Here is a 57,079-nt window from a genome sequence, read left to right on the forward strand (position 1 = left end):
GTTCGGCTGCCGACTGCCCGACGTACGGCGTCGGGTGCCCGGGCGCGGCGTCCTGGTCCGGCGCGGGCGGGCCGTCGAGGTCCAGGTGTCGCTACCGCCACGGAACGGCAACCTGCCCCGGATGCGTCTGTCGGAACAGGCATACTGACCCGTGCACCGGCGCCACCAGTGCGCCTTCGGAGGGAGATCATGTCGGTTCGTCGCACCACCGCCACGCTCGGTGCCGTCCTGCTCGCGACATCGCTCGCGATCAGCGGCTGCAGCAAGGACTCCGGCGACGGAGGGGGTCAGCAGAAGGCCGTTCCCTCCACCTGGAGTGCCGCGGAGGCCACCAACACCTCCGACAAGCCCGCCGACCCGCAGCAGAGCAACCGCAAGGCCCTCCCCACGACGACGTCGTGGAACCTCAAGCTCGCCAAGGACTCCGCGATGGTCGACTACGCGGACTGGCCCGATGTCCAAGAGCTCTACACCCGCGAGCAGCTCCTCGCGCTCTTCCCCGACGCCAAGGGCATGCAGAACGGCTACGGCTCCTTCGGCCAGTACGGCAACGGCCAGCTGACCCCGAAGAACACCACGGCCTCGTACACGTTCAAGGCGACGACCGAGAAGGGCAGCGACGACGGCGACTCCCCGCTGCGGGTCAAGCTGCGCGGCATCGGCGCCGACAGCGAGGTCACCAAGTCGTGGGACGCGACGCGCGAGCAGTTCCGCGCGGCCAAGCAGGACGGTGACGTCTTCTACCAGGACGGCGCCTTCGGTGCCCGCCGCGCCCTCTTCCGCCCCGGCCAGGGGCTGGGCTCGTTCGTCATCTCCGACGGGCAGATCGCCGCCTGGGTCGATCTGCAGTTCCAGGGCTTCGCCTTCGTCTCCCCCCAGAACACCTCCCAGACCGCCGACATCCTGCGCACCCAGGTCTTCCCCCTCGCGATCGAGGACGTCGCCGGCAAGCTCCCGAGGAAGTACGCATGAGCCGCCGTCTGGTCGTCGCAGCGACCGTCACCGCCCTGTCCCTGACCGTCGTCCCCGCGTACGCCGCCTCCCAGGGGGCGACGCCGGCGCACGGGACCCCGGCGGCGACGCCGACCCGGTTCACGGCGACGCCGTCGGCCACGAAGCAGGGCACCAAGCCCAGCGCGCCCACCGGCAGTGCCCCGTCCGCCCCGAAGCCGACGACTCCCCCTCCTCCACCGGCGCCCTACACGCCGCCCAAGGACTCCGGCGATGCCGTCGCGGCGACCGCCGCGCGGATCACGACGTCCAGCCACTTCGCGGTGAAGGCCGACCCGGCGGGCAAGCAGGCGATGGACGCCACCTGGCCGGACGCCGGCACGCTGTTCACCGCCGCGGAGCTGTCACAGATCCTCCCCGGCGTCACCGCGGTACAGGCGCGCGACTGCGCGGGCAGCCCGGTCACCGGCGGTCGCGCGTCCGCGCACAGCACCCGCTGCACGTTGGTGCTGTCGATGAAGGGCGAGCCGCACGACAACCAGAGCCGGCTGATGGTGAGCATCCGCGGGTTCGGCGTGCCGGCCACCGTCGGTCAGGCGTGGGCCAAGAGCGCGGTCCAGCAGCGCGAGCGCTCGGCCGATCGTCCCGGCCTCTACACCTTCTACCGCAACGGCAGCCTCGGAGCGACGGCGGCGTACACCGACGGCACGACGACCCGGGTGCTGCTGCAGGGCAGCGGCGTGGCCGGCGAGATCTGGTTCAGCGGCATCGGGTTCGCCCACGTCCGGCCGAGCTACCTCGCGTCCCGGCACGACTACCGCCAGCGCATCGTCCCCGCACTGGTCCAGCTGCTCGGCGCGAAGATGCAGCCGGCCGCCTGAGCCAGGTCGTCCGCCGTCAGTCCTCCGGCTCGGCCCGAGGGATCAGCAGGGCGGCGATGATGGTCGCCGCCGCGACGAGCAGCACGGCCAGCCCGACGGCGGGGGCGCCACCACCCATCAGGGAGAACCCGACGGGGACGAGCAGGGCGTTCCACACCAGCGTCGGCGTGCGCGCCGGCGCCTTCCCGCGGTACAGCGCGAGGGCCAGCACCGCCGCGCCGGCCGCGAAGACCAGCACCAGCGCCGCCTCGGTGAGGGCCTGGGCGACGTCGTCGGTCCCGCCGCTGACGACCTGGACCAGTGACACCACCACGAGGGCGAGAAGGACGAGCGCCTGGGCCGCCATGAGCAGCGCCGCGGCCCGTCCTGCCTGGCTGAGGTCTTCGGTCGGGGAGGTCCCCTGGCTGGTTATCACAAGCGGGCAGATTAGTAGGCACCCGCCCTGTGATGTATCCCTCACCTTCGGTACCGAAAAATTCTCCCAAAGCCCTTGTGAGGGCCTGTGGGGATCTGTGACAGTTGGAGAACAGTCTGTGACCTGCGGGCAATGCCCGGGTGTCGGAGTTGAGGCGGTTCTCCCCCGAACTGCCCCGCATGCGGGTAGTACGACCCCGACCGACGAGGCCGCGACGACCCGATCATCCACTGTCCACGCACATCGTGGTGCGCCTGCGCCCACGAGATGACCACAAGGAGCAACGCCTCATGGATTGGCGCAACCGCGCTGCATGTCTGGACGAGGACCCGGAGCTGTTCTTCCCGATCGGGAACACTGGTCCCGCCCTGCAGCAGATCGAAGACGCCAAGGCGGTGTGCCGTCGGTGCGAGGTCATCGACACCTGCCTGAAGTGGGCTCTGGAGACCGGTCAGGACGCCGGTGTCTGGGGTGGTCTCTCCGAGGACGAACGCCGCGCTCTCAAGCGTCGCAACGCTCGGGCCCGCCGCGCCGGCTGACCGCCTCCCCGTCCCGCACCACTGGTCACCCCTGGCCCATGGCCGGGGGTTCTTCCATGTTGTCGCTGTCCTGATCGGCGACCGGTCGGAGCCGGGCGTCGAAGGTGACGCGTGACCCGCGCGGCTGCGCGGCCCCCCACTCGATCCGCCCGCGCAGGTCCTGGACGAGCGACAGCACGATCTGGGTGCCGAGCCCGCCACGGCCGGGCTCGAAGCCCTCGGGCAGACCCGTCCCGTCGTCGGACACGCTGACCCGCAGGCCCGGCTCGCCGTCCTCCCCGGTGGTGCGCTCGACCTCGACGGTGACGGTGCCGTCGCGGTCGGCGAGCCCGTGCTCGACGGCGTTCTGCACGAGCTCGGCCAGCACCATCGCGACCACGGTGGCGTCCTCGGACGCCAGCACCCCGAACGTGCCGTGGATGACACCGCGGACCCGGACGGCGCTGCGGTTGGCGATCTCGATGGCCGCCTGGAGACCCCGCGAGGCGATCACGTCGAAGTCGGCCGCGTCGTCGAGGTGAGCGGAGAGCGTCTCGTGCACGAGGGCGATGGTCGCCACCCGGCGTACGGCGTCGTCCAGCGCCGCCTTCGCACCGGGGTCGTCCAGCCTGCGCGACTGCAGCCGCAGGACCGCCGCGACCGTCTGCAGGTTGTTCTTGACCCGGTGATGGATCTCCCGGATCGTCGCGTCCTTGGTGAGCAGCTCACGCTCCCGGCGCCGCAGCTCGCTGACGTCACGCACCAGCAGCACCGCTCCCACCCGCTGCCCGGCCTCCGACAGCGGGATCGCCCGCACGGTGACGTGGGCGCTGCGTGAGGTCAGCTCGGTCGACCACGGGAGTGCACCCGAGAGGACCGGCATGAGCTCCTCGTCCATCGGGCCCGTGCGCGGCAGCAGCCCGGCGAGCGCCTGCGACAGCCGCGCGCCGACCAGCTCACCGCCGTAGCCGAGCCGGTGGATCGCGGAGACGGCGTTCGGGCTGGCGTACGTCACCTTGCCCTCGCGGTCCAGCCGCAGGACGCCGTCGCCGACGCGTGGTGCGCCCCGGCGCCGGCCGGTGCTGCCGCCACGCGTCGGGAACTCCCCCATCGCGATCATCCGGGCGAGCGCGTCCGCCGTCGCCAGGTAGGTCACCTCGAGGCGGCTCGGCGTCCGCATCGAGGCGAGGTTGGTGTGCCTCGTCACGACGGCGACCGGCCGCGACCCGCCGCGCACCACCACCGGGATCGACTCCTCGCGCACGGGGGTGTCGTCACGCCACATCGTCTGCGGGGCCCGGACCAGGCGGTTCTCGGCGAACGCCTGGTCGACCGGGCCCACCCGGGTGCGGTCGATCCGCTGCCCGACGAGGTCCTCCAGGAACACCCCGACGCCGGTGGTCGGCCGCACGTGCGCCGCAGCCGTCCAGCCACCGTCCTGCGCCGGCAGCCAGAGCACCAGGTCGGCGAAGGACAGGTCCGACAGCAGCTGCCAGTCGCCGACGAGCAGGTGCAGCCACTCGGCCGCCGCCGGGTCGGTCCGGGTGTGCTCGGCGAGGACGTCGTTCAGGGTCGGCACGTCTCGACCCTAGTCAGCCACCTCAGGTGGCCGACCCCGACCGGATGACGGTACGGAGGGTCCGCAGCGCCACCGAGAGCGACGCCAGCCCCGGTTCCTCCATCTCCTCGATCCCCGCGAGCGCCTGCTGGCCGCGGGTGATCGCGGCCTCGTGCTCGGTCGACCACTGCTCGGCACGCTGCGCCGACGACAGGCTGCTCGGCGTCCCCGCGAGGACGGTGCCGGTGAGCGCGTCGAGCACGGCGTACAGGTCGTCGCGCACCGCGCCACGGGCCAGGGCGTCCCAGCGGTCGTCGCGCGGCAGCCGGGAGACCGACAGCAGCATCCGGTCGATTCCCAGCCGCTCGGAGAGCATGAAGTACAGCTCTGCCACGGCGGCGGGGTCCTCGTCGGTGGCCCGGGCCTGCTCGCTGATGTCCAGCAGCGAGAAGGTGTCCAGCAGGGCCGCCCCGCGCTCGGCGAGCGCGACCGGGACGCCGTCGCCGCCGAACCGCTCCGCCGCGTGGCGGCGCCAGCGGTCCTGCTCGTCCCCGCGCAGCAGCGAGGGGATGCGCGGGGACAGCTCGGCGATCACGGGACGGAACCGCTCGATCTCGGCGGCGACGTCCAGGTGCGAGGGTCGGCTGTGCAGCAGCCAGCGCACCGCGCGGTCGATCAGCCGGCGGAACTCCAGGTAGAGCCGGGTCTGGGCGGAGGTCGGGACGAGGTTGTCCAGCGCCTCGACCTGGGCGACGAAGTCGGTCATCCCGAAGACCTCGCGGGCGATGACGTACGCCCGCGCGATCTGCTCCGGGGAGCCACCGGTCTCCTCCTGCGCCCGGAAGGCGAAGGTGATGCCGCCGCGGTTGATCATGCTGTTCGCGATCGAGTTGATGACGATCTCGCGACGCAGCGGGTGCTCACGCAGCTGGTCGCCGTAGCGCTCGCGCACCGCCTTCGGGAAGTAGTCGCGCAGCGTCTGCTCGAACCACGGGTCGTCGGTGAGCCCGCTCTCGGCCAGGTCGGCCTTGAGCGCGAGCTTGGCGTACGCCACCAGCACCGAGAACTCCGGCGACGTCAGACCCAGCCCGGCGTCGGCGCGCTTCCTCAGCTCGGACTTGCCGGGCAGGAACTCCAGCTCGCGGTCCAGCTCGCCGCGCTTCTCCAGCCAGCGGATGAGGCGAACGTGGACCGGGAGCATCGCGTGCTCCTGGGCCCGGGCGTTGCCGAGGAGGGTGTTCTGCTCGTAGTTGTGCCGCAGCACGCGGTCGGCCACGTCGTCGGTCATCGACTGCAGCAGCTCGTTGCGCTGCTGCAGGGTCAGGTCGCCGTCGCGCATCCGGTCGGTGAGCAGGATCTTGATGTTGACCTCGTGGTCGGAGGTGTCCACGCCGGCGGAGTTGTCGATGGCGTCGGTGTTGACGTGGACGCCGCGACGGGCCGCCTCGATGCGGCCCAGCTGGCTGGCGCCGAGGTTGCCGCCCTCGCCGATCACCTTGCAGCGCAGCTGCTTGCCGTCCACCCGGATCGCGTCGTTCGCGCGGTCGCCGATGTCGGCGTTCGACTCGACCGCCGACTTGATGTACGTGCCGATGCCGCCGTTCCAGAACAGGTCGACCTCGGCGAGCAGGATGGCCTTCATCAGGTCGGCCGGGGTCATCGCCTGGGCGCCGCCGCGGATGCCGAGCGCGGCCGCCGCCTCCTCACTGACCGGGACGGACTTGGCCGAGCGCGACCAGACACCGCCGCCGGTGGAGATGAGCGAGGTGTCGTAGTCGGCCCAGGACGAGCGCGGCAGCTCGAACAGTCGCTGCCGCTCGCCGTAGGAGGTCGTCGCCTCCGGGGTCGGGTCGATGAAGATGTGCCGGTGGTCGAACGCGGCCACCAGCCGGGTGTGCTTGGACAGCAGCATGCCGTTGCCGAACACGTCACCGCTCATGTCGCCGATGCCGACCGCCGTGAAGTCCTCGCTCTGGCAGTCCACGCCGAGGTCGCGGAAGTGCCGCTTCACCGACTCCCAGGCGCCACGCGCGGTGATGCCCATCGCCTTGTGGTCGTACCCCGCGGAGCCACCGGAGGCGAACGCGTCGTCCAGCCAGAAGCCGTACGACTGCGCGACACCGTTGGCGATGTCGGAGAAGGTCGCCGTGCCCTTGTCCGCGGCGACCACGAGGTAGGTGTCGTCCGGGTCGTGCCGCACGACGCCCTTCGGCGGGACGACCTCGCCCGCTACGAGGTTGTCGGTGACGTCGAGCAGTCCGGAGATGAACGCCTTGTACGAGGCGACGCCCTCGGCCAGGAAGGCGTCCCGGTCGCCCGGGTCGGGCAGCTGCTTGGCGACGAAGCCGCCCTTGGAGCCGGTCGGCACGATGACGGCGTTCTTCACCATCTGCGCCTTGACCAGGCCCAGGATCTCGGTGCGGAAGTCCTCGCGCCGGTCGCTCCAGCGCAGACCGCCACGGGCGACCTTGCCGAACCGCAGGTGCACGCCCTCGACGCGCGGGCTGTAGACCCAGATCTCGAACATCGGCCGCGGGCTGGGCAGCCCCGGCACCTGGTGGCAGTCGAGCTTGAGGCTGATGACCGGCCGGCGCGCGCCGTCCTCGTCACGCTGGAAGGCGTTGGTGCGCAAGGTCGCCCGGATGACGCCCATGAACGCACGGATGATCCGGTCGTGGTCCAGGCTCGCGACGTCCTCCAGCGCGGCCTCGATGCCCGCGACGACCGACTCCTCCTCGGAGTCGCCCGCACTGTCGTACGAGGGGTCGAACCGCACCTCGAACAGCCGCACCAGCGACCGGGCGAGGTCGACGTTGCCGACCAGGGCCGAGATCAGGTAGTCCTGGCTGAAGGTGAAGCCGATCTGGCGCAAGTACTTGGCCACGCAGCGCAGCACGGCGACCTGTCGCCAGGTCAGGCCGGCGGAGAGCACCAGGGCGTTGAACCCGTCGCTCTCGGCGGAGCCGTCCCACACCGCGGCGAACGCGTCCTGGAAGACCTCGCGGACCGCAGCGAGCTCGTCGTCGGTCCCCCACACGGCGGGATCGCGCGCCAGCAGGCCGAAGTCGTAGACGTACACCTCCTCGCCGTCCGCGCGGTGCATGTGGTAGGGCCGCTCGTCGGTGACCTTCAGGCCGAGGTCGGTGAAGATCGGCAGCACGTCGGTGAGCACCAGCGTCGAGCGGCGGAACAGCTTGAACCGGCGCTCATCCTCGGTGCCCTCCGGGTCGCGGTAGAGGGTGAGCAGGGTGTGGTCCGCCTCCTCCAGCGCCTCCAGGCGGCGCAGGTCCGCGACGCCCTGGCGTGGGGAGAAGTCCTCCTTGTACGCCTCCGGGAAGGCCCGCGAGTACAGGCTGATGACCCGGGCGGCGGCGTCGTCACCGTCCTCGTGCCGGGCCACGTCACCCAGCCGCTCACCCCAGGTGCGCGTCGCGTCGATGATCCGCTGCTGCAGGCTCGCCTGGTTGACGTCCGGGATCGACGCGCCGGGCTTGAGCCGGACGACGAAGTGGATGCGGGCCAGCACCGAGTCGCCGACGCTGGTGGTGTAGTCGACCGTCTCGGCGTCGAACTCCTCGCGCAGGATGCGCTCCATGGTGAGCCGGACCGCGGTGTTGTAGCGGTCCCGCGGCAGGTAGACCAGGGCCGAGACGAACCGGCCGTAGTCGTCCTTGCGCAGGAACAGGTGGGACTGACGCCGCTCGGCGAGCCGCAGCACCTTGGTCGCGACGGTGAACAGCTGCTCGGAGCTGGTCTGGAACAGCTCGTCGCGCGGGTAGGTCTCCAGCACCTGCAGGAGGTCCTTGCCGGAGTGGCTGTCCGGCGGGAAGCCCGCGCGGCGCAGCACCTTCGTGACGCGCTCGCGCACGATCGGCACCCGGCGGACCGACTCGTTGTACGCGCTGGAGGTGAACAGGCCCAGGAACCGCTTCTCCCCGACCACGTTGCCGTCGGCGTCGAAGGTCTTGATGCCGATGTAGTCCAGGTACGCCGACCGGTGCACGGTCGAGCGGGAGTTGGCCTTGGTGATGATGAGCAGCTGCGGATCACGGGCGGTCGCGCGGGCCTCGGGCGTGAGGCGGCTGAAGCTGTCGGACTTGCTGCCGGGCCGGTCCCAGCGCAGCAGCCCCAGACCGGTCCCGGGCTGCGAGCGCAGCACGTCCTCGCCGTCGATCGTGTCGAGGGCGTACTCCTTGTAGCCGAGGAAGGTGAAGTGGTCGTCGGCCAGCCAGCGCAGGAAGCCCTGGGTCCGCTGGACGATCTCGGTCGGCACGCTGCTCGGCGGCGTGCTCTCCAGGTCCGTCACCAGGGACTCGCACTCGGCGTGCATCTTCTCCCAGTCCTCGACGGCGTCCCGCGCGTCGCGGAGCACCCGCTCGAGGGTGGCGACCAGCTCGCGGTCGGCGTCCTCGTCGGCACCGAGGTCGATCTCCAGGTGCATCCAGGACTCGTCGACCGCACCCGCCTCGCCGTTCTCCGGCCCCGGAGCGGCGTCGACGTCGCAGATCTTCTCGATGTCGCCGACGGCGTTGCGACGCACGACGAGCTGGGGGTGGATCAGGAGGTGGACGTCGCGGTCGGCGCGCGCGAGCGCCGCGGTGATCGAGTCGACGAGGAAGGGCATGTCGTCGGTCACGATCTGCAGCACGGCGTACGAGCAGCTCCAGCCGTCGCTCTCCACGGTCGGGCGGAAGATGCGCAGCCGGGAGGTGCCGTCCGGGCGGTGCGCCGCCAGCTCACGGTGGCTGCGGATGATGCCCGCGAGCGTCGGCGAGCCGCACTCGGTGAGGTCGTCCTCGGCCACGTGCCGGAAGTACCGGCGGATCAGCCAGTCAGGGATGTCACCCCCGCCGTTCTCCAGCTCCGCGGTCTTGCGGAGGATCTCGTCCCGGGACTGCACAGCTGCAGACATGGAGCTCTCTACCTCGTCGAAATGCCGGCCACGACGCACGACGGTGTGCGCCAAGAGCGAGAGTAACGCTGGTCACGTTCCGGCCCGAACCGGGGACGGGGCAGCTGTGGGTCGCGTACCGGATGTCGCCCGCGGCAGATCTACAGTGCCGGTGTGCCCGAGTCATCCGCACTGCTCGCGACGCGCGTCGCCGCGGCCGTCCCGCGCCTGCTGGCCGTGCAGGTCGAGCCGGCCGAGGAGGAGACCGCCGACGTCGTGGACGAGGCCGTCGAGCGGCTGGCCGACGGTCTCCTGCACTGGCACGACGAGCTCGTGGCCGGTCGGGGCGAGCACCGGTTGCCGGCCCCGCGCAGCGACGCCGACGTGGCCGGCTCGCCGCACGCCACGCGGGGGCTCGCGGGCGCGGTCCGCGCCGGGAGGATGCCCGGCAACCCGTTCGCCAACCAGACCGCCGCAGGTCGACTGCGGGAGGTGCGTGCCGTGGTGGACGAGGTGACCGAGCAGGTCGTGGGCCCGGGGCTGCGCGAGACGGGAGCGTGCCTGTCCGGAGCCCTCGACGACCTCGCCGCCGGGCTGCTGCAGCAGGCCGGCACGCTGCAGGAGGAGAGCGGGCGGCTGGCCACGCTGCGCCGTACACCGGGCGCCACCGGCGTGAGCTCCGGACCAACGCCCGTGGACCAGCTGCTCGGTCGCGTCGTCCGGGCCGAGCACCGGCTTCAGCGGGTCGCCGCGACTACCCTGCGCTCATGAAGATCGCAGTCGACTGGACGTACGACGCCCCACCGGACGAGGTCTGGGCCATGACCGCCTCGACCGAGTTCCAGGACCGCAAGTGCGCCGAGGGCGGCGCGCTGTCGTACGAGACCAGCGTCACCGAGCAGGGCGACCGCACGCTCATCGTCGCGACCCGGGAGATGCCGACCGACGGCATCCCCGACCAGCTGCGCGGACTCATCGGGAAGTCGGTCACCGTCACCGAGACCCAGGACTGGGGTCCCGCGACGGCCGACGGGTCGCGCGAGGCACGGGTCGAGGTGGCGATGAAGGGTCAGCCCGTCGCGATGAAGGGCCGGGCCTGGACGACCGTCTCGCCGACGTCGACCCGGATCGACGTCGAGGGCGACGTGAAGGCCAAGATCCCGCTGATCGGCGGCCGCATCGAGAAGGCCGTCGGTCCGGTGATCCGGGCCGCGATCGAGTCCGAGGCCCAGGTCGGCAAGGAGTGGCTGGCCACCCACGCCGGCTGAACGCCGAGCCGCCCACCCGCTGGTCGAGCCGGCGAGGCGCCAGCCGAGCCGTGTCGAAACCAGGTGAGGGCGAGGGCTGAGTCTCCCCTCTCCGCACCTGGTTTCGACTCGACCTCCGCTAGCGCTCCGGTCGGCTCAACCGGCGGGTGCTCCGGTCGGCTCAACCGGCGGGTGCTCCGGTCGGCTCGACCGGCGGGTGCTCCGGTCGGCTCGACTGGCGGGTGCTCCGGTCGGCTCGACTGGCGGGTGGTCCGGTCGGCTCGACCGGCGGGTGGTCCGGTCGGCTCGACTGGCGGGGGCGCTCAGCCCTGGTGGGGGTAGGTGTAGTCCGTCGGCGGGACGAAGGTCTCCTTGATCGAGCGGGTGCTGGTCCAGCGCAGCAGGTTCTGGGCCGCACCGGCCTTGTCGTTGGTGCCGGACCCGCGGGCCCCGCCGAACGGCTGCTGGCCGACGACCGCGCCCGTGGGCTTGTCGTTGATGTAGAAGTTGCCGGCGGCGTACCGCAGGCGCTTCATCGCGTCGGCGACGACCGCGCGGTCCTGGGCGATGATCGAGCCGGTGAGCGCGTACGGCGCGAAGGACTCCATCTGGTCCAGCACCTTGTCGTACTGCCGGTCCGGGAAGACGTGGACGGCCAGGATCGGCCCGAAGTACTCGGTCGAGAAGACCTCGTGCTCGGGGTTGCTCACCTCCAGCACCGTCGGGCGCACGAAGTAGCCGACCGAGTCGTCGTACGTACCGCCGGCGAGGACCTCGATGTCGGCGTGCGCGTGCGCCATGTCGATGGCGTCCACGTGCTTGGCGAACGCGCGCGCGTCGATGACCGCACCCATGAAGTTGGACAGGTCGGTGACGTCGCCCTGCGTGATGCCCTCGGTCAGCGAGACGAGGTCCTTCTTGATCTTGCGCCACAGCGACTGCGGCACGTACGCCCGCGAGGCCGCCGAGCACTTCTGGCCCTGGAACTCGAACGCGCCGCGGATCATCGCGGTGCGCAGCACATCGGGGTCGGCCGAGGGGTGGGCGAGGATGAAGTCCTTGCCGCCGGTCTCGCCCACGATCCGTGGGTAGCCGCGGTAGGACCGCAGGTTCGAGCCCACCTCCTGCCACAGGTGCTGGAACGTCGCGGTCGATCCGGTGAAGTGGATGCCCGCGAGGTCCGGGTCGTTCAGGGCCACCTTCGAGACGTTGATGCCGTCGCCGGTGACCAGGTTGATGACGCCCGGCGGCATCCCGGCCGCCTCGAGCAGCTCCATCGTGACCTGGGCCGCGCGCTGCTGCGTCGGCGAGGGCTTCCACACGACGGTGTTGCCCATCAGCGCGGGCGCGGTCGGCAGGTTGCCGGCGATCGCGGTGAAGTTGAACGGCGTGATCGCGTAGACGAAGCCCTCGAGCGGCCGGTGGTCGGTGCGGTTCCAGACGCCGCGGGAGTTCGCGACCGGCTGCTCGGCCAGGACCTGGCGACCGAAGTGGACGTTGAACCGCCAGAAGTCGATCAGCTCGCACGCGCTGTCGATCTCGGCCTGGTACGCGGTCTTGGACTGACCGAGCATCGTCGCCGCGTTGAGGCGGGCACGCCAGGGGCCGGCCAGCAGGTCGGCGGCCTTGAGCAGGATTGCCGCGCGGTCGTCGAAGGACAGCTCGCGCCAGCCCGGCGCGGCGGCCTTCGCCGCGTCGACGGCGGCCTGCGCGTCGGCGACGGTGGCGTTCTTGAGCGTGCCCAGGACCTTCTTGTGAGCATGGGGCTGGCGTACGGCGACCGCTCGGCCGCCGCCCATGACCCGCCGGCCCGCGATGGTGTGCGGCAGCTCGACCTGCTCGGCCGCCAGCTCGGCGAGGGCGACCTCGAGCCGCGCGCGCTCGGGGCTGCCGGGCGCGTAGTCGAGGACCGGCTCGTTCAGCGGGGCGGGGACCTGGGTGACAGCGTCCATGGGTGATGGGCTCCTTCGGGCAACGACGTCGGTGTCCATGTCTCGGACGGTCCATCGTGGCACGTCCGGTGAGCGAGCCGGAGCGGCCGTCCTAGGGTGGCCGCCATGGCAACGGCGCCCGACGACCTCACCGTGTCCGTCATCGACGGTCCCGGCCCCACGCTCGTGCTGCTGCACGGCTTCCTGGACGCCGGGTCGGTGTGGGCCGACGCCGTACGGCGGTGGTCGGCCTACCGCCTGCTCGTCCCGGACGCCCGGGGCCACGGCACCTCGGCACGGCTCACGCCCGAGCAGGCCAAGCCGACCGCGGCGCCGGTGATGATCGAGGACGTCGTCCGGCTGCTGGAAACCGATGTGGCACAGCACGGCTCGAAGGTGGCCCTCGTGGGCCACTCGATGGGGGCCGGCGTGGCAGCGGGAGTCGGAGCGGCGCGACCCCACCTGGTCGACGCACTCGTCCTGGAGGATCCGGCGTGGATGCCGCTGGAGCGCGCACGCGGCTGGCGCGACGTCCACCCGGCCCAGGAGTGGGCGCAGGAGTTCCGGGACGACTTCGACGCCACGCTCGCGGCGGCCCACGCCGAGCACCCGACGTGGCCCGCCGACCTACGACGCGACTGGGGTCGGGCCAAGACGCGGATCGACCCGCTGCTGAAGCACACCGGCCAGTGCGTGGCACGGACGCCGTGGACCGAGACGGCCGCGGCGCTCACCGTCCCGACGCTGCTGGTGACCGGCGACCAGCCGGACAGCACCGTCGACCGGGTGAGCGTGGAGATGCTGGAGGAGGTGGCCAACCCGCAGATCGTCGTGCACGAGGTCACCGACGCGGGCCACTACGTGCGGCTGGACAACCCGGTGGGCTACCACGAGGTCGTCGATCCGTTCCTCGCGGAGACTCTCGCCGGTTGACCGCAGGGATGACCTCCGGACGTCAGCCGCTGCTGCCGCCGAGCCGGTAACCGGCGAACAGCCGGCCACCGCACCGGTCGAGCACCTGACCGCTCACCTCGACGAGATCGTCGGTCCGGTCGGCGCGGCCCGGCAGGTCGCTCAACCGCGCCGCGAGTATGTCGCCTTGGGAGGCGCCGGTGCCCTCGGTCGCCGGCGACCCTGAGCCGTACGCCCGCAGCTCCCGCAGCAGGCCCTTGCCGCTCCCCTGCCAGTGTCGCTCCAGACCGAGCAGGAGCCGCGCGGACCGCTCCCAGACGAGCGCCCCGAGCACGGCACGCTCGGCCGGGTCGACCGCACCGACCAGGTCGTCCAGCAGGTCGGTGAGGGCGTACCGCTGACCGTCGATCTCTTTCTGCGACAGGGGTTCTGGGCCGGCGGCCACTTCGCCGGCACACTCCGCCCGCAGCGCCTCGGCGAGCTCGTCACCGAGCAGGACGACCGACTCGCACACCAGACGCGCCGTGCTGGGCTGGCGCCGCTGCTGGTCCTGCTCCCGGAAGTGGCGCAAGGACTCCTGCGTCTGGACGAACAGCTCGACCGGGACGTCACCGTCCAGCAGCGACTCACGGTACGGCGCGGGCGGCCCGTCGAGGACGACGGTGACGTCGAGGTCGGACGTGGCCGTCGCCGTACCGCGGACGACGCTGCCACCGAGGTACGCGGCGTGTGCAGCCGGAAACCGTTGCTGCACCAGCGATCTCGCCCGCTCGGCGGACTCCTCGAGCGTCAGCGGGAACGCGTCGGCCACTACCGGTCCAGCTCGGCGACGACCAGGTCGAGCTCGGTGATGTCGTACCAGGACAGCTCGAGGTCCTCCTCGCCCGTGACGTCCAGGCCCGCATCGCCGAGATGCAGGCTGACCAGCCGCTGCTGAGCGAGCGGCCCGTCGACGGCGACGGCGGTCTCGATGCCCTCCTCCTGCTCGTGCACGGCGGCGTCCTCGACGTCGGCGGCAGCCACCACGACGCGGGCCCCGCCCGTCCCTGCTGCGACCGCCGCGTCCTGCAGCGCGCCGAACTCCAGCACCTCGGGGTCCTCCGAGGGCTGGGCCTGCTCCAGGACCTCGGTCACGGCGAACCCGTCCCGGGTCTCCCCCGGCAGATGCCGCGCCTCCTGCAGCGCAGACAGGTCGGTCGCGGTCAGGGGGAAGTACACCCGACGTGTCGTCCTCATGCGAGCACCTCCTTGTCCTCGCGCAGCTCCTCCAGTGCGTCGAACAGGCACTGACCCAGCACGTCCACGTCCGGCATCGCGTCGCGGTCGGCGTTCAGCCCGAAGTACACCCCGCCGTCGTACGAGGTCAGCCCGATCGCCAGCGCCTGCCCCTTGGCCAGCGGGATGACCGGGTGGGCGGCCGTCATCAGGGCGTCCGCGGCGTACAGCGGCTGCTGCGGGCCCGGCACGTTGGTGATCACGACGTTGGAGAGCCGGCGCGACATCGCGCTGCCGACGCGCGCCCCGAGGGAGTGCAGGGTGGGCGGGGCGAAACCCGCGAGGTTGGCCATCGTCCGGGCGCCGACACCCTGGCCGCTCTCCATCTGCTGCTGCATCGAGTAGGCGACCTGGTGCAGCCGCATCGTCGGACGGGACTCACCGACGGGGAGGTCGACGAAGCAGGGCGCGACGCTGTCCGCGCGTTCCTCCCCGTCGATCTGCAGGCTGATCGGCACCATCGCGCGCACGCTCTCACCCGTGGTCACCGACTCGCCGCGGGTCAGCAACCACGAGCGCAGCGCGCCGGCGATCGTGGTGAGGATGACGTCGTGGACCGTCACGTCCATCGACCCCCGTGAACGGGCGACCCGGCGACGGATGCGTTGGAAGTCCTTCAGGTCGGTCGAGACCATCACGAACCGGCGGTGCGCCCCGACCTCACGGTTGAGCGGGCTCGGCGGGGCGGGCAGGGCGGCCGATCGGGCGACCGCACCCGCGAGGTCCCCGACCGCCGAGGCGGCCCGGCCCACGACCCGGCGGGTGTCCAGCACACCCGCCCGCAGGTTGTCCGCGATGGTGGCGGGGTGGCGCACCACGTCGATGGCGGCCTGCGCGACGAGCTCGACGCTGCTCGGCTCGCGCGCGGCGCGCCAGGTGTACGGGACGGGGACGCCGGTGTCGATGTCGGTGTCGACGATCACCTGACCGATGTCGATCGCGTGGACGCCGTCGACCATCGCCTGATGGGTCTTGGTGACGATGGCGAAGCGACCGTCCTGCAGACCCTCGACGAGGTAGAGCTCCCACAGCGGCCGGCTGCGGTCCAGCCGGCGCGCCTCGATGCGGGCGACGAACTCCTCCAGCTGGGCCGGCGTCCCCGGACGGGGCAGCGCCGAGCGGCGCACGTGGTAGGTCACGTCGAAGTCCGCGTCGTCCACCCAGACCGGGCTGAGCAGCCCGCCGGGGATCTCCCGCACGCGCTGACGGTAGCGGGGGACGTACGCGATCCGGTTGGTCACCAGGCTGACGAGCCGGTCGTAGTCGAAGCCGTCGTCGGCCGGACTGAAGATCAGGACGCTGCCGACGTGCATCGGCGTGGTGCGGTCCTCCAGGTACAGGAAGGAGGCGTCCAGCGAGCTCATCCGTTCAACCACGGCCGCCATCCTGCCATCGTCAGGCTCTCGAGGTGCGCCGTCCTCGTCGGGAGCCGAGACCGCCACGGCGTCGCAGCGCCACCTCGACGCCGGTGAGCTCGCCCGCGAGCGCCGCCAGCGCGCGGCGGGCCGGGGATCCGGCGGCCGTCTCGGCCAAGGTCCGACCGGCGAGCATCGCCGCGTCGAGAGCGGCCCGGTCGTCGGGCACGAGCACCGGGGTGCTCACGCCGGCGAACCGGTCCAGGGCCTCCAGGATCCGGCGTTCCGGCGCACCGCCCACGGCCGCCGCACGCACCTTGGTCACCACGACACGCGGGGCGCTGGTGAACGCTCGCAGGTCGTCCAGCCCGCGGACGAGCCGTTGCAGGCCGACGGGATCGGCGGCACCCACGGCGAGCACGTCGTCGGCCTCCCTGAGCGCAGCCGTCGTCGTCGCGTTACGGCGGGGCGCGCGGGTGTCGTAGCTGAGCTCCTCGTCCTCCTCCAGGCAGAACCCGACGTCGACGACGGTCACCTGGGCCAGCGTGCGGCACTGCTGCAGGACCTCGACGAACGCGTCTTCCCGCAGCTCGGTCCACCGGTCCGCGCGCGGCAGGCCGGTGAGCACCCGCAGCCCCGGCGAGACCTCCGGCGCGGTCGCCGCCAGGCGAGGCCTGTCCAGCGACCCGGCGTCGGCGAGCCGGGCGGCCGCGGCCACCCCGGGGGCCTCGTCCAGCAGCGCGAGGTGCTGAGCGACCGAGGCCCCGTAGGTGTCGGCGTCGACGAGCACGACACGACGGCCGAGCCGGGCGATCTCGGCGGCGAGGTTGACCGCGACGGTGGTGCGTCCGGGCGCACCGGTCGGACCCCAGACGGCGATGACCCGGTGAGGGACCGAGGACTCTTCGTCCGGCTCCGGCGCTGCGGGCAGCACGACCTTCACCGATCCCGCTGCGGCCGAGCCGGATCCGGCCGGACTCGCCCCGGCCCGGCGCAGGACCGGAGCCTGTCCGAGGAGCTCCCGGCTGATGGCGGCGTCGATGTCCGCGTCGGCGTCCCCCACCGCGGGCGCGGACGACGGGGCGGGCGGGGCCGCGTCGGCGTCGGGCGGCGTCAGGGTCTGGTCCCAGTCCGCAGCCGGCGCGTCGAGGGGCAGCAGGCGCTCGACCCCGATCTGGCGTAGCCGGCGCTGGTCCTCCTCCGCCCCGTCGACGAAGGTGCCGGCCACCAGCACACCGGCGGCGCGCAGGTCCGCCACCACGGTGCGGTCGAGGCCGGGCAGGTCGGCACTGACCACCGCGGTGCGGGCCACGTTGGCGGCTCCGGCGGCGAGCAGGTCCTCCACGTCCGCGCACCGACGGACCAGGCGCAGGCCACGAGCGGCCTCCAGCCGCGTGGCCACCTGCGCCTCGAGCCGCGGCGACACCGCGGTCAGCACGGTCGTCGCGCTCACGAGGCGCTCCGCAGCGGCGACTCAGCCGTGGGGATCAGTGTCACCTTGGACTCCGAGGTGACCGCCCCGATGAGCTCGGCGACCTTCTCGCTCGGCACCAGCACGTGCACGGCCGCGTCCTGGCCCGAGCCGATCCCGAACCGGCCACCGTCCTGGGGGACCCGCGAGACCACGGCCCGCTCGACCGTGCGCAACGGCTTGTCGTACGAGGCGGTGCCGGCGGCCTCCTTCTTCGCACTCACCCAGACGTCCACCACGGAGCCGGGCACCAGGGTCGCGGCGAGAGAGGGGTCGACGCGCACGGAGACGGCCTTCACCGCGACCTGTGCCGGCGACCCGACTGCTGTCCGCGGCAGCAGCTCACCCTTGCCGACCGCGCGGATCACCTTGCCGCGCGGGAGCTCCCGGGTCGCCGGGAGGTAGGTGCCGCCGGCGTGGTCCATCCGGACGCGGACCGTGCGCACGTCGCTGGCGGTGATGGCCTGCCCCGGGACGAGCGCGCGGGAGGCCTGCAGCACCTCGACCGAGTGGTCGAACCGCTGGATCACCGTCGCGCCGGCCACCGTGGCCAGCACGATCAGCAGCACACCGATGACCAGCCGGCTGTCTCGCCAGGACGGCTTCTGCAGCCGCTGAGCGGTCGGCCTCGGCAGCGCGGCCTCGACCGAGCGCTCGCGTGTCTCCCCCACGTCAATCCTCCTCGTCGTCACCCGCCACGACCGCGGCGGCACCACATGGTTGCGCGCGGCCGCGGCGCGCGGTCCGACGGCGAGGGTAAAGAAAACGTCACGAACCCCAGCGCGGGTCGCCCTCCGCTGCCGTCCCCGCCCTGCCGTGCGGCGGCCCGGGACGAGGCCGTGCCGGTGCTACCGTCGGCCGTTGTCCACAGGGCCTCCGGCAGATGTGCCGCAGATGCGCCAGGCTGGGTGGACCCGATGACCCGTAGGAGCAGCCGTGCCGCGTTTCGTGCAGATCGCCGACGTCGCAGAGACCTTGAACATCTCCTCGCGGCAGGCCTACAACCTGGTCAAGAGCGGCGAGCTGCCCGCGATCAAGGTGGGCGGCAGCTGGCGGGTCGAGACCACCGAGCTGGAGAGCTACATCCAGCGGGCGTACGCCCAGACCCGGCAGCAGGTCGAGAGCAACACCTTCGCCGACGAGGACGTCGACGCCTGAGCCGTCGGGCCCTCAGGCGCGCCGCACGACCGCGAGGCCGGCGAACGGGACGACGCGCTCGCCGGTGACCGACTCCGGACGCCGCGGGAGGTCCGGCGGGTGTTCCGCCAGGTCGAAGTGGTCGGCACCGACCCGGTCGATCGTCCCGGACGCGACGCCGCCGACGACGTCGTGGACGACCACGGGCGCCCGGTCCCGGCTGACAGCCCGCAGCGCCACGGTCAGCCCGAACCGGCGTCCCAGACCATGGTCGTCGTCGGCGTGGACCGCCAGGCCGACGACTCCGACGACCGCCGCCACCGGTACGAGCGCGCTGCGGCGACCCGACTCCTCCAGCAGGAGCCAGTCCTGACCGAGGTCGTCGAGCCTGCCCGTGATCCGTCCGGCCGCCGTCGCCACGGTGAGCGTCGCGCCGATCGACGCGGCCGCTCGGTCGGTCCAGGAGACGGTCGCTCGCTCCCGCCGGGTGCGGTCGGCGACCTCCGCATCGCGTTCGCGCAGCTGCGCCTGGCGCAACTGACCCTCGAGATCGGCGAACAAGTCCTGCCAGCGCACTCGCGCATCGTAGGCGGTCCCGCCCGCGACTCCCTCCGGCACGAGAAGTCACCATGTGCACTAATCGACACAGATCGTCATTGATATGCAATGCTCGACACAGTCAGCCAAGGAAACGCACCTGGGGAGATGCACATGGCAGCGACACCGGACCGGCTCCGAGAGCCGAGCACGGCCCACCGATGGCGGGCCGGCACCGCGGGTCTGCTCGCCGGCGCGGTGACGCTGGGCGTCGCAGGTCTGTCCGTGCGGGCTCTGCTCGACCTCGTCAGTGCACTCGGGGCCCGCCCGTCGGTGCAGGTCGGCGACGGCGTCACGGTCCTGGCCCTGGCGGTGCTGGCCCTCGCGCTGCTGTGGTGCACCGTGCTGCTCCTCACCTGCGCCGTGACCCTGCTGCGGCCGCGCCGCCGCACCACGTACGTCGAGGTCGAGCTGCCGTGGCACCTGGCCCCGCAGGTCGCCCTTCGGGTGACGGCCGTGCTGCTGGCCGTCACGGCCCTCGGCTCGGGTCCGGCCCGTGCGACCGAGGTGCCGTCGCCGGTCGTGGCGACCGCGCAGGCTGCCGCGCCGGTCCCCGCGTTCGGGACGCCGGCGCTCACCGAGTCGGCGCCGGTGCCGTCGTTCGGCGCGACCACCGCACCGGCTGCCGACGCGTGCGCACCCGACGCGGCGCCGGTCCCCGGCTGGACCCCGCACCGGCCGGCCGCCGTCCGCGCCCGTGGCGCCGAGCACGTACGGCTGCTGTCCGGCTGCGGAGCCGAGGACGACCATGCCGCGCAGATCGTCGTCCGGCGGGGCGATGACCTGTGGTCGATCGTCGAGCGCCATCTCGGCGACCAGGCCACCCCGGCCCGGGTGGCCGCCGAGTGGCCCCGCTGGTACGAGACCAACAAGGACGAGATCGGCGACGACCCCAACGTGCTCGCCGTCGGCCAGACCCTCCGCATCCCCGAAGGAGCCCTGCGATGACGACCACCACGCTGCGCGCCTGCCCGCGCCCGGTGACCCTGCGTCCGACCGCCGCGCCCGAGCCGCCCGCCCTGGACGAGGGGTCGGTCCGGGAGCTGTACGCCGTCGCGCGCCACGGCCTGCGCCGTCCGCGGGCCGTCCCCTCCTACGTGCAGGGCAGCCTCGCGATCGACTTCCGGGCCCGCGACGAGGACCCCGACTTCGGCCCGCAGGCCACCCTCCGGACGGACCTGCCGGAGCCGGCCGTCTGGGTGCACCGGCTGCTGCATGCCACGCTGGAGTCGGTGACAGGCGTCCGCCAGCCCCACCAGCTCAGCCGGTGGATGATCCCGGCCGTCCACGCCACCGTCGTCCGTCGCCATCGGGTCGCCCAGCGCCGCGGCGCCGCGGTCCAGCACACCCAGGTCCGACGGGTCCGGGTCGACGAGCCGGTCGACGGCGTCGTGGAGGCCGCGGCGGTCGTCGTCCTGGACGGACGCGTCCGCGCGGTCGCGATGCGCCTCAACGGTGTCGACGGGCGCTGGCTGCTGACGGAGATGACGATCGGCTAGGAGCGCCGACGACGAAGGCCGGGACCCAGCGGGTCCCGGCCTTCATGGTGCGTCCTGGAGTCAGCGGCTCTTGGCCTTGGCCTTCGCCCGCGACTTCGACGACGACTTCTTGTCGGCCTTGGCGCGAGCACGACGCTCCCGGCGCGGCAGCGCGGCGTCCTCGTCCAGCACCCGCCCCTGCTCGTCCACCTCGAGCTCGCGGGCGCGACCGTCCTCGCCGGGCGCGCTCAGGTGCATCTTGGGCTTGCTCGCCGGCAGCGAGGCCTCGACCTCGGCCGGGTCGACGTCGACGTGGAAGAAGTACTGGACCGACTCCTCCTTGATCGCGTCGTTCATCGCGTCGAACATCTGGTAGCCCTCGCGCTGGTACTCCACCAGGGGGTCGCGCTGGGCCATCTGACGCAGGTGGATGCCCTCCTTGAGGTAGTCCATCTCGTAGAGGTGCTCACGCCACTTGCGGTCCAGCACCGACAGGACGACCCGTCGCTCGACCTCGCGGGAGACCCGGTCGCCGAAGTGGTCCTCGCGGGCGTCGTAGGCGTGCTGGGCGTCCGAGCGCAGCTCCTCCTGGAGGAACTCCACGGTCATGCCGGCCCGGCCGCCCACCTCCTGCTCGACCTCGTCGGCGGAGACCGTCACTGGGTACAGGTCCTGCAGCGCGTCCCACAGCTGGTCGAGGTCCCAGTCGTCGGCGAAGCTGTCGTCGGTCGCGCCGTGGACGTACGCGTCGATGGTGTCGTTGACGAAGTAGCGCATCTGGTCCTCGAGGTCCTCGCCCTCCAGGACGCGGCGACGCTCGGTGTAGATGACCTCGCGCTGCCGGTTGAGCACGTCGTCGTACTTCAGGACGTTCTTGCGGATCTCGAAGTTCTGCGCCTCGACCTGGCTCTGCGCGCTCTGGATCGAGCGGCTCACCATCTTGGACTCGATCGGGACCTCGTCCTCGATCTTCGCGGTCTGCATGAACCGGTCGACCATCGCCGCGTTGAACAGGCGCATCAGGTCGTCCTGCAGCGAGAGGTAGAAGCGGCTCTCACCCGGGTCGCCCTGACGACCGGCACGACCGCGCAGCTGGTTGTCGATGCGCCGCGACTCGTGGCGCTCGGTGCCGAGGACGTACAGCCCGCCGATCTCCTGGATCTCGTCGTGGGCCTTGGCCACGGACTTCTCCGCGCGACCCAGCGCCTCGTCCCACTGCGCCTCGTACTCGTCCGGGGTCTCCTCGGGGTCCAGGCCCTTGTGCTTCAGCGCCGCGACGGCCATGAACTCGGGGTTGCCGCCGAGCATGATGTCGGTGCCTCGACCGGCCATGTTGGTGGAGACCGTCACGGCGCCCTTGCGACCCGCCTGGGCGACGATCGTGGCCTCACGCTCGTGGTGCTTGGCGTTGAGGACCTCGTGCGGGATCCCCTTGCGCTTGAGCATCTCCGAGAGCCGCTCGGACTTCTCGACGCTGGTGGTACCGACGAGGACCGGTTGGCCCTCCTTGTGCCGCTTGACGATGTCGTCCACGACCGCGCGGAACTTGGCCTCCTCGGTCCGGTACACCAGGTCGGCCTGGTCCATGCGGACCATCGGCTTGTTGGTCGGGATCGAGACGACGCCCAGCTTGTAGATCTGGTAGAGCTCGGCGGCCTCGGTCTGGGCCGTACCGGTCATGCCCGAGAGCGTGTCGTACATGCGGAAGTAGTTCTGCAGGGTGACCGTCGCGAGCGTCTGGTTCTCGTTCTGGATCTCGACGCCTTCCTTGGCCTCGATCGCCTGGTGCATGCCCTCGTTGTAGCGGCGGCCGGCGAGCATACGACCGGTGTGCTCGTCGACGATGAGGATCTCGCCGTTCATCGCGACGTAGTCCTTGTCGCGCTTGAAGAGCTCGCGCGCCTTGATGGCGTTGTTCAGGTACCCGATCAGCGGCGTGTTGTGCGCCTCGTACAGGTTGTCGATGCCGAGCAGGTCCTCGACCTTCTCGATGCCGGACTCCAGCAGACCGACGGTCTTCTTCTTCTCGTCGACCTCGTAGTCGCCGCTGCCGGGGACGACCTTGTTGTCGCGGTCCTTCTTGGCCCGGGTGAGGTGCTGGACGATCTTGGCGAACTCGACGTACCACTTGGTGGCCTCGTCCGAGGGACCGCTGATGATCAGCGGCGTGCGCGCCTCGTCGATGAGGATCGAGTCGACCTCGTCGACGATGGCGAAGTTGTGGCCGCGCTGGACCAGCTCCTCGCGCGACCACGCCATGTTGTCGCGCAGGTAGTCGAAGCCGAACTCGTTGTTCGTGCCGTAGGTGATGTCCTTGGCGTACTCGACGCGGCGCTGCTCGGGCGTCATCGACGCCAGGATCACGCCCGTCTCCAGGCCGAGGGCGCGGTGGACGCGGCCCATCAGCTCGGACTGGTACTCGGCCAGGTAGTCGTTGGTCGTGACCACGTGCACGCCCTTGCCGGACAGCGCGTTGAGGTACGACGGGAGGGTCGCGACGAGCGTCTTTCCCTCACCGGTCTTCATCTCGGCGACGTTGCCCATGTGCAGCGCGGCGCCACCCATCAGCTGGACGTCGAAGTGACGCTTGCCGATGGTCCGCACGCTCGCCTCGCGGACGGCGGCGAACGCCTCGGGGAGGAGGTCGTCGAGGGACTCACCCTCCTTGATCCGCTTCTTGAAGTTCTCCGTCTCCGCCTTCAGCTCGGCGTCGGTGAGCTTCTTGAAGTCCTCCTCGAGGATGTTGACCTGTGCGGCGATGCCTTCCAGCTTCTTGAGCAGACGGCCTTCGCCGGCACGCAGCACCTTCTCGACGATCTTGGGCACGCAGGACTCCTGGTCAGCGGTCTCGTGGCAGCGCGACGACGGGCGACACGACGGCCATTACTCGGGCTGCCGCGTGCACCGCGAAGGTGCGCTGCGCGCGGACAGACCCATCTAGGTTAATCGGTCCGGAGCCCTGGTGGGTTCCCGGTCACACAACCGGGGCCTGACGGGGGGTCCGCGGGGAACCTCCTTGAGCGTCCCGAGCACCGTTTGCTTGGGTGGTCCGCATGTCCTCGGCCTGGCCTGCGCTCGTCCCGATCCTGTCCGACGAGCACGTCCGGCTGCGCCCGCACGGGCCGGCCGACGTACCGCGCATCGTGGAGCAGGCCAACGATCCCCGCTCCCGGCGCTGGACCACCGTCCCGATGCCGTACGACGCCTCGCACGGACGTGCGTTCCTGGAGATCGTGCGTGCGGGCTGGGACTCCGGCGAGCGCCGGTTCTGGGCGATCGAGGTCGACGGGGCGTTCGCGGGCACGGTGAACTACACCCGTCGGGTTCCGGGCACCGCGGAGATCGGCTTCGGCCTGCACCCGGACGCGCGCGGCCGGTCGGTCGCGACCCGCGCCGTACGGCTGGTGCTGGAGCACGCGTTCGCCCACGACGGCGTACGGACGATGACCTGGCGCGCGGCCGCGGGCAACCTGGCCTCCTGGCAGGCGGCGTGGGCCAACGGCTTCGTCCAGCACGGCACCTGGCCCGCCATGCACGCGAACGGCGCCGGGCAGGTCGAGGACCTGTGGATCGCGTCCGTGCGCGCCGGCGACCCGCGCCGGCCGCGCCGCCCGTGGTGGGAGGCCGCCGACCTGGAGGGCGAGCGGGTGCGCCTGCGTCCGTGGCGGCCCGAGGACGCGCCCACGACCTGGCCGGACGAGCAGGCCGAGCTGTACAACGAGGGCATGGCGCCGACCCCGGAGAACTTCGCGGACTGGCGCTCCTCCCGGCTGCACCGGATGTCGGTGGGCCAGGGCGTGTTCTGGTGCATCGCCGACGCCGGCACCGACCAGGCGCTGGGTGGCATCCAGGTCCAGCGCCTCGACGTCGACTTCACCCGGGGTACGGGCCTCATCGGCTACTGGCTGCACCCGCACGCCCGCGGCCGGGGCGCGCTGCAGGACGCCCTGGAGCTCCTGGTCCCCCACGCGTTCGCCGCGCGTACCGACGACGCGGGCCGCAGCGGCCTCGGGCTGCACCGTCTGCAGGCGGGTACGGACGAGGACAACCGGGCCTCCCAGCGGGTGCTGCGCCGGGCCGGCTTCCGCGAGTGCGCGACCGAGCGGGCCGTCATCGCCCACGAGGACCGGCCCCCGACCGGGGCCCTGACGTTCGAGCTGCTCGACACCGACGACCGCGTCGCGCAGACCGTCGAGCCCGCGATCGTCCCCGTGCTGGAGACGGGCTCGTTGCGGCTGCGTCCGTGGACGCCGCACGACCGTCCGTCCGGCGAGCGCGACCTCGACCGGGACAGCCTGCGGTTCATGCCCGCGGGCGCGCAGCCGACGGCGGGCACGTACGACGCGTGGTTCGCGCGCGGCGAGCGGCAGCGCGACCGGGGCACGGTCGTGAAGTGGTGCATCGCCGACCGCGCGACGGACGCCCCGCTCGGCGCGGTCATGGTGTTCGGCATCGGGGCGGGAGCGCCCGGGGACGCCGAGCTCGGCTACTGGCTGTACGCCGACGCGCGGGGCCGTGGCCACCTGCGGGAGGCCATCCCGGCCGTGCTCGACCATGCGTTCGCGCCCCTGGCGAAGGACGGTCTCGGGCTGCGCCGGCTGCGCGCCGTGACCGACCTGGAGAACGTCGCGTCGCAACGGTTGCTGGAGCGCCACGGGTTCCACCGCTGGGGAGAGAGCCACGGGTCGTTCGCACGCGCCGACGCCTCCGTCGCGGACGCCGCCCACTTCGAGCTGCTCGCCGACGGCCGGGCCTCGCTCGCCCCCGCCGGCGGCGTGCTCGTGGTGCCGGTGCTCGACGGCGAGCGCGCGCGGCTGCGTCCGTGGCGCGACGAGGACGTCCCCCGCATCGTCCAGTGGTGCGCGGACGCCACGACGCGGCACTGGCTGGCGGGGCTGCCCGACCCGTACACCGACGACGCCGCGCGCGCCTACGTCCGGCTGATGCGGCGTGCAGCGGCGTCCGGCACCACGCTGGGCTGGTGCATCGCGGACCCGCGGACCGACCTCGCCGTCGGCTCGGTCAGCGTCATGGACCTGCGCGGCGAGGACCGGACGGCCGGTGAGGTGGGGTACTGGATCCACCCGGACGCCCGCGGCACCGGCGTGGCGACCGAGGCGGTCGGACTCGCGCTCTCCCACGCCTTCACCTCGACCGAGGACTGCGGCCTGGGACGGCGCCGGCTGCGGCTCAACGTCGCCGCCGGCAACGACGCCTCCGCCGCGATCGCCCGTCGGCACGGGTTCACCCACGTCGGGACCGACCGGCTGGCCGAGCCGCTCGGCGACGGGTCGTACGCCGACCTGTTGCGCTTCGACCTGCTGCAAGCCGAGTGGAGCGATCGGTCCTGACGACCGACCTGACCTCTCGTGGACTCTGCTCCACGAGGTGCGACGGTGATCGTCAGCCGAGGACGTCGGTCAGGCCCAGCCAGTCGGCCATCAGCCGCAGCTGCCGATCCAGCGCCGGGTAGGCCTCGGTCGGCGCGTCCGCCTCCCAGTGCCGCTGCTGGACGCGGAGTGCGCCGGCGCCCCGGTCGGCCTTCAGGTCCACCCGGGCCACCAGCCGGTCGCCGAACAGGAACGGCAGCACGTAGTAGCCGTGCACGCGCTGGGCGGCCGGGACGTACACCTCCAACCGGTAGTGGAAGTCGAACAGCGCCAGCGTCCGGTCCCGCTGCCAGATGAGGGAGTCGAACGGGCTGAGCAGGGCCTCGGCGTGCAGCCGGCGCGGGCGCGACGCGCCCTGGTGCAGGTACGCCGGCCGGTTCCACCCGGCGATCCGGACCGGCTCCAGCTCACCGGTCGCCACCAGGTGGTCGATCGCTGGACGGGCGTGGTCCGGACGCAGCCGGAAGTAGTCCCGCAGGCACTGCTCGGTCCCCACGCCGTGCGCCCGGGCCGCGATGCGGACGAGCTCCACCGCCGCGGCCGCCGGGTCGGGACGGACCGCCGGGTCCAGCGCGGACGGCCGGACGGCGGGCGGGAGCACCCGGGCGGGCACGTCGTACCGGCGCTCGAACTGGCTGGTACGCCCGGCGCTGGACAGCGCGCCCGCCCAGAACAGGTGCTCGAGGGCGTTCTTGACCAGCGACCAGTTCCACCCCCAGTGCTCGCTGCTGCGCGGCACGTCGTGCTCGAGGCGCTGCTCGCACTGCCGGGACGTCAGCGGGCCGTGGGCGGTGACCTCCGCCAGGACGGCCGCGACGAGCTCGGGGTGGTCGCGGGCGACCCGTTGCATGCCACCCCAGGACTCCTCCTGGGCGCGGCGCATCCGGAAGTCCAGCAGCGGCCAGGTCGAGGGCGGGACGAGGCTCGCCTCGTGTGCCCAGTACTCGACCAGCCGGCGCGGCGCACGGTCGCGCGCCCGGTCCAGCAGCGCCGGGTCGTACGGCCCGAGCCGCGCGAAGAACGGCAGGTAGTGGCTGCGGGTGAGCACGTTGACGGAGTCGATCTGCACGACGCCGACCCGGTCGATCACTCGCTGGACATGACGCGACGTCGCCGCCCACGGCGCCGGCTTGATGTCGCGAAAACCCTGTGCTGCCAGCGCAACTCGCCGGGCTGCGGCCTTCGAGAGCACCGGGGAGGTCGAGCTCATCCGGCGTCGGTGCGGCTGTCAGGATCCTCGACGAGGTTGTTGCGGACGGCGTAGATCGCCGCCTCCATGCGTGAGCTCAGCTGGAGCTTGTCCAGGATGCTGCGCATGTGGTTCTTGACGGTGTTCTCGGAGATGTAGAGCTCGTCGGCGACCGTACGGTTGCTCCAGCCGCGCGCGACCAGCCCGAGGACCTCGCGCTCGCGGCTGGTCAGGGTCGGCAGGTCGTCGGCGGAGGAACCACCGCCCGCCGGCGCCCCGTCGCGGACGAGCTGGGTGAACTCACCCAGCAGCACCGAGGCCAGGGACGGTGAGAGCAGCGCCTGCCCGGAGCGCACCTTGCGGATGCCGTCGGCGAGCTCGTCCGGCCCGACGTCCTTGAGGAGGTAGCCGGTCGCACCGGCCTTGATGGCAGCGACCAGGTCGCTCTCGACGTCGGAGGCGGTGAGCATCAGGATCTGCGACCCCGGTGACGCCGCCCGGATGCGACCGCACACCTCGATGCCGCTCTCGCCGGGGAGGTAGATGTCCAGCAGCACCACGTCAGGACGCAGCTCGCCGGCGAGCGGGACGGCCTCCTCGGCGGTCTCTGCCTCGCCGACGACCGTGATGTCGGACTCCAGGTCGAGGACGACCGCGATGCCACGGCGGTAGATGCCGTAGTCGTCGACGACCATGACGCGGATCGGACGCGTCTGCTCACTCACCGGCCGTACTCCTTCCGCCGGGAGCGGGCAGAGGCCCACTCCCGGCGCAAGAGTACGGGCTCAGGCTGACTCGGCCTTGGCGGCAGCCCGTCCCGGGACGGCGGCGGGGCCGCTGCGGGCGACGGTCGCCGGGGTCGCTCCGTGGGGCGTGGAGGCCGCCAGGTCGCTCTCCACGTCGAGGTGGATCACGCCGTACGACCAGCCACGGCGGCGGTAGACGACGCTGGGGTTGCCGGTGTCGGCGTCCTGGTAGAGGTAGAAGTCGTGGCCGACCAGCTCCATCTGGCTCAGCGCCTCGTCCACGGACATGGGATGCGTACTGTGGACCTTCTCGCGCAGCTGCACCGGGCAGTCCTCGTCACCGCCGACCTTGGCGATGTGCTCCGGCAGCGAGGTGGCCTCCTCCGCGTCGCTGGAGCCGTTGAGCTCGTGGGTCGGAAGGTCCGCGGTCGCCTCCGCGACCGAGATGGGTTGACGGTGGCCGCGGTGCACGCGGCGCTTGTCGTGCTGGCGGCGCAGTCGCTCCAGGAGCCGCGTCATCGCCAGATCGAGAGCGCCGTACTCGTCGTCGGCGCACGCCTCGGCGCGGATGACGGTCCGGCGGGCGTAGCAGGTGATCTCCACACGTTCGCTGGCCTTGGCCTGCCGTGGGTTCGGCTCGTGCGCCAGGACGACCTCACACCGACTGACCCGAGGCTCCAGCTGCGGAATCTTGGTCAGCTTCTCCTCGATGTGACGGCGGAACCGGTCGGGGACGGTGATGTGCCGACCCGTGACGGTGATCTCCATGGGCAACCTCCTGAGCGTCGAACGTTGGATGGTGTCGGGCCGATCAGGCCCCGCCGGGAATCCGCATCACCTCCCCCGCCCGCGTTGCGCGGACGCTCGGCCTGCACCTGGTGCGGAGCCGCTGTCGGCTCGACGCACCAGTCCGCCGCTGTCGCAGCAGGTGCTCCATGAAGTCACGGTAGACGACCCTGAGCGGCCCGTCCACGAGTTCGCCGAGGTGCCCGAGGGGTGGCCGCGAGCACCGCGGCGACCACGTGCGGAGCCCCCGCGACACGCAGTGCACGGGCGCACTCGCTGAGCGTCGCGCCCGTGGTCAGGACGTCGTCGCTGAGCAGGCACGGCCGCCCGCGGACGTCGGCTCCGGGCCGGACCCGGATCGCCCCCTGCAGGTTGTCCCAGCGCGCAGCAGCGCCCAGCCCCGCCTGGTCGGCGACACCTCGAACCTGCTGCAGAACCGGGGCGACTCGCGCCTCCTGACGGTCCGCGAGTGCCCGCTCGGTCACCTCGCGCCACGGATCCCTCCCCCGCTCCCGACGGCTGCGCCGCGACGACGGCACCGGGACGACGACGAGCCGCCCGCGCGCGACCAGCTCGGCCCGCAGCCCCTCGTCCGCCTCGAGTGCGCCGGCGACGGCCTGGCGCCACCAGGCTCCGAGGGCGTCGCACAGGTCGTGCCGGCCACCGTCCTTGTGAGCGACGATCGCCTGCCGGACCGGCCCGTCGTACGTCGTCGCCGCCCAGGTGGGTGGGAATCCCGGGGGGCAAGGGTCGGGCGCGGCGGCGAGGGCCGGACGGCGCTGCAGCCGTGCGGTCGCGGTCAGGCAGAGCGCGCACCACGGGCCCGGGGCGCGGTCGCAGCCGGCGCAGCGGACCGGCAGCACCAGGTCCAGCAAGGCCCGTCCGACGCTCATACCTCTCAGTGAAGACCGGCCGGCGACCAGCGCGCGGGCGCCGTCCACCGGCTGTGGACGGGAGGCGCCCGGGGAGGAGGGTGTGGACTACGGCGCCGGGACGATCAGGTCGTCGGCGTCGTAGATGACCTGCCAGCTGGTGCCCTGCCGTCCGACCACGGTGCCCTGGTCGGTGACGACGCTGACCCCGAACTGGTCGCCGGTCCCTCCGACGATCTGCTGCGCGCCCCGGACGGCGCCCAACGGCTGCGCCAGGTCGTTCAGCGGGACCAGCACCGCCTGCGTCACACCTGGGTTGCCGCTCACCTGCCCTAGCACCGCGATCGTGGACCCGTCCACCCAGCTGATGTCGGTGGCGGAGACGACGGAGGCGTTCAGCGGACGCGGCCCGACCAGCCGGGTCGCCTCGTCCTCCTGGTTGCGCACGACGCCGTACAGCTGCACCGAGGTGGTGCTCGTACGGCGGTCCCGCAGCACCACCGCCAACCGCTGACCGTCGGGAGCCACCGAGATCGCCAGGACGTCCCGCCTCGCGAGACCGGGCACCACCACCGGCTGGGGCTGCGCGCTGGCGGCCTGCTGCCGGGTGTTGATGACCCACACCGTCGGTGCGCCTCCCGCGGCCGGGCCGCGGGCGCCGGACTGGTCCGTCCCGAGGGCCTGCCCGGCGACCCACAGCCCGTTGATGCCGTCGTACGACGGTCTGACCAGGTGGCTCCCGAACGGCGGGCGCTGCAGCAGCGTCCCCGTGATCCACCGACCGACCGTGCGGTCGTCGCCCGAGACGGCCGCGATCTCCTGGGTCTTGAAGTCGGCCGCCAGCCGGTGCCAGCCCGTCGGCACGGTCGGCAGCGGACCCAGGTCGTCGGCCGTGTCGCGCTGCCGGGGCCGCCCGGTGTCCGAGCGGCGCTGGTCGTCCCAGTGCAGGCCGTCGGCGTCCTTCACGATCACCGAGCCCGAGCTCGGCTTGATCGCGCGGTAGTTGAGGTCCTCGGCGTTGACGACGTCGTCGGAGACGCCCGGCGCGGCGAGCGGCGTCCCGTTGACCGTCAGGCGGACCCGGACGCCGGCCGCCTTCAGCGTCTCGATCATCGCCGCCCACAGCATCGCCCGCTGGTCCGGCGTCGCCTTCAGCGCCTCGGCCGAGATGGCGACCGAGGCGATCTCGTCCGCCGACACCGGGACCGACCCGATGAGGTGCGGGCTGGGGACGATCTTCTGGACCGCTCCGTCGAGCCACGGCGCCGGGGGCGACAGGACCGCCTCCGCCATGGCGGTCACGCTGCCCCGCTTGGGCAGCCAGCGCTCGTCCGGCACGAGGACGCGCTGGTTGTTCTCGGCGCCGTAGTAGATCTCGCTCGGCTGGTACAGGTGGCCGAAGTTGGCCCGGCTCAGCCACAGGCCGAGCTCCTGCGGCACGCCGCTCACGCGCCAGTCACCCGCCACCTGGGCCATCCGCAGCCGGACCGAGGTCGCCTGCGGGGTCCGCAGCTGGGACAGCCGGCCGTCCGGGGACACCCGGGCCAGCACCGTCGCCCCGATGACGACGTCCGTGCCCTCCTGCCGTACGGACAACGGCCCGTCGCGCAGGACCGCCACGCCCTGGTCGGGGTTCCAGGTCTGCACGGCCCGGGCGGTGAGGAACTCCTGGGCCGTGGCGAAGCGGTCCTCCAGGCCGATGTGGGCGTACAGGAAGCCGGCGGCGACCTGTGCTGGCGTGGCTCCGGGGGTCGGCCCCTCGGGTCGGACGTCGCTCTGCGGCTCGGTGCGCGGCTCGCCGATCGCCATCCGCTGGCTGACCTCGGAATGGTCCGGCAGGCCCGCGCAGCCGGTGAGCGTCAGGACCGCGAGCAGCAGGACGAGGAGACGCTTCATCGGTCTCTCGTCCTCCCCGGGGCGAGCGCTGCCGTCGGGTCGACGCCCCGCTCGATCGCCCGGTCCTCGTCGACCAGCGGCGTGGGCGACCGCTTGATGGGGTCGCCCGCCTCGAGCGGGAGGGTGAGGCGGAAGCAGGAGCCCTCGCCGGCGTCGCCCCACGCCTGCAACCAGCCGTGGTGCAGCCGTGCGTCCTCCAGCGAGATCGACAGACCCAGTCCCGTGCCACCCGTCGTCCGCGCCCGTGCGGGGTCGGCACGCCAGAACCGGTTGAACACCATCGAGGTCTCCCCCGGGCGCAGGCCCACGCCGTAGTCGCGGACCGAGACCGCGACCGCCGAGCTGTTCGCGCCGACGACGATGTCGACCGGCCTGCGCTCGGCGTGCTCCAGCGCGTTCGTGACGAGGTTGCGGACGATGCGCTCGACGCGGCGCTGGTCCATCTCCGCCCGGGCGGGCGTCGTCGCGCGGAGCCGGACCTCGACCTCGTTGCGGTGAGCCAGCGGTGCGGTCGACTCCACCACGCGTCGCACCACGTCGCCGAGGTCGACCTCCTCGACCTCGAGCGAGGCAGCACCCGCGTCGAACCGGCTGATCTCGAGCAGGTCCGTGAGGAGCGACTCGAACCGGTCCAGCTCACGCAGCAGCAGCTCGGCCGAGCGGGCGACCGGCGGTGCGAAGCTCCCGCGACCCTGGTGCAGCATGTCCGCGGCCATCCGGATGGTGGTCAGCGGTGTCCGCAGCTCGTGCGACACGTCCGAGGTGAACCGCTGCTGCACCTCCGAGAGGTCCTCCAGCTGGCGGATCTGCCGCTGCAGGTTGTCGGCCATGGCGTTGAACGAGGTCGCGAGGCGGGCGAGGTCGTCCTCGCCGCGGGCCTGCATGCGCTCGTTCAGCGCGCCCGCGCTCAGCCGTTCGGCGACGTACCGCGCCGAGCGCACCGGGGTCACGACCATCCGCGTCACCATGTAGGCGAGCCCGCCGAGCAGGATCACCAGGACGAGGCCGCCGAGCAGGAAGGAGTTGCGGACGATGTCGAGCGTCTTCACCTCCTGGTTCATCGGATAGATGAAGGAGATGTCGTAGTCGCCCGCCGTGAGCATCTGCACCCGGGCACCGATGACCACGGCCGGCACGGTCGGCGCGCTAGGCGTGGTCTCGTCGGTGGCGGACGGCGTCCGCACCCTGGTCAGCGCGGCCTGCTGGTGCTCGGGGTCGCGCTCCAGCGCCTCGCCGAGCGAGTTCGGTACCCAGAGCGGGTCGGTGCCGTCCGAGCTGGACGTGCCGACGCCGACGCCCGTGTGGTACGCCGACGGCCTCAGCAGCACGAGGCGGGACCCGTCCGGTGCGCGCAGCGAGGTGGTGATGTCGCTGGCGATCTGCTGCAGCGTCGCGGTGTCGGTGTTGGTGGCGCTGTCGATGGTGTTCTGGGCGTCCGCGAGGCGGGCCAGCGCGTCCTGCTCGGCCGAGCGCATCTTCGCGTCGACCAGGCCGTCGGCGATGCGCTGGTACATGAAGGTGCCGAGGGCGAACGAGACCAGCGAGCCCAGCAGGACCGTGATCGTCATGACGCGGACCAGCAGCGATCGCCGCCACGGGCGCAGCACCCGGCGCAGCAGCCGCCCGAGGCGCCAGCGCACCCTCAGCAGCAGCAGCCGGAGCCGCTCCTCGGTGGTCGGCTCGACCCCCGGGGACGGCGTGCGGAGCAGGTGCCCCGAGCCTGCCGAGCTCGCCATCGGCTAGCTCGATCCCGCCTTGTACCCCACACCGCGCACGGTCAGGACGATCTCGGGGCGCTCGGGGTCCTTCTCGATCTTGGAGCGCAGCCGCTGGACGTGGACGTTGACCAGCCGGGTGTCACCCGCGTGGCGGTACCCCCAGACCTGCTCGAGCAGCACCTCGCGGGTGAAGACCTGCCACGGCTTGCGCGCGAGCGCCACCAGCAGGTCGAACTCCAGCGGCGTCAGCGAGATCGGCTCCCCCGCCCGCTTCACGGTGTGGCCGGCGACGTCGATCACCAGGTCGCCGACCTCCAGGCGCTCCGGCTCCGGCTCGTCGCCCCGCCGCAGCCGCGCGCGGACCCGGGCCACGAGCTCCTGCGGCTTGAACGGCTTGCTGACGTAGTCGTCCGCACCCGACTCCAGACCCACGACGACGTCGACCGTGTCGGTGCGCGCGGTCAGCATGATGATCGGGACCCCGGACTCGGCGCGGATGCGCCGGCAGACCTCGATGCCGTCCATGCCCGGCAGCATCACATCGAGCAGGATCACGTCCGGCTTGCTGTCGCGGAACGCCTGCACGGCCGTTCCGCCGTCCGCGCAGTGCGTGACCTCCAGGCCCTCGCTGTGCAGGATGATGCCGAGCATCTCAGCGAGTGCTGGATCGTCGTCGACGACGAGTACGCGGCCCTTCACCAGGGGTGTCCTTTCGTCCGGCTCCCGGGCTCACGGTCGGCGTGCCGCGGGTCGCGCGCCATTTTCACACAGTGCCCTGCGAGGACCGCCCGGACACACGCACGACGCCGCCCGCTGCGGTCAGCGGACGGCGTCGAGCGCGTGAGCCGGGACGGGTGTCGACGCCCCTCGCGCAGGTGGCTCAGTACCGGTAGTGGTCCGGCTTGTACGGGCCGGCCACGTCCACGCCGAGGTACTCGGCCTGCGGCTTGGACAGCTCGGTCAGCCGCGCACCCAGGGCGTCCAGGTGGAGGCGGGCGACCTTCTCGTCCAGGTGCTTCGGCAGGACGTACACGTCGTTCTTGTACTCGCCCGGCTTGGTGAAGATCTCGATCTGGGCGATCGTCTGGTTGGCGAACGAGTTCGACATGACGAAGCTCGGGTGGCCGGTGGCGTTGCCGAGGTTCATCAGACGACCCTCGGACAGCACGATGATCGAGCTGCCGCTCTCGAACGTCCACTCGTGGACCTGCGGCTTGATCTCGACCTTCTGGACGCCCGGGATCTTGGCCAGGCCGGCCATGTCGATCTCGTTGTCGAAGTGGCCGATGTTGGACACGATCGCCTTGTTCTTCATCTTCGCCATGTGCTCGGCGGTGATGACGTCGTAGCAGCCGGTCGTCGTCACGTAGATGTCGGCGATGTCCAGGACGTCCTCCAGGCGCGCGACCTGGAAGCCCTCCATCGTCGCCTGCAGCGCGCAGATCGGGTCGATCTCGGTCACGATGACGCGCGCACCCTGGCCCGCGAGGGACTGGGCGCAGCCCTTACCGACGTCGCCGTAGCCGCAGACCACGGCGACCTTGCCGCCGATGAGCACGTCGGTGGCGCGGTTCAGGCCGTCGATCAGGCTGTGGCGGCAGCCGTACTTGTTGTCGAACTTGGACTTGGTGACCGAGTCGTTGACGTTGATCGCGGGGAACAGCAGCTCACCGGACTTGGCCAGCTCGTACAGGCGGTGGACGCCCGTGGTCGTCTCCTCGGTGACGCCCTGGATGCCCTCGGAGATCGTCGTCCACTTCTTCGGGTCCTCGACGAGCGTGCGGCGCACGAGCGCCTTGAAGACCGCGAACTCCTCGGAGTCCTCCCCGGTGGTGGCCGGGACCTGACCGGCCTGCTCCCACTCACGACCCTTGTGGACGAGCATGGTGGCGTCGCCGCCGTCGTCCAGGATCATGTTCGGGCCCTCGCCGCCGGGCCAGGTCAGGATCTCGTTGGTGCAGTCCCAGTACTCCTCGAGGGTCTCGCCCTTCCAGGCGAACACGGGGACGCCCTTCGGGTCCTCCGGGGTGCCGTCGGGGCCGACGACCGCGGCGGCGGCGGCCTCGTCCTGGGTGGAGTAGATGTTGCAGGAGGCCCAGCGGACCTCGGCGCCGAGCGCGGTCAGCGTCTCGATGAGGACGGCGGTCTGCACGGTCATGTGCAGGGAGCCGGCGATCCGCGCGCCCTTCAGCGGCTGCGCCGCGCCGTACTCCTCCCGCAGCGACATCAGGCCGGGCATCTCGTGCTCGGCGAGTCGCAGCTGGTGCCGGCCGGCCTCGGCCAGGCTCAGGTCGCGAACCTTGTGATCGAACGACATGGTGAATGCACTCCTCGTCGGATGTGGGTTTGTCGACCCGGCGCGCCCTTCTGGGAACTCGCGGGTCATCACCCACGCCGGCGCCGAACAGTCTAGGTGCTCTGTCGCCGGCCCGTGATCCGTGCTCGGATGGGACCTTGCACCGATCCGCACCACCGAACCGGAGGAATCCATGAGTGAGCAGCAGGGCCGGCCCCAGGACGGCGACGAGATCTCCGACGAGCTCAAGATCGACGTCGACCAGGAGAAACTCCACGAGTGGGACAAGATCCGCGACGACTACTCCACCGACGCCGAGCAGCCGGCCCGACGTCCGGCGTTCACCGACTCCGACGAGCGGGCGGCGAAGGACCTGGACGCCCAGGACTCGCCGGAGGACGAGGACCTGTCGGAGGAGAAGCGGTTCGACGAGCCGGAGTCAGCCGGCGGGTGAGGCGCCCACGTCGTGCAGGTGATGACGCAGGTCGTGCAGCCCGTACTGCGCGAGGGTGAGCACCGTGAACTCCGAGCCGTTGGACCGTAGCCCCGTACGCGCCCACTCCGGCTCGGTCACGGTGTCGTAGCCCCGCGCGTACGACTCCGCCGCCGCGCTCAGCTCGGCCGCCACCGTCGAGGGGTCCTGCTCGCCGTAGCGCCCCTCGACGGCGGTGACGTCCTGGTCCCAGTTGTCGAAGGTGGGCGCGTCCTGCTCCAGCATGAGCCGGGTGCGCTCCTCGAAGAGCCGGCAGACGTCGCGGACGTGGCAGGCGTACTCGAGCGCCGACCAGACGGCGGGCTCCGGACGGGTCCGCGCGTCGGAGCGCTGGAGCACCTGCCACCACGGCTCGGTGAAGGCGGTGACGAGTCGCCCGACGTCGTCGGGGCGAACGGCGCCTGCGTCGAACCCGCAGTCGGGACAAGGGAGTTCGAGCACCCAGGTCCAGTCCTTGGTGTCGGGCTCGATCGGCTCGACCGCGGTGGGCGGGCTCGTGGCCGCCCGGCGGTGGTAGGTCGGCTCGTCGCCCCGGCGGACGTCGCCGCGGTAGCGCCCGTCGCGCAGCTCGGCGACGTAGAGCTCGTGCTCCGGGGCGCCCAGCGCCTCCGACGCGGCGAGCTCGGCCTCCACGTCGTAGGGCACCCGGACGAACTGGATCGAGAACGGCGCCGGGTCAGGGCCCTCGAGCGTGCCCTCCAGGATCACGTACAGCGGGGTCGTCTCGTCGAGGCTGTTGCCGACGCTGCCGGTGTTGAACAGCGTCAGGCCCAGGTCGGTCTCGCAGAACGAGTCGTGGGTGTCGCCGTAGCCCACGACGGTCGGCGTCGGCCCGTCGCCGGTGGCGGGCGTGTTCGCGAACATGGAGAGGAACTCCTCCCCGTCGTGGTCGAACCGGACCCGGTGGTGCACCGAGTCCGCGGACGCGTGGAAGAGCCGGATCCGCCGGCCGCTCATGACGAGGTCGTGACTGAACGGCAGGCCCTTCAGCCAGTCCCGCTGCTCCGGGCGCAGCTCGTCGTGCCACCAGGTCAGCGACGGGTTGCCCTCGGGCCACATCGAGGGGTCGGGGATGAAGTCGTCCCAGTTGCCCTGGACGTTGACCTCGCAGCGCTCCTGGCACAGGTCGACGACAGCGCTGCCTCGCGGACCCTTCCCGACGTAGTCACCCAGGTTGTAGATGCGGGTGATCCCGCGGGCGTCGATGTCGGCGAGCACCGCCTCGAGCGCCGTCAGGTTGCCGTGGACGTCGGAGATCAGGGCGATCCGGTCGAGGTGGGTCACCCGCGCATCGTCGCAGGCGGGTACGACGACGCCCGCCGCGGTGTCACCGCAGCCAGACGCGCAACGGGCCGAGGTCGCGAGCGCCCGCGTCGAGCGCGGGGTCCAGGTCGTCGCCGGACTCGTACCCCACCACGGGCAGGCCCGGCGCGGCGACCTGCACCGCACCGACGGCGGCTCGCCAGTCGGCCGCGCTCACCAGCCCGAACGCGTTGCTGAGACCGGCCACCCCGTCGGCCCGGTGGCCGATCAGGCCGGCGACGAGGCGGTCACCGGCGTACCGGGCGAGGACGGACACCGAGGGATCGTCGAGCAGCGCGGGCACCAGGACTCCGTCCGGACCGCCCCAGGCGGCGTGCCAGGTCGCGAACGTCTCGGCGGAGCGGACGGCGACCCACCCGTCCGGCTCGGGCACGCCGGGCCAGGTCAGCCAGCGGCCCTCGAGCAGCACCCGGAAGCCGTGCGCACCGAGATCCAGGTCGGCGTGGCTGTCCTTGACCGAGCAGCCCGCGGAGGTGTCGACCCGCCCCAGCACGGCCTCGGGGGACCGGCCCGGCTCCAGGGTGATCGCGTCGGGATACAGCAGCGGCGTACGACGTGCGCTCGCCCACACCCCGTCGGCGTCGGAGCCGGCGATGTCGTGGGTCCGGCAGACGGCGGCGCACCAGGCGGCGTTCTCACCGACGGCGGCGTCGAGCAGGTCCTCCATCAGTGCGCGGCCGACTCCGAGCTCTGGTGCCGACGGTGCACCACCTGGTGCACGACGGCGACGATCACCGCGCCGACGACCAGGCCGACGGCCGCCGAGCAGAGGGTGTTGGTGAGCCAGCCGAGCACACCGCCGAAGGCACCGGTCGCCTCGTGGACGGCGTGCTCGAGGTGGTGGACCTGCGCGTACGGCCAGTGCCAGCCGACGTCGTCCAGACCCATCAGCAGGATGTGGCCGCCCACCCACAGCATCGCGGCGATGCCGACCGTGGAGAGCACGCTCAGCACCTTCGGCATGCCGTTGACCAGCAGGTTGCCGATGCGCTGCGCGCCGCTGCCGGCCTTGTCGCGCAGGTGCAGACCGACGTCGTCCATCTTCACGATGAGCGCGACCACGCCGTAGACCAGCGCGGTGATGATGAGGGCGACGACGACCAGGATGACCAGCCGCGACAGGAACGGCTCGTCCTCGACCTCCTTGAGCGAGATGACCATGATCTCGGCCGACAGGATGAAGTCGGTGCGGATCGCTCCGCTGGTGATCTGGTCCTCGCTCTTGCCCTCGTTGGACTCCTCGACGTGGCCGCCGCGCAGCGCCTCCCAGAGCTTCTCGGCGCCCTCGAACGACAGGTAGCAGCCGCCGATCATCAGGATCGGCATGACGATCCACGGCAGGAACTGCGAGAGCAGCATGATCGCCGGCAGGATGATGAGCAGCTTGTTGCGGATGGAGCCGGTGGCGATCTTGCGGATGATCGGCAGCTCCCGCTTGGGGTCGATGCCCTCGACGTAGCGCGGCGTGACAGCGGTGTCGTCGACGACGACACCGGTCGCCTTCACGCTGGCGCGCGTCGCCGCCGCGCCCACGTCGTCGACGGAGGCCGCAGCCGCTCGAGCGAGCGCTGCGACGTCGTCCAGGAGTGCTGCGAGTCCGCCGGCCATGGCGGACATCGTAGGGGCAGGCCGGACCGGCCGATCCCTCACTCCTGGCCGGGAACCTCCAGCCCGAGCAGGGCGTTCTCCAACACCTCGGCCAGCGCCGGGTGGATCCAGTACTGGCCGCGGGCCATCTCGTGGACCCGCAGCCCGAACGACATGGCCTGGATGGCCGGCTGGATCAGCGACGACGCCATCGGCCCGAGCAGATGGGCACCGAGCAGCTCACCGGTGGCCCGGTCGGCCACCAGCTTGCAGATGCCGGTGGTGTCCTCCATCGCCCAGCCGTACGCGACATCGCCGTACGCCTGTGTCTTCGTCGTGACGTCGTGCCCGGCCTCCCGGGCCTGCTGCTCGGTCAGGCCGACGGAGGCGACCTGCGGGTGGCTGAAGACCGCCGCGGGCACGAAGCGGTGGTCGAACGCCCGCAGGTCGTCGGGGTGGACCAGGTTGTGGGCGACGACCCGCGCCTCGTGGTTGGCGACGTGCTTGAGCTGGTGCAGCGAGGAGATGTCGCCCAGCGCCCACACCCCGTCGACCGCGGTGCGGCCGAACTCGTCGACGACGATCCGGCCGTCGGTGTGGGTGGCGATGCCGGCGGCCTCCAGACCGAGGCGGTCGGTGTTCGGTCGGCGACCGGTCGCCACCAGCAGCGTCTCGCCCTCCACCGTCGTGCCGTCCGGGAGCGTCAGCGTGACGCCGGACTCATCGCCCTTGACGTCCTCGATGGTGGCCGACAGGTGGACCTCCCACTGCCGCTGCGCGACCTGCGTGAAGCGCTCGGAGATCTCGGCGTCCTCGACGCGCAGCATCGCCGGACCGCGGGTGACGATGCGGACGTCCACGCCGAGCGCCGAGAAGACGTGCGCCATCTCGGCACTGATGAACCCCCCGCCCAGGATGACCATGCTGCGCGGCAGCTCATCGATCCGCATCACGGTGTCGCTGGTGTGGAACGGGACGCCGGACTCCTGGATCAGCTGGGGGATGACCGGCCGGGCACCGGCGGCGACGACGATCTGGTCGGCCGTGACGGTCTCGTGGCGGCCGTCCACCTCGACGACGAGCTCGCGCGGCCCGACGAACGTGGCGTGGCCGAGGAAGGCCGTGGTGTTGGGTCCGTTGACGCGGTAGTCCTTGCCGCCCTCGGAGATCGGGTCGATCCGGCCGAAGATCCGGTCGCGGATGTCGCGCCACCGGACGCCGTCCAGCGTCGCGTCCACCCCGTAGCGCGCTGCCTCGCGGACGTGGTCGGCGACGTCCGAGGCGTACACGAACATCTTGGTCGGGATGCACCCGACGTTGAGGCAGGTGCCGCCGAAGGTGCCCTCCTCGATGACCGCGACGCGCTTGCCGTCGAAGTCGGGAGTGACCAGGGAGTTGCCGGAGCCGGTGCCGATGATGGCCAGGTCGAAGTGCGTCGTCGTCACCCGGTCAGCCTAGGCGGCGGGTCAGTCGCCGCCCTGGGCGATCTGCGCGCGGACGGCGTACAGCTCGGGGAAGAAGGTCAGCTCCAGCGCCTTGCGCAGGAACGGCACCCCGCTGCTGCCCCCGGTCCCCCGCGCCGCGCCGATGACCCGCTCGACGGTCTTGAGGTGCCGGAAGCGCCAGAACTGGAAGTTGTCCTCCAGGTCCACCAGCTCCTCGCACGTCTCGTAGATGTCCCAGTGGCCGTGCGGGTCCTCGTAGACCGAGCGGATGACCGCGACGAGCCCGTCGTCGAGGGTGTGCGGACGGCTCCAGTCCCGGTCCAGCACGGCCGGGGGTACGGGCAGGCCGCGCCGGGCGAGCAGGGCGATGAACTCGTCGTACAGGCTGGGCTCGTGCAGCAGCTCGGCCAGCATCTGCCGGGCGGTCGGGTCGTGGTCGAAGACGCGGACCATCTCGGCGCTCTTGTTGCCGAGCAGGAACTCCACGGCGCGGTACTGGTAGGACTGGAAGCCCGACGAGGTGGCCAGGAAGCGGCGGAACTGGGCGTACTCACTCGGGGTGAGCGTCGCCAGGACCGCCCACTGCTCGGTGAGCGTGGACTGGATGTGCTTGACCCGCGCCAGCCCCTTCAGGGACGCGGCGAGCTCGTCGGCGCGCAGCAGGTCGCGGGCCGCGCGCAGCTCGTGCAGGACCAGCTTGAACCACAGCTCGCTGGTCTGGTGCTGGATGATGAACAGCAGCTCGTCGTGCTGCGGCGGCTGGGCCAGCGGGTGCTGGGCCGACAGCAGCCGGTCCAGGTCGAGGTAGTCGCCGTAGGACATCGCCTCCCGGAAGTCGCGCTGGACCCCGGCCTCCATCGGCCGCTCGGTGCTCATGCCAGCCCCTCCGTGCGGTCCCGCAGGTCGGCCACGTGCGGCGACACCGAGGGGTCCAGGCCCAGGCCCAGGGCCAGGTAGGTGGCGACGTAGTCACCGAAGGAGAGCAGCTCGGCGAGACGGACGGCGGGGTGTCCCGGGGCCGCGGTCTGCTCGACCACCGTCACCCCCGCCTCACGCGCGGTCTCCAGCAGCGCGTCGCCGAGGGCGCGTTCCTGCTCCGAGGCGGGGTCGGGGTTCTCCGGCTCGGCGTCGCGCAGCATCACCAGCCCGAGCGAGGGCTGGGCCGGTGCGTCGAGGAAGGGGTCGGCGAAGATGTCGGACCCGCCCTGCATCGCGCCCTTGCCGCCGCCGGCCGTGAACGGCCCGTCGAAGCAGGCGACGACCTGCGAGGCGGCGTCCGGCAGCTCTCCCCAGGTCGACGGCATCCGGGCGGTGCGGGCGAGCATCGCCGCGGCCCGCATGGCGGCGACGCCGGCGAGGGCGTTCTCGCCGAGGGTCATCGGGACGGTCGCGCCCAGGCGCACTGCCGCGAGCTTGGCCGGGTTGACGAAGGACTCCGAGGACGGGCGGCACGCCTCCGCCTGCTCGTCCAGCCGCTGCGCCAGGTCGGGCAGGGCGCTCTCGGGGACGTCGATGAGACCGAGCCGGTCACCGGCCATCAGGACCGGTGTCAGCAGCGACCACAGCGAGGTCCGGCTGGAGGTGCGGTCCCGGCCGACGCCGATGTGCACGCCCCGGTGCCGTCGGCACAGGTCGGCCAGCGGTGAGTCGTCGGCGCCGACGGTGAGCAGCGCGGCGCCCCGGCGCGCGGCCTCGGCCGCCAGGGCGAGCGGACCCGCTGCCCGGCCGGACAGGGAGACCGCGATGACCAGGTCGAGCGGGCCGACCCAGCCCGGCAGCGGGAGGTTGCGCCGCACGGTGACCGGCACCGGCGAGCCCGGCTCGGCCAGCACGTCGAGGACGTCCGCGACGACCGACGAACCGCCGAGAGCGGCCACCAGGACCGACCGGGGTCGCTCGCCGTACGCCACCCGCTCGACGCCGCCCTCCTGGGACAGCGTCATCGCCTCGCGCACCTGCGCGCCGGCGGTCGCGAGCGCTCGCAGCGTGTCGCGTGAGTCCAGCCGCCGCAGCTGGTCGGCGTCGTCGAGCGCGGCCTCCTCGATGTAGGGCATCGTCAGACCTGGAAGACGCGGGCTTCCTCGGCCAGCAGGACCGGAATGCCGTCGTCGATGCGGTACGCGCGGCGCCGGCCCGGCTCCTCGCAGTCGCCGGCGCACTGCAGCTCGGGACCCGCGGGGCCGGAGGCGTCCACCAGCTCGTTGCGGCACACCGGGCAGCGCAGGATCTCGCGCAGCCACGGCTCGATGGTCACACCCATGTCACTCCTTCTCGTCCTGCCGGACCAGCGCGAGCGCGCCGTCCCGTACTCGTTCCATCGTGGCCCCGTCGGCGGCCTCGACGTTCAGCCGCAGCAGCGGCTCGGTGTTGCTCGCCCGCAGGTTCAGCCACCACATCGGAGCGGCGTCGTGGGTCAGGGTCAGCCCGTCGAGGGTGTCCTCGACGACGTCGCCCTGCTCCTGGGCCCAGCGGCGTACGCGTTCCGTGGCGGCCGCTGCGTCGGTCACCGTCGAGTTGATCTCACCCGAGGCGACATAACGACTGTAGTCAGCGACGAGCTCGGACAGCGGGCGCTGCGTGGTCCCGAGCGCCGCGAGCACGTGCATCGCCGCAAGCATCCCGTTGTCGGCGAACCAGAAGTCGCGGAAGAAGTAGTGCGCCGAGTGCTCGCCGCCGAAGACCGCGTCGTGCTCGGCCATCTGCGCCTTGATGAGCGAGTGCCCGACCCGGGTCCGCAGCGGCCGGGCGCCCTGCTCGGCGATGATCTCGGGCACGGCACGCGAGGAGATCAGGTTGTGGACGACCGTGATGTCCTCCGCTGCCGTGCCGGCGGCGACCTCGCGGGCGATCTCCCGCGTGGCGACCAGGGCGGTGACGGCGGACGGGCTGACCGGCTCGCCGCGTTCGTCGATGACGAAGCAGCGGTCGGCGTCACCGTCGAAGGCGAGGCCGAGGTCGGCACCGTGCTCACGGACCGCGGCCTGCAGGTCGCGCAGGTTGTCCGGCTCCAGCGGGTTCGCCTCGTGGTTGGGGAAGGTGCCGTCGAGCTCGAAGTACAGCGGCAGGACCTTCAGTGGCAGGCCGTCGAGCACCGCGGGCACCGTCAGCCCCGCCATGCCGTTGCCGGCGTCGACCACCACGGTCAGCGGCCGGATCGCGGCGAGGTCGACGAGGCCGCGCAGGAAGTCGGCGTACTCCCCCAGCACGTCCCGCTCGAGGATCCGGCCGGTCTGCGTCGCGCCCGGGCGCTCGTGCAGCCCGCCGCGCTCGAGGATCCACTGGGCCAGGTCGCGGACCTCGGCGAGGCCGGTGTCGAGGCTGATCGCCCTGGCGCCCGAGCGGCACAGCTTGATGCCGTTGTACCGGGCCGGGTTGTGGCTCGCGGTGAACATCGCACCGGGCGCGTCCAGGGCGCCGCTGGCGTAGTAGAGGCCGTCGGTCGAGCAGAGCCCGATCACGGTGACGTCCACCCCGTGCTCGGCCGCCCCCTCGGCGAACTGCCGCGAGAGCTCCGGGGAGCTGGGCCGCATGTCGTGACCGACCACGAGGGTGCTCCCGCCGTCGGGCAGGACCACGACCTGGGCGAACGCCGAGCCGAGCGCGCGGGCGACCGCCGGGCTCAGCTGATCGGGCACGAGGCCGCGGACGTCGTACGTCTTGACGAACTCGGCCAGGCGGGGTGGATGCACGACCGGGACTCTACGCGGCCGGCTCATACGTCGGGCAGGACCCGCAGATGCCGCCGACGGCCGTTCTCGGAGGTGGCCTGGCCGTCCGCCCCGTCCACGGAGGGGGCGACGGGCGGGGTCGCCGGCCGAGCAGCCGCGCGGACCGCGTCGGCGAGCGCGAGCAGGTCGTCCGGGCTCGGCTCGGGCTCGGTCAGGTCGACGGCGAGCCGCACGACGTCCCAGCCGCGCGGCGCCGTGAGCCGGCCCGCGTGCTCGGCGCACATGTCGTAGGTGTGCGGCTCCGCGTACGTCGCGAGCGGCCCGAGCACGGCCGTCTGGTCGGCGTAGACGTAGGTGAGAGTCGCGACCGCAGGTCGGTGGCACGCCGCTCGTGAGCACGTACGGGACCTGTTGCGGGGTGGTCGCGGCGTCGTCACGAGCAGTGACTCTAGGCCCTCGGACCGACACACCGTGGCCGGGCGCGCCGACACCGTGGGGACGAGTCGTAGAGTCGCAGAGTGAACCCCTCGGCCGGCCCCGCGCGCAGCGGCAGTCGACCCGCGTCGGCTCGGCGGCGGGACCGTCACGGGCGAGGTCCCCGAGGCCCGCTGGCGTGGCCTCCGGTGCCGGCGATGGTGGCCCGGTCCGCCCGCTTCGACGAGCTCGTCCTGGACGCCGCGGACCGCCTCGAGCACCGTCTCGGGACCTCCCTGGAGCACGTCGAGCTCGCCGTCGAGGACGTCCCGCCGAGTGACCCCGCCTCCTGGGAGGAGTCCGTCCCGCTCGGCCGCCTCTTCCCGGCCGAGAACCGTTCTCCCGCAAGGGTGGTCGTCTACCGTCGCCCGGTCGAGAGCCGCGCCGAGGGTGCCCGTGACCTCGCCGAGCTGGTCGACAAGGTCGTCACGGAGCAGGTCGCCGGCCTCCTCGGCATCCCTCCCGAGGACCTCGAGGACTGACCCCTGGTGACGGATCCCACCGAGCCCCCGGCCTGGGTCGAGGGCGTTCCCGGCATCGGTCGTACCCCGGTGCTCGTGACCGGCGGCACGGGCACGCTCGGCGGCTTCGTCGTCGCCGAGCTGGAGCGCTCGCAGGTCCCGGCCCGGGTGCTGACCCGTACGCCGCGGCAGCCGCGCACCGAGCAGGTGTACGGGGACCTGAGGACGGGTGAGGGACTGGCCGACGCGGTGGAGGGCGTGCAGGCGGTCGTCCACTGCGCGACCCACCCGACGCGGCCGCAGGAGGTCGACGTGGACGGGACGCGCCGGCTGCTCTCGGTGCTCTCGCAGGTGAACCCCGAGGCGCACGTCGTGCACGTCTCCATCGTCGGCGCGATCGCCGGCCCGCTCCCCTACTACCGGGCGAAGGTCGCGGCCGAGACCGCGGTGACCGCGTGGGAGGGGCCGCGCACGATCGTCCGGGCGACGCAGTTCCACCAGCTCGTCGAACGGCTGACCCGCGTCTCGGTCGGCCCGTTCGGCCTCGGCCTGCACGGCCTGCGCTTCGCACCCGTCGACCCGGTGTACGTCGCCGGCCGGCTGGTCGACCACGCGCTGTCCGAACCACGGCGGGAGCCGCTCGAGCTCGCCGGGCCCGAGGTCCTCAGCGCCCGTGAGATCGCCGTCCTGACCGCCCGGGTCAAGGGCCGGCCCACGCCGCACGTCGTGACCGTGCCCGCGGTCGGTGCGGTCCTGCGAGCCCTCTCCCGCGGGTCCAACCTCCCCGGCCCCGACGCCGAGCGCGGTGGCCTGCCGTACGCCGAGTGGCTCGCCGCTCAGATGGACAGCTGAGCGGCGAACGAGTTACTGCGGCAAGCCTTCTCGGGAGTCCATCACCGTGGCTGCCACCGCTACGGGACTGACCGGTACGGCCGACAGCATCGGCAGACCACGCTCCGAGCCGCTCACCACCAGCGCGGCGTGCACGGGGCGCGCAGTGGTCCGTACCCAGACGGCGGTGGCACTGCCGGTCGGGACGTTCGCGACGCCACCGGCGGGGATCCGGACCCGCTGCGGGGTCGTCGTCCCGCTGGTGTCGGTCAGCCCGACCGTCACCACCTGCTCGGCGTCGTCCTCCGCCGACAGGACCAGCGCTGCGGACGCGCCCGGCACCCGTGGGACCGGTGTGCCGCCGACGGCGGTGATCGGCTCGGACGTCGGCATCCAGGCGATGTCGGTGGCGCCGCCGGTACCCCGACCGGACACCGACTCGGCGGCGGCCACGACCGGCACGTCCGAGGTGATCCGCAGGGCGTACCGCTGCGCGGGGAGGTCGGGCAGCGTGATGGTGCCGGAGCTCCCGGCCGCCACCGTCCGCACGGCGTCCGGAACCGGGTCCTCGGAGGGGCCGACCACCTGCACCCGGACGACGGCGTCCTCCGCGCCCGGGACGCCGACGCGTACGGAGAGGGGGCTGGCGCCGGTGAGAACCGCTGGTATCAGCGAGCTCTGGGCCGGCGGCCGCGCGGGACCGGTCACCTCCGAGCCGACCGGTCGCGTCCCGTCCTGGAAGAGGTCGGAGAGAGCGACGGCGAGCGTCCCCGACGCCGAGGTGACCTTCACGACGGGCGCCTGTGCGGTGTCGTCGACGGCCCCGAGCAGGGTGACGGCACGTGAGCGGCCGGCGACCGTCACGTCCTGTGTGTGGGTCGTGCCCAGCACGGACACGCGGGCGACGACCGGGTTCGGGGAGGGGTTGGTGAGCACGACGCGCTCCAGCCGGCCCGGCTCGGGTCCTCCGGCGATCAGGTAGGACGTCGACGCGGTCCGGGTGCACGTGGTCATCGCCAGACCGTGGGTGGCGGGCGCCCGGTCGTCGTCGACCTGCAGCGCGGTCAGACCGGGCGCGAGGGCCCCTGAGCCGACGACGTCCACCCCGGAGGGCCCCGACACCGTCCCCGTCGCGACGTCGCCGCGCCGGTCGACGGCCAGCAGCGCACCGCTGCCGGGCAGCGTGCGCGCGGTGATCGCGCCGCCCGCGCCGATCGGGTGGTCGGGCAGCATCTCCTCCGGCAGGCTCGCCGTGATGAGCTGCACGTCCTGGGCTGCGGCCCCGGTTCCTGGTGAGCCGGGGCGGTCGGGTCCCGGGCACACCACCTCGCTGCGGGTGAGCGACCTCATGTCGGACGGCGCTGCGACGCGGGTGTCGTCGGGCCGGCTGAGGTCGAGCCGCGCGTCCGACCGCCCCGCGCCCCAGACCATCGCCGCCCCGGCCACGACGACGACGGCCGTACGGACGATCCCGACGCCCCTCACGGCCGCCTCCGCGACCGTGAGCTGCCGAACGGCACCGCGAGGAAGACCGTGAACGCCAGCAGGAGGGCCTGCACCCAGCGCCACCTGAGGTACGCGGCACCCGGCTCGACCTGCAGGTGTCCGCCGGCCGCCGGCACCTCGTAGGTCGGATAGACCGTGCCCGCGACGGCGGGGAGACGGTGGTCGTCGACCGTGACGACGGTCCGCCTGGCCCACCCGCCCGACTCCGAGATCGTCAGGCGACGACCGGCCGGGCCGCTCGGCAGCGGCGTCGAGGTACGTGCGTGCGGTCCGGTCGAGGCGACCGACGCCCACGGACTGCCGCTCAGCGTCAGCACGACCCGGCCCGGTGGGACGGACGCCCTGCTCGCCGCGGACGCCACGGCGTCGACCCGCCAGAGCGACATGGTCCGGTTGCTCGCCATCGGCGAGAGCCCGTCGGCCGACTGCAGCGGGCGGGAGAGCAGCGTCCGGTCGCCGGAACCCGTGACGCCGACGAAACCGACCCCCAGGTCGAACAGGTCCCGATGAGCAGCGCCACTGGCCGCGGTGTCCGGGCTCAGCAGGGACGCGACGCCTCGGGCCAGGGTGGCCGAGGACCGCTCCGGCACGTCGAGATCGCGGGCGGGCGTGCCGGGCTCCGACCCTCCCAGCGCGTACGCCACCGAGCCGTCGCCGGCCACCGTGATCGTGAGCATCCGGGTGGCTCGCTCCCCGGTGCTCATGTGCTTGGCGATCGGGGGCAGCCGCGGGTCCGCGGGCGCGAGCGAGCGGACGTCGTGGCTCCAGGCGACCACGCCGCAGACCACCACGGCCCAGCCGAGCACAGCGGCGGCACCGGCGACGGCGGCCCGACGTACGCGTACGGGCAGCGCGCCCAGCCCGTGCCGGCCGAGCACGTCGCCGAAGGCGAGCAGCGCGGCGCCGAGCAGCGCCGCGGCGGTGAGGTCCAGCGCCGGGCCCGGCCACGGGCTGCGCGACCCGGCCGCACCCGCGGTCAGGGTGACGTGCGAGGCGGTGAGCGCGGCGCCCAGCCCGAGCAGCGTCAGCAGGGCCAGCCCGGTCGTGACCCGCACGTGGCCGCCGCGACGCCGGAGCAGGGCCGCCAGGCCGAGGACGAGGACGGGAGCAGAGAGCAGCGCCAGGTACGAACCCGCTCCACCGGGGTGCAGCAGGAGCAGCTGCCACGGCTCCGCAGGGCGACCGGAGTCCAGAGCCCCAGGACCGGCGAGCAGGGCACGCGAGTCGGCGCGCAGCCGGTCGAACGTCCACGGCCCGAGCAGCAGCCACGGCCCCACCGCCACGACCACGCCCCGCACCCGGGCCAGCCGGCTCCCCAGCAGCGCCACCCCGAGGCCGATGACCGTGGTGGCCACGAGCAGGACCGGCACGAACGCCCCGAGCAGGGCACCGACGAGCACCGTCCCGAACGTCAGCGGCGTGCCGGCGCTGCGGCGTCCGACGGCGAACGCGCCCGCCACGGCGAGGGGCAGCAGCACGTGGCCGACGACGGGCCCGATCCGGCCCGCGGAGACGCCGGCGGTCAGCGAGGGCAGCGACGCCCAGGCCAGTCCGACGAACGCCCGCGGCCACGCCGAACGAGTGGCCGCCCGGCCGGCGACGTACGCGCTCACCCCCGAGAGGGGCACGGCCAGCACCAGCAGCCACGCGACGACGGTCGCACCGCTGGTGGTGTCGTCCACCCAGGGCAGCGCCTCGACCAGGCGCGCGAGTCCGGCCAGCACCGGGAGGTACGGGCTCTCGGGCAGGTCGACGCCGAGACCGGGGCCGGTCCAGTGGTCCCACCAGGTGTGCCAGATGCCGGCGGCGTCGGTGTCGTACGGCAGCAGCAGGCCGCCGCTCAGACCTTGTCCCGTGCCGCGCAGCGCCGCGGAGGTCAGCAGGTGGCGCCACATCAGCGCAGTCGTCGCGAGCAGCGCGACGACCATCCACAGACCGGGATGGCGCGCGGTCCGGCGCCCCCAGGTGGAGTGGACCGCCGCGAGCTCGCCCGCGGCGTCCGCCGTGGGTCCCGGCTCGGGACGTGTCTCGACCGCGGGCAGCGGCGGGTGGCGTGGGCCGCGGCTGACGGCGTCCCGGACCGCGTCCCAGGCGTGCTGGGTCGCCGCGCCGACCGGGACGAAGAGAGCGTCCAGGTCCCGTCGTCGGGTGACCGCTCGCCGGCCGAACCTCAGTCGAGCACCGAGCAGCCGGGCGACCCCGAACGGAGCCGTCGCCTGGGCGAGCTCGCCGAGGGCCAGGCGAGGGCGTTTGACCAGCAGCAGGGCGAGGCCGAGCACTGTGCAGCCGAGCGCGACCCACAGCGCCATGAACGGGAGCATCGACCAGCTGCTGCGCGCGAGGGCGACCTGCCGGTGCCGGCGCAGCGTACGGGGCGACTGCGGAACCGGCCGGTCGGAGTCGCCGTGGCGCCGCAGGTCGGAGGCGTCGCCGTCGAGGGTGCTGCCCCCGGTGTCCTGGCAGACCCGGGCAGCGGGGACGACGACGACCTGGTGGCCGAGCAGGTGGGTGCGCCAGCACAGGTCCAGGCCGTCGCCGTCCCCGTCGAAGGCCGCGTCGAACCCGCCGAGAGTGAGGTAGACGTCGCGGCGGATCAGCATGCCCGCGCTGGAGACGGCGAGGACGTCGTGCCGGTCGTCGTACTGGCCCTGGTCCGGCTCGCCCTCCATCGCCGAGCCGACGTGGCGACCGGTCCGGGTCACGTCGACACCGACGTTGACCAGGCGCTCGGGCCGGCCGAGCTCCACGACCTTGCAGCCGGCGATCCCGATGCGGTCCGACCGCCCCGCGACGCGGGCGAGCGCCGCCAGCGCATCAGGAGCCGGGGCGGAGTCCTCGTGCAGCAACCAGAACCACTCCTGGCGGTCCCGCGGACGGATGTCCCGCTTGCGGGCGCGAGCCCGCACCCGCCGTCCGACGACCGCGTCCTCACCGGGCCGCGGGAGCGCCTCCACCGCGGTGTCGACGATCGCCGCGAACGGGCTGAGCGGGGGGACGGTCACCACCGACACGTCGGGGTAGGTCGCCCGTAGACCAGGACTGGCGTCGACCATTGCCCGGACGGACCGCTCGGGAGTGGCGTCCACCAGCACGAGACGCTCGGGCGCCTCGTGCAGGTCGACGAGGCGGCCGAGCGTCTGCTCCAACCAGGTGCTTCGCGCGTGCTCGACCACGAGCACCGCGGTGACGACCAGTGAAGCGGGCGCGTGGGTGTCAGCCGTGACCGACCACTCGGTGGTGGTCATGACTCACACACGCGCACTCGCGAACGCCGGTGTGGTCATGCACCGACCATGCCAGGCGCGCCGGACGCGCCCAAGGTGACGCGCGGGTCAGACCGCGCGCTTCTTCAGCTTGCGGCGCTCGCGCTCGGAGAGGCCGCCCCAGATCCCGAAACGCTCGTCGTTCTCCAGTGCGTACTCCAGGCACTCCGACCGCACCTCGCACCCGACGCAGACCTTCTTGGCCTCGCGGGTGGAGCCGCCCTTCTCGGGGAAGAACGCCTCCGGGTCGGTCTGCGCACACAGTGCGTTCTCCTGCCACGACAGCTCGCCGTCTTCTCCCAGCGCGTCGTCGTGCATGCTGATCAGCTGCAGCTCGTGCACGGGTCCTCCTCGACCGATCGCGGGCAGTTCTGTCTTGTGGTGCACTGCCCCCTGAAAACGAACGACAGCACTGCAATTACACGCGTGTGTTTCATCATTCGTCAAGCACAGAATGCGGAGGCAGTGCACAATGACGCCCCCGCGGTCCTGGGCCGCTCCGTGTTGAGAGACTGTCCGCCATGCGCATCACCGCCCTCGCGGGTGGCGTCGGCGGCGCCCGGTTCCTCCGAGGCCTGCTGCACCACCTGAGCGGCCGCTCGGACGGCCCGCACACCCTGACCGTGATCGGCAACACCGGTGACGACATCACCCTGTTCGGCCTGCGCGTCTGCCCGGACCTGGACACCCTGCTCTACACCCTCGGCGGCGGCGTCCACGAGGGTCAGGGCTGGGGACGTGCCGACGAGACGTTCGCCGTCCAGGGCGAGCTGGCTGCGTACGGAGCCAGCCCGCAGTGGTTCGGACTCGGCGACCGCGACTTCGGCACCCACATCGTGCGCAGCCAGTGGCTCGCCCAGGGCCGGACGCTCTCGCAGGTCACCGCCCGGCTCGCCCAGCGCTGGGGACTGCCCGAGCAGGGCGTCACGCTGCTGCCGATGACCGACGTCCCCGTCGAGACGCACGTCGTGCTCGAGGAGGACGGCGAGCAGCGCGCCGTGCACTTCCAGGAGTGGTGGGTCCGGATGCGCGCCGCGGTCCCGGCGCAGCGATTCGTCGTGGCCGGCCTGGACCGGGCCGCCGCCGCGCCCGGCGTCCTGGGCGCGCTCCGGGACGCGGACGTGGTGCTGCTGCCCCCGAGCAACCCCGTCGTCTCGATCGGCATCGTCCTCGGTGTGCCAGGCGTACGAGATGCGTTGCGGGGCACCGCTGCTCCCGTGGTCGGGGTGTCGCCGCTCGTCGGCGGCGCACCCGTGCGCGGGCACGCCGACGCATGCCTGAGCGCGATCGGCGTCGAGTCGACGGCGGCCGCCGTCGCGGGGCTCTACGCGGACTTCCTCGACGGCTGGCTGGTCGACGACGGCGACCGCGACGGGATGGTCGCGGCGGCCCCGCGGGGCCTGACCGTCGAGGCGACGCCGCTGCTCATGCGCGACCTCGAGCACGCCGCGCGGATCTCCGGCTCGGCCCTGGACCTGGCCCTCGGGCTCGCCCGTGCCTGACGCCGTCACCGGCCCCGGCGGCCTGCAGGTGCTGCCCGTCGTCGGGCTGCCGGAGGTGGAGCCCGGGGCCGACGTCGGCCGCCTGGTCGTCCGATGCCTGGAGGACGCCGGGACACCGCTGCAGGACGGCGACATCGTGGTCGTCACCAGCAAGATCGTGTCCAAGGCGGAGCGGCTGGTCGCGACCGTCCACGACCCCTCCGAGCGAGCTGACCTCGTGCTGCGCGAGTCGCACCGGGTCGTCAGCGAACGGACGACGGGCGCCGGGATCACGCGGGTGGTCGCCGCCCACGCCGGACCGGTCATGGCCGGCGCCGGCATCGACGCGTCGAACACCGGTGCCGCCGAGCTCCTGCTCCTCCCCCACGACCCCGACGCGAGCGCCCGTCGGGTCCACGACCAGCTCCTCGCCGCCGTCCCGCACGCGCTGCGCATCGGCGTGCTGCTCAGCGACACCGCAGGTCGGCCGTGGCGCGCCGGTCTGGTCGACCTCGCTCTCGGCGTGTCGGGCGTGCTCCCGACCGACGACCTGCGCGGCCGGTACGACGCGGAGGGGCGTCCGCTGGCCGTCACCGTCCGCTGCCTCGCCGACGAGATCGCCGCGGCCGCCGACCTGGTCAAGGGCAAGACCGAGCGCATCCCGGTCGCCGTCGTCCGCGGTCTGCCCGACCTCGTCGTCGCCGAGGGCCCAGGCGCGCGTTCGCTGGTCCGCTCCGACGCCGAGGACTGGTTCTCCCTCGGCCGCGCCGAGGCGGTCCGGGACGCGCTCGGGGTCGCCCCGGGGTCGGCCGAGTCGCTGAACATCGGCATCGAGTCGGTGCTCCCGGAGACCCTCACCCAGCGGGTCGACCGGGCCCTGCAGACGGCCCTGCTCGGTTGCAACGCGGTGGAGGCGGCGCACACGGCCGACGACGCGAGCACCGTCCGGCTCCGGGCCACCGACCCGGTCGAGCTCGGACGGGCCTGGGCCCGGTTCGAGGTCGCCCTGGCCGGGGAGCGGCTGCAGTGCTCCGGCAGCCACGACGAGACGACGGTCGCCGTCCACATCGCCGATCCCCGAGGCTGATCGTCAGCGCGGGACGCGCAGCTCGACCCGCAGTCCCGACGGCGCCGTCCCGTCCACCGGCTCTCGGTCCGCCAGCGCCACCGACCCCCGAGCCCGCCGCGCGAGCTCCTGCACGATGGCGAGCCCGAGCCCGCTGCCACCGGCGTCGCGGTCGCGGGCGTCGTCCAGCCGGGTGAAGCGCTCGAACGCGCGCTCCCGGTCCGCCGGCGCGATGCCGGGCCCGTCGTCCTCCACGACCAGCAGCACCTCGCCGTCGGCGGCCCGCGCGCTGAGCCGGACCTGCGAGGTCGCGTGCCGTACGGCGTTGTCGAGCAGGTTGGTGAGCATCCGCCTCAGCTCGGCGGGCGCGGCGCGTGCCGTGAGGTTCGGCTCGGCGACCGGGAGGACCGTCAGCGGGACCCGCGCACCGGCGTAGCGCGTGGCGACGTCCGCGAGCAGCGGCGCGACCGTGAGCGTCTCGGCCCGTCCGGTGGTCCAGGCGGCCGCGTCGGCGCGGGCGAGCAGCAGCAGGTCCTCGACCAGCGCGGACAGGCGGGTCACGTCGTCCAGCAGCCCGTCGGTGAGCTCGTCCCGGCCTCGGACCCGCTGGTCGACCTCCAGCTGGGTCTGCATGCTGGCCAGCGGGCTGCGCAGCTCGTGGGCCGCGTCGGCGACCAGGCCCCGCTGACGTTCTCGCGCGCCCGCCAGCCGGTCGAGCATGCCGTTCAGGGTCACCGCCAGCGCCCGGATCTCGTCCGCCTGCTCAGGGACGGGCAGCCGGGTCGCCGCGGCCTCGCCGCTGATCGCCTCCGCGCCGGAGCGCAGCTTCTCGACCGGGCGCAGGGCGCGGCCGATGACCCACCACGCGACCAGACCCATCACCACCAGCAGCAGCGGCGCGACGACGAGCAGCGTGGTCGCCAGCACCCGCTCGGCGTGGACGACGTCGGCGGCCTGCACCGCCACCACGACCGTCGAGGCGTCCCGCCGCTCTCCCGGCCGGGTCACCGGGAGAGCGATGACCCGCAGCGGACCCGCCACTCCGGCGCGGCGTCCGGGGACGGTGACCCGCTCACCGCCGCGAGCGCGGGCCAGCTCCTCCGGGCGCAGCAGGCCGGTGAGCCGGTCGGCGTTCGCCGAGCCACCGACGACCCGTCCGGCGGCGTCGACGACCTGCACCGACTGTGCGCCGGACGCGGGCAGCGGGTCCGGCAGGGGACCGCCGGCGGCGACGAGAGCGATGTCGCCGGCGGTGTTGCGCGCGGTCTCGTCCAGCGCCCCGCGCCCGGCGATGCCGAGGACGGCGTACAGCACCAGGCTGCCCGCCAGCAGCGCCAGCGCGACACCGGACAGGCCGATCAGCATCAGCCGCCACCGCAGCGACAGCCGCCGGGCCGCCGCCGTCATCGGCGCACCGTGTAGCCGGCGCCCCGCACGGTCCGGATGGCGTCGCGGCCGAGCTTGCGGCGCAGGTAGCCGACGTAGACCTCGACGGCGTTCGGGTCGACGTCCTGGGCGGAGTCCCAGACGTGGTCGAGCAGCTCGACCTTGCCGACCACGCGGTCCCGGTGCCGCAGGAGGTACTCCAGGAGCGTCAGCTCGCGTGGGCTGAGCGCGACCGGTTCCCCCGCCCGGCGCACCTCGCGCAGCGCGGGGTCGAGCTCGATGTCCCCGACGGTCAGCACCGGCTCGCGCGCGGTCGCGCCGCGGCGCAGCAGGGCTCGCAGCCGGGCGAGCAGGACGACGAACGAGAACGGCTTGGTGAGGTAGTCGTCCGCGCCGTAGTCCAGACCGTCCGCCTGGTCGTACTCGCCGTCCTTGGCCGAGAGCATCAGGACGGGCACCCACACCTGCTCGGCCCGTAGCGTGCGGACGACGTCGTAACCCGACATGCCCGGCAGCATGATGTCCAGGACGACCGCGTCGTACCCGCCGAACCGCGCCTCCTGCAGCCCCGAGGGCCCGTCGTGGCGGACGTCGACGACGAAGCCCTCGGCGACCAGCCCGCGCTGCAGGGCCAGGGCCAGACGGGTCTCGTCCTCGATCACGAGCAGTCGCACGCGGCCAGCGTCGCACGGCACCACCTGTGGGCGCCCTCAGGTTCTCAGCGGGTTCACAGCGACCCCGGCGCAGAGTGTGGTCATGAGCCTCCTCACCGACCACCCGTCCGTGCGATGGGCCGCTCCCGTCGCCGCCGCCTGCCTCATCGGCGGCGGCGTCGTGGCGAGCCGGATGACCGCGTCCGCCGACACCGAGCTGCCGACCCGAACCGCCGCCCAGCTGCTCAACGACGTCCAGTCCGCGTCGGTCCCCGGCGTGTCGGGCACCGTCGTCGCGTCCGCCGACCTGGGCCTGCCCGCCCTGCCCGGTCCGGCGGGGCGCGGCAGCAGCGAGCTGAGCTCGCTGATCTCCGGGACGCACACCATGCGCGTGTGGGCCGCCGGCTCCGACCGGACGCGGCTCGCGCTCCTGGGCTCCAACGGCGAGTCCGACGTCGTCCGCAACGGCAACGACGTCTGGCTGTGGTCGAGCCAGCAGAAGAAGGCCACCCACCTGCGGCTGCCGGCCGGGTCCGCGGCGGCCCACCACGAGAGCGTCCCCGCCACCCCGCAGGAGACGTCCCGCCGCATCCTGGACACGCTCCAGCCGTCCACGACCGTGTCGGTGGACGGCACCACCTCGGTCGCCGGCCGTGCGGCGTACGAGCTGGTGCTGGAGCCCAAGCAGTCCGGCTCCCTGGTCAAGGACGTCCGGGTCGCGATCGACGGCAAGACGCACGTCCCGCTGCGGGTGCAGGTCCACTCGACCCGCATCAGCAAGCCCGCGATCGAGGTCGGTTTCACCTCGGTGGACTTCGGCCGGCCGGACGCCGGGCAGTTCACGTTCAACCCGCCGCCCGGCACCGACGTCACCACGAAGACCGTTGCGCCGCAGAAGAACTCGGCCGGCATGATGAACGACGTCGCCGGCCTGCTCAAGGCGACGAAGCCCAACGTGATCGGCTCCGGCTGGACGTCCGTGCTCACCGCCCGGGTCCCTGAGCAGATGCCGGGTCAGAAGTCCGGCGAGAACGGCCCCTCGGTCGACCAGCTGGTCGGCATGCTCCCCCGTGTGCAGGGCGCCTGGGGCTCGGGCCACCAGCTGCAGGGCACGCTGTTCACCGCACTCGTCACCGACGACGGCCGCCTGCTCGTCGGTGCCGTCCCACCGCAGACGTTGTACGCCGCAGCGGCGCGGTGAGCGACCCGCTCGCCGTCCGCAGCACAGGGCTGACCAAGCGGTTCGGTCAGCAGACGGTGGTCGCGGGAATCGACCTGGCCGTGCCCACGGGCAGCGTCTACGGCTTCCTCGGCCCGAACGGCTCGGGCAAGACGACGACCATCCGGATGCTGCTCGGGCTGGTCCGGCCGAGCGCAGGTGAACACTCGCTGCTCGGCAGCCCGATGCCCGAGTCCGCCGGCGCGGTCCTCCCCCGCGTCGGCGCGCTCGTCGAGGGACCCGCGTTTCACCCCTACCTCTCGGGCCGGGCCAACCTGACCCGGCTGGACGACGCCGACGCGAGCACGGACCGGAGCGACACGCGGCGCCGGGTGGACGCGGCGCTGGACCGCGTCGGACTGCTGGCCGCCGCGGACAAGCGATACCGGGCGTACTCGCTGGGCATGGGTCAGCGGCTGGGGATCGCGGCAGCCCTGCTCGCACCGCGCGACCTGCTGGTGCTCGACGAGCCGACCAACGGCCTGGACCCACAGGGGACGCGGGAAGTGCGGCACCTGGTGAGCGGCCTCGCCGACGAGGGCCGGACGGTCCTGGTCTCCAGCCACCTGCTCGCGGAGGTCGAGCAGATCTGCACCCACATCGGGGTCATGCACGACGGCAGCCTCGTCGCCCAGGGTCCGGTCGCGGAGCTGCGCGCCGGAGCCGGGCAGCGGGCGTTCGTCGAGACCACCCGCCCGCGCGACGCGGCGGCG

The 57,079-nt window shown here is 72.7% G+C and carries 50 protein-coding genes (1 of these 50 cut by a window edge); 17 read left to right on the forward strand and 33 right to left on the reverse strand.

From position 1 onward, the window contains the following. The first annotated feature begins 189 nt into the window (after window positions 1–189). Window positions 190–972: a hypothetical protein gene (locus tag P4R38_RS01325; protein ID WP_277190675.1), complete on the forward strand. Its 783-nt coding sequence runs from the start codon at window positions 190–192 to the stop codon at window positions 970–972. Next, complete coding sequence (locus P4R38_RS01330) at window positions 969–1,832, forward strand: hypothetical protein (protein WP_277190677.1); 864 nt, start codon at window positions 969–971, stop codon at window positions 1,830–1,832. Before P4R38_RS01325 ends, P4R38_RS01330 begins: the two co-directional genes overlap by 4 nt. A gap of 16 nt (window positions 1,833–1,848) precedes the next feature. On the opposite strand, the gene P4R38_RS01335 is transcribed toward P4R38_RS01330, so the two are convergent. After that, window positions 1,849–2,247, reverse strand: coding sequence for a hypothetical protein (locus P4R38_RS01335; RefSeq protein ID WP_277190678.1), 399 nt, complete (start codon window positions 2,245–2,247; stop codon window positions 1,849–1,851). 290 nt (window positions 2,248–2,537) lie between these two features. On the opposite strand from P4R38_RS01335, the gene P4R38_RS01340 reads away from it, so the two are divergent. Continuing rightward, on the forward strand, window positions 2,538–2,786 hold the full coding sequence (locus tag P4R38_RS01340; protein WP_050670090.1) for a WhiB family transcriptional regulator: 249 nt from the start codon (window positions 2,538–2,540) through the stop codon (window positions 2,784–2,786). 25 nt (window positions 2,787–2,811) lie between these two features. Here the strand turns inward: P4R38_RS01340 and P4R38_RS01345 are convergent, their stop codons facing one another. Both P4R38_RS01345 and P4R38_RS01350 read right to left on the reverse strand, forming a co-directional pair. Beyond that, entirely contained in the window at window positions 2,812–4,344 is a 1,533-nt protein-coding gene (locus tag P4R38_RS01345; protein WP_277190679.1) for a sensor histidine kinase, read from the reverse strand. Window positions 4,345–4,366: 22 nt separating this feature from the next. Next, entirely contained in the window at window positions 4,367–9,235 is a 4,869-nt protein-coding gene (locus tag P4R38_RS01350) for an NAD-glutamate dehydrogenase (protein ID WP_277190680.1), read from the reverse strand. Between the two features lie 153 nt (window positions 9,236–9,388). On the opposite strand from P4R38_RS01350, the gene P4R38_RS01355 reads away from it, so the two are divergent. Further along, entirely contained in the window at window positions 9,389–9,985 is a 597-nt protein-coding gene (locus tag P4R38_RS01355; RefSeq protein ID WP_277190682.1) for a hypothetical protein, read from the forward strand. After that, a complete protein-coding gene (locus P4R38_RS01360) occupies window positions 9,982–10,482 on the forward strand; it encodes a DUF2505 domain-containing protein (RefSeq protein ID WP_277190683.1) in 501 nt (166 codons plus the stop codon). The genes P4R38_RS01355 and P4R38_RS01360 overlap by 4 nt, the downstream gene beginning before the upstream one ends. 302 nt (window positions 10,483–10,784) lie before the next feature. Here P4R38_RS01360 and pruA read toward each other — a convergent pair whose 3' ends face one another. Further along, window positions 10,785–12,413 carry an L-glutamate gamma-semialdehyde dehydrogenase gene (pruA, locus tag P4R38_RS01365; protein WP_277190684.1) on the reverse strand — a complete coding sequence of 543 codons (1,629 nt, stop codon included), beginning with the start codon at window positions 12,411–12,413 and terminating at the stop codon, window positions 10,785–10,787. A gap of 105 nt (window positions 12,414–12,518) precedes the next feature. On the opposite strand from pruA, the gene P4R38_RS01370 reads away from it, so the two are divergent. Further along, window positions 12,519–13,325: an alpha/beta fold hydrolase gene (locus P4R38_RS01370; RefSeq protein WP_277190685.1), complete on the forward strand. Its 807-nt coding sequence runs from the start codon at window positions 12,519–12,521 to the stop codon at window positions 13,323–13,325. 22 nt (window positions 13,326–13,347) lie between these two features. Here P4R38_RS01370 and P4R38_RS01375 read toward each other — a convergent pair whose 3' ends face one another. From P4R38_RS01375 to P4R38_RS01395, 5 genes are read right to left on the reverse strand one after another with little or no spacing between them, the layout of a single operon-like run. After that, window positions 13,348–14,115, reverse strand: a complete 768-nt coding sequence (locus P4R38_RS01375) for a nucleotidyltransferase domain-containing protein (protein WP_277190686.1) — start codon at window positions 14,113–14,115, stop codon at window positions 13,348–13,350. Next, the gene (locus P4R38_RS01380) at window positions 14,115–14,540 is read right to left on the reverse strand and encodes a DUF6912 family protein (RefSeq protein ID WP_277190688.1); all 426 of its coding nucleotides are present in this window, start codon (window positions 14,538–14,540) and stop codon (window positions 14,115–14,117) included. Before P4R38_RS01380 ends, P4R38_RS01375 begins: the two co-directional genes overlap by 1 nt. Next, entirely contained in the window at window positions 14,537–15,964 is a 1,428-nt protein-coding gene (locus P4R38_RS01385; RefSeq protein WP_275240655.1) for a WS/DGAT/MGAT family O-acyltransferase, read from the reverse strand. The genes P4R38_RS01380 and P4R38_RS01385 overlap by 4 nt, the downstream gene beginning before the upstream one ends. A 10-nt stretch (window positions 15,965–15,974) precedes the next feature. Then, window positions 15,975–17,387, reverse strand: coding sequence for an AAA family ATPase (locus P4R38_RS01390; RefSeq protein ID WP_277190690.1), 1,413 nt, complete (start codon window positions 17,385–17,387; stop codon window positions 15,975–15,977). Continuing rightward, a complete protein-coding gene (locus P4R38_RS01395; protein WP_277190691.1) occupies window positions 17,384–18,076 on the reverse strand; it encodes an SAF domain-containing protein in 693 nt (230 codons plus the stop codon). The genes P4R38_RS01390 and P4R38_RS01395 overlap by 4 nt, the downstream gene beginning before the upstream one ends. Before the next feature lie 265 nt (window positions 18,077–18,341). On the opposite strand from P4R38_RS01395, the gene P4R38_RS01400 reads away from it, so the two are divergent. Beyond that, window positions 18,342–18,563, forward strand: a complete 222-nt coding sequence (locus P4R38_RS01400; RefSeq protein WP_277190692.1) for a helix-turn-helix domain-containing protein — start codon at window positions 18,342–18,344, stop codon at window positions 18,561–18,563. A 12-nt stretch (window positions 18,564–18,575) separates the two neighbouring features. On the opposite strand, the gene P4R38_RS01405 is transcribed toward P4R38_RS01400, so the two are convergent. Then, window positions 18,576–19,118 carry a hypothetical protein gene (locus tag P4R38_RS01405; protein WP_275240651.1) on the reverse strand — a complete coding sequence of 181 codons (543 nt, stop codon included), beginning with the start codon at window positions 19,116–19,118 and terminating at the stop codon, window positions 18,576–18,578. Between the two features lie 135 nt (window positions 19,119–19,253). Between P4R38_RS01405 and P4R38_RS01410 the strand changes: the two genes are divergently transcribed. Continuing rightward, window positions 19,254–20,087 (forward strand): LysM peptidoglycan-binding domain-containing protein, encoded by an 834-nt coding sequence (locus tag P4R38_RS01410; protein ID WP_277190694.1) that lies wholly within the window; start codon window positions 19,254–19,256, stop codon window positions 20,085–20,087. Continuing rightward, a complete protein-coding gene (locus tag P4R38_RS01415; RefSeq protein WP_277190695.1) occupies window positions 20,084–20,638 on the forward strand; it encodes an Rv3235 family protein in 555 nt (184 codons plus the stop codon). The genes P4R38_RS01410 and P4R38_RS01415 overlap by 4 nt, the downstream gene beginning before the upstream one ends. A 60-nt stretch (window positions 20,639–20,698) precedes the next feature. On the opposite strand, the gene secA is transcribed toward P4R38_RS01415, so the two are convergent. Then, entirely contained in the window at window positions 20,699–23,443 is a 2,745-nt protein-coding gene (gene secA, locus P4R38_RS01420; RefSeq protein WP_277190696.1) for a preprotein translocase subunit SecA, read from the reverse strand. A gap of 227 nt (window positions 23,444–23,670) precedes the next feature. Between secA and P4R38_RS01425 the strand changes: the two genes are divergently transcribed. Then, entirely contained in the window at window positions 23,671–25,968 is a 2,298-nt protein-coding gene (locus P4R38_RS01425) for a GNAT family N-acetyltransferase (protein ID WP_277190697.1), read from the forward strand. 52 nt (window positions 25,969–26,020) lie between these two features. On the opposite strand, the gene P4R38_RS01430 is transcribed toward P4R38_RS01425, so the two are convergent. From P4R38_RS01430 to ahcY, 8 genes are all read right to left on the reverse strand, one after another. After that, window positions 26,021–27,217, reverse strand: a complete 1,197-nt coding sequence (locus tag P4R38_RS01430) for a winged helix-turn-helix domain-containing protein (RefSeq protein WP_277190699.1) — start codon at window positions 27,215–27,217, stop codon at window positions 26,021–26,023. Beyond that, window positions 27,214–27,921, reverse strand: coding sequence for a response regulator (locus P4R38_RS01435; RefSeq protein ID WP_275240645.1), 708 nt, complete (start codon window positions 27,919–27,921; stop codon window positions 27,214–27,216). The genes P4R38_RS01430 and P4R38_RS01435 overlap by 4 nt, the downstream gene beginning before the upstream one ends. A 60-nt stretch (window positions 27,922–27,981) precedes the next feature. Further along, the gene (gene hpf / locus P4R38_RS01440; protein WP_277190701.1) at window positions 27,982–28,710 is read right to left on the reverse strand and encodes a ribosome hibernation-promoting factor, HPF/YfiA family; all 729 of its coding nucleotides are present in this window, start codon (window positions 28,708–28,710) and stop codon (window positions 27,982–27,984) included. Window positions 28,711–28,883: 173 nt separating this feature from the next. Continuing rightward, a complete protein-coding gene (locus P4R38_RS01445; protein ID WP_277190702.1) occupies window positions 28,884–29,621 on the reverse strand; it encodes a ComF family protein in 738 nt (245 codons plus the stop codon). Between the two features lie 87 nt (window positions 29,622–29,708). Next, the gene (locus P4R38_RS01450; protein ID WP_277190704.1) at window positions 29,709–31,496 is read right to left on the reverse strand and encodes a GerMN domain-containing protein; all 1,788 of its coding nucleotides are present in this window, start codon (window positions 31,494–31,496) and stop codon (window positions 29,709–29,711) included. Continuing rightward, window positions 31,493–33,232 carry an MtrAB system histidine kinase MtrB gene (gene mtrB / locus P4R38_RS01455; protein ID WP_277190706.1) on the reverse strand — a complete coding sequence of 580 codons (1,740 nt, stop codon included), beginning with the start codon at window positions 33,230–33,232 and terminating at the stop codon, window positions 31,493–31,495. The genes P4R38_RS01450 and mtrB overlap by 4 nt, the downstream gene beginning before the upstream one ends. Before the next feature lie 3 nt (window positions 33,233–33,235). Further along, entirely contained in the window at window positions 33,236–33,913 is a 678-nt protein-coding gene (mtrA, locus tag P4R38_RS01460; protein ID WP_275240640.1) for an MtrAB system response regulator MtrA, read from the reverse strand. Window positions 33,914–34,094: 181 nt separating this feature from the next. Beyond that, window positions 34,095–35,531 carry an adenosylhomocysteinase gene (gene ahcY / locus P4R38_RS01465; protein WP_277190708.1) on the reverse strand — a complete coding sequence of 479 codons (1,437 nt, stop codon included), beginning with the start codon at window positions 35,529–35,531 and terminating at the stop codon, window positions 34,095–34,097. A 172-nt stretch (window positions 35,532–35,703) separates the two neighbouring features. Between ahcY and P4R38_RS01470 the strand changes: the two genes are divergently transcribed. After that, window positions 35,704–35,964 carry a hypothetical protein gene (locus P4R38_RS01470; RefSeq protein WP_277190710.1) on the forward strand — a complete coding sequence of 87 codons (261 nt, stop codon included), beginning with the start codon at window positions 35,704–35,706 and terminating at the stop codon, window positions 35,962–35,964. Here the strand turns inward: P4R38_RS01470 and P4R38_RS20010 are convergent. Genes P4R38_RS20010 through P4R38_RS01520 form a run of 9 tightly spaced genes read right to left on the reverse strand, consistent with a single transcriptional unit; the run spans window position 35,950 to window position 44,463 of the window. Continuing rightward, the gene (locus P4R38_RS20010; protein WP_346770728.1) at window positions 35,950–37,287 is read right to left on the reverse strand and encodes a metallophosphoesterase family protein; all 1,338 of its coding nucleotides are present in this window, start codon (window positions 37,285–37,287) and stop codon (window positions 35,950–35,952) included. The two genes, P4R38_RS01470 and P4R38_RS20010, sit on opposite strands and share 15 nt — an antisense overlap. A 43-nt stretch (window positions 37,288–37,330) precedes the next feature. Then, window positions 37,331–37,993 (reverse strand): hypothetical protein, encoded by a 663-nt coding sequence (locus tag P4R38_RS01485; RefSeq protein WP_277190711.1) that lies wholly within the window; start codon window positions 37,991–37,993, stop codon window positions 37,331–37,333. After that, entirely contained in the window at window positions 37,993–38,934 is a 942-nt protein-coding gene (locus P4R38_RS01490) for a DUF808 domain-containing protein (protein WP_277190713.1), read from the reverse strand. Before P4R38_RS01490 ends, P4R38_RS01485 begins: the two co-directional genes overlap by 1 nt. A 38-nt stretch (window positions 38,935–38,972) precedes the next feature. Further along, window positions 38,973–40,358, reverse strand: coding sequence for a mycothione reductase (locus tag P4R38_RS01495; RefSeq protein WP_277190715.1), 1,386 nt, complete (start codon window positions 40,356–40,358; stop codon window positions 38,973–38,975). Between the two features lie 21 nt (window positions 40,359–40,379). Further along, a complete protein-coding gene (kynA, locus tag P4R38_RS01500) occupies window positions 40,380–41,234 on the reverse strand; it encodes a tryptophan 2,3-dioxygenase (protein ID WP_277190717.1) in 855 nt (284 codons plus the stop codon). Continuing rightward, entirely contained in the window at window positions 41,231–42,412 is a 1,182-nt protein-coding gene (locus P4R38_RS01505; protein ID WP_277190719.1) for an SIS domain-containing protein, read from the reverse strand. Before P4R38_RS01505 ends, kynA begins: the two co-directional genes overlap by 4 nt. Window positions 42,413–42,414: 2 nt before the next feature. Continuing rightward, on the reverse strand, window positions 42,415–42,618 hold the full coding sequence (locus P4R38_RS01510; RefSeq protein ID WP_277190721.1) for a Trm112 family protein: 204 nt from the start codon (window positions 42,616–42,618) through the stop codon (window positions 42,415–42,417). 1 nt (window position 42,619) lies between these two features. Further along, window positions 42,620–44,047 carry a phosphomannomutase/phosphoglucomutase gene (locus P4R38_RS01515; RefSeq protein WP_277190723.1) on the reverse strand — a complete coding sequence of 476 codons (1,428 nt, stop codon included), beginning with the start codon at window positions 44,045–44,047 and terminating at the stop codon, window positions 42,620–42,622. A 23-nt stretch (window positions 44,048–44,070) separates the two neighbouring features. Continuing rightward, window positions 44,071–44,463 (reverse strand): DUF3499 domain-containing protein, encoded by a 393-nt coding sequence (locus P4R38_RS01520; protein ID WP_275240630.1) that lies wholly within the window; start codon window positions 44,461–44,463, stop codon window positions 44,071–44,073. 195 nt (window positions 44,464–44,658) lie between these two features. On the opposite strand from P4R38_RS01520, the gene P4R38_RS01525 reads away from it, so the two are divergent. Next, complete coding sequence (locus tag P4R38_RS01525) at window positions 44,659–44,982, forward strand: metallopeptidase family protein (protein WP_342803894.1); 324 nt, start codon at window positions 44,659–44,661, stop codon at window positions 44,980–44,982. A gap of 6 nt (window positions 44,983–44,988) precedes the next feature. Then, complete coding sequence (locus P4R38_RS01530; protein WP_277190726.1) at window positions 44,989–45,813, forward strand: SDR family oxidoreductase; 825 nt, start codon at window positions 44,989–44,991, stop codon at window positions 45,811–45,813. Window positions 45,814–45,825: 12 nt separating this feature from the next. Here P4R38_RS01530 and P4R38_RS01535 read toward each other — a convergent pair whose 3' ends face one another. The 3 genes from P4R38_RS01535 to P4R38_RS01545 all read right to left on the reverse strand — a co-directional run bounded on the left by P4R38_RS01535 (window position 45,826) and on the right by P4R38_RS01545 (window position 50,879). Further along, complete coding sequence (locus tag P4R38_RS01535; RefSeq protein ID WP_277190728.1) at window positions 45,826–47,277, reverse strand: DUF5719 family protein; 1,452 nt, start codon at window positions 47,275–47,277, stop codon at window positions 45,826–45,828. Further along, window positions 47,274–50,543 (reverse strand): glycosyltransferase, encoded by a 3,270-nt coding sequence (locus P4R38_RS01540; RefSeq protein WP_277190730.1) that lies wholly within the window; start codon window positions 50,541–50,543, stop codon window positions 47,274–47,276. The genes P4R38_RS01535 and P4R38_RS01540 overlap by 4 nt, the downstream gene beginning before the upstream one ends. Window positions 50,544–50,630: 87 nt before the next feature. Then, complete coding sequence (locus tag P4R38_RS01545) at window positions 50,631–50,879, reverse strand: WhiB family transcriptional regulator (protein ID WP_275240836.1); 249 nt, start codon at window positions 50,877–50,879, stop codon at window positions 50,631–50,633. 203 nt (window positions 50,880–51,082) lie between these two features. On the opposite strand from P4R38_RS01545, the gene cofD reads away from it, so the two are divergent. Continuing rightward, window positions 51,083–52,063 (forward strand): 2-phospho-L-lactate transferase, encoded by a 981-nt coding sequence (cofD, locus tag P4R38_RS01550; protein WP_277190732.1) that lies wholly within the window; start codon window positions 51,083–51,085, stop codon window positions 52,061–52,063. Further along, window positions 52,056–53,129, forward strand: coding sequence for a coenzyme F420-0:L-glutamate ligase (gene cofE / locus P4R38_RS01555; protein ID WP_277190734.1), 1,074 nt, complete (start codon window positions 52,056–52,058; stop codon window positions 53,127–53,129). Before cofD ends, cofE begins: the two co-directional genes overlap by 8 nt. Before the next feature lie 3 nt (window positions 53,130–53,132). Here the strand turns inward: cofE and P4R38_RS01560 are convergent, their stop codons facing one another. Together P4R38_RS01560 and P4R38_RS01565 are read right to left on the reverse strand one after the other, a co-directional pair. After that, complete coding sequence (locus P4R38_RS01560; protein ID WP_277190736.1) at window positions 53,133–54,515, reverse strand: HAMP domain-containing sensor histidine kinase; 1,383 nt, start codon at window positions 54,513–54,515, stop codon at window positions 53,133–53,135. Next, complete coding sequence (locus P4R38_RS01565; RefSeq protein ID WP_275240618.1) at window positions 54,512–55,168, reverse strand: response regulator transcription factor; 657 nt, start codon at window positions 55,166–55,168, stop codon at window positions 54,512–54,514. The genes P4R38_RS01560 and P4R38_RS01565 overlap by 4 nt, the downstream gene beginning before the upstream one ends. Before the next feature lie 82 nt (window positions 55,169–55,250). Between P4R38_RS01565 and P4R38_RS01570 the strand changes: the two genes are divergently transcribed. Further along, entirely contained in the window at window positions 55,251–56,348 is a 1,098-nt protein-coding gene (locus P4R38_RS01570; protein ID WP_277190738.1) for a LolA-like protein, read from the forward strand. Further along, window positions 56,345–57,079, forward strand: partial view of an ABC transporter ATP-binding protein gene (locus P4R38_RS01575; protein ID WP_277190740.1) — the 5' portion only. The gene runs 201 nt beyond the window's last position; the window shows 735 of its 936 coding nt (coding positions 1–735); it begins with the start codon at window positions 56,345–56,347; the stop codon falls past the right edge of the window. The genes P4R38_RS01570 and P4R38_RS01575 overlap by 4 nt, the downstream gene beginning before the upstream one ends.

The organism is Luteipulveratus flavus, assembly GCF_029439465.1.
GTDB classification, from domain to species: domain Bacteria; phylum Actinomycetota; class Actinomycetes; order Actinomycetales; family Dermatophilaceae; genus Luteipulveratus; species Luteipulveratus flavus.

Excerpts from the sequence above, each read along its gene's own strand:
- P4R38_RS01325 (WP_277190675.1), top strand. The coding sequence starts at position 190 with ATGTCGGTTCGTCGCACCACCGCCACGCTCGGTGCCGTCCTGCTCGCG.
- P4R38_RS01330 (WP_277190677.1), top strand. The coding sequence starts at position 969 with ATGAGCCGCCGTCTGGTCGTCGCAGCGACCGTCACCGCCCTGTCCCTG.
- P4R38_RS01340 (WP_050670090.1), top strand. The coding sequence starts at position 2,538 with ATGGATTGGCGCAACCGCGCTGCATGTCTGGACGAGGACCCGGAGCTG.
- P4R38_RS01350 (WP_277190680.1), bottom strand. The coding sequence starts at position 9,235 with ATGTCTGCAGCTGTGCAGTCCCGGGACGAGATCCTCCGCAAGACCGCG.
- P4R38_RS01360 (WP_277190683.1), top strand. The coding sequence starts at position 9,982 with ATGAAGATCGCAGTCGACTGGACGTACGACGCCCCACCGGACGAGGTC.
- pruA (WP_277190684.1), bottom strand. The coding sequence starts at position 12,413 with ATGGACGCTGTCACCCAGGTCCCCGCCCCGCTGAACGAGCCGGTCCTC.
- P4R38_RS01370 (WP_277190685.1), top strand. The coding sequence starts at position 12,519 with ATGGCAACGGCGCCCGACGACCTCACCGTGTCCGTCATCGACGGTCCC.
- P4R38_RS01380 (WP_277190688.1), bottom strand. The coding sequence starts at position 14,540 with ATGAGGACGACACGTCGGGTGTACTTCCCCCTGACCGCGACCGACCTG.
- P4R38_RS01385 (WP_275240655.1), bottom strand. The coding sequence starts at position 15,964 with ATGGCGGCCGTGGTTGAACGGATGAGCTCGCTGGACGCCTCCTTCCTG.
- P4R38_RS01410 (WP_277190694.1), top strand. The coding sequence starts at position 19,254 with ATGGCAGCGACACCGGACCGGCTCCGAGAGCCGAGCACGGCCCACCGA.
- P4R38_RS01415 (WP_277190695.1), top strand. The coding sequence starts at position 20,084 with ATGACGACCACCACGCTGCGCGCCTGCCCGCGCCCGGTGACCCTGCGT.
- P4R38_RS01425 (WP_277190697.1), top strand. The coding sequence starts at position 23,671 with ATGTCCTCGGCCTGGCCTGCGCTCGTCCCGATCCTGTCCGACGAGCAC.
- P4R38_RS01430 (WP_277190699.1), bottom strand. The coding sequence starts at position 27,217 with ATGAGCTCGACCTCCCCGGTGCTCTCGAAGGCCGCAGCCCGGCGAGTT.
- hpf (WP_277190701.1), bottom strand. The coding sequence starts at position 28,710 with ATGGAGATCACCGTCACGGGTCGGCACATCACCGTCCCCGACCGGTTC.
- P4R38_RS01445 (WP_277190702.1), bottom strand. The coding sequence starts at position 29,621 with ATGAGCGTCGGACGGGCCTTGCTGGACCTGGTGCTGCCGGTCCGCTGC.
- P4R38_RS01450 (WP_277190704.1), bottom strand. The coding sequence starts at position 31,496 with ATGAAGCGTCTCCTCGTCCTGCTGCTCGCGGTCCTGACGCTCACCGGC.
- mtrB (WP_277190706.1), bottom strand. The coding sequence starts at position 33,232 with ATGGCGAGCTCGGCAGGCTCGGGGCACCTGCTCCGCACGCCGTCCCCG.
- ahcY (WP_277190708.1), bottom strand. The coding sequence starts at position 35,531 with ATGTCGTTCGATCACAAGGTTCGCGACCTGAGCCTGGCCGAGGCCGGC.
- P4R38_RS01470 (WP_277190710.1), top strand. The coding sequence starts at position 35,704 with ATGAGTGAGCAGCAGGGCCGGCCCCAGGACGGCGACGAGATCTCCGAC.
- P4R38_RS01485 (WP_277190711.1), bottom strand. The coding sequence starts at position 37,993 with ATGGAGGACCTGCTCGACGCCGCCGTCGGTGAGAACGCCGCCTGGTGC.
- P4R38_RS01490 (WP_277190713.1), bottom strand. The coding sequence starts at position 38,934 with ATGGCCGGCGGACTCGCAGCACTCCTGGACGACGTCGCAGCGCTCGCT.
- kynA (WP_277190717.1), bottom strand. The coding sequence starts at position 41,234 with ATGAGCACCGAGCGGCCGATGGAGGCCGGGGTCCAGCGCGACTTCCGG.
- P4R38_RS01505 (WP_277190719.1), bottom strand. The coding sequence starts at position 42,412 with ATGCCCTACATCGAGGAGGCCGCGCTCGACGACGCCGACCAGCTGCGG.
- P4R38_RS01510 (WP_277190721.1), bottom strand. The coding sequence starts at position 42,618 with ATGGGTGTGACCATCGAGCCGTGGCTGCGCGAGATCCTGCGCTGCCCG.
- P4R38_RS01525 (WP_342803894.1), top strand. The coding sequence starts at position 44,659 with ATGGTGGCCCGGTCCGCCCGCTTCGACGAGCTCGTCCTGGACGCCGCG.
- P4R38_RS01540 (WP_277190730.1), bottom strand. The coding sequence starts at position 50,543 with ATGACCACCACCGAGTGGTCGGTCACGGCTGACACCCACGCGCCCGCT.
- P4R38_RS01545 (WP_275240836.1), bottom strand. The coding sequence starts at position 50,879 with ATGCACGACGACGCGCTGGGAGAAGACGGCGAGCTGTCGTGGCAGGAG.
- cofD (WP_277190732.1), top strand. The coding sequence starts at position 51,083 with ATGCGCATCACCGCCCTCGCGGGTGGCGTCGGCGGCGCCCGGTTCCTC.
- P4R38_RS01560 (WP_277190736.1), bottom strand. The coding sequence starts at position 54,515 with ATGACGGCGGCGGCCCGGCGGCTGTCGCTGCGGTGGCGGCTGATGCTG.
- P4R38_RS01570 (WP_277190738.1), top strand. The coding sequence starts at position 55,251 with ATGAGCCTCCTCACCGACCACCCGTCCGTGCGATGGGCCGCTCCCGTC.